This is a genomic window from Vulcanibacillus modesticaldus (genome assembly GCF_001730235.1).
GTDB classification, from domain to species: Bacteria; Bacillota; Bacilli; order Tepidibacillales; family Tepidibacillaceae; genus Vulcanibacillus; species Vulcanibacillus modesticaldus.
Genome location: NZ_MIJF01000009.1, coordinates 1 through 42,937, shown reverse-complemented (window position 1 = coordinate 42,937; position 42,937 = coordinate 1). Strand labels below are relative to the sequence as shown.

Genomic DNA, 42,937 nt, shown 5'->3' with positions numbered 1-42,937 from the left:
AGGAATCCTTTCCTTCACCTACAGGGGTATAGGACCTAATCCATTTATATATCGTTACTTCAGATACACCATATTCGCTACTTAATTTTTTTACTGGAGTTCCAGAATTGTAGAGTTCCACTATTGTTTGTTTAAAATCTTCAGTATATTTTTTTGCTACACCTTTTCTTTTCATATAGGACACATCCTCTCAAAATTATTGTATTAGACTTAACTAAGGTGTGTCCACAAAACTATACTAACTCCAAGGAAGGATATTAGAAAACCTAGAAACTATTGAAAAAATTGAAAAAAGGATCGAATTTTATAAAAAAGATTTAGATTTAATTAATGAACGACTGGAGAATGCACTAGAAAATATCGAAAATATTTTAGTTAGATTCAATACTCATTTCTCTGACTTCTCAGAACAATTATATGGCGAAAAATATGTGTTTACCTATAATAAAAATTGGAAAAATGAAAAGGGATCTTCCCCTTTCACTGTATCAAATATGTCTGGTAATCCTGGTACAGGGAAAAAAAGAGGACAAATTGTAGCATTTGATTTAGCATATTTAAAATATCTTCATGAAGAGAATATTGAATTCCCGCGTTTCATAATTCATGATAAATTAGAAAATACTCACATAAATCAACTTGAAACAATTTTTAATATTTGTAACAAAATTAAAGGACAATATATTGTTCCAATATTAAGAGAAAGAATTGATAAAATAGAACCTGCTTTAATCAAACAAGCAACAATATTAGAATTAAGTCAGGACGATAAATTTTTTAAAATTGATTAATTCATAAAAATCGTAAACTAATTATATCTTAGAAAAAATAGCTAAATAAATATGATAGCTATCTAATTATCCAAAACTGTTGAAATAATAGTAATGCTAGTAAAACATACTTCGGTATTTTTATAAGTTCTATAAAGGAACAAAAATATTTTAGGAATTTTTAAAATCAACCTTTACTCTTTAGAAAAACTTTCTACAAAAATATTACTAAAATCAATTTTAGGAGCTTCTCACTTCTGGGTGAGTAGCTCCTTTTCTTTTTGTAATTCTTTTTTTATTTTGATCTTCTCAACAAACTTTATTAAACTGTAATCTTTTTTTTCGCTACTCTCCCCCACTTCGGTCCCTCCTGCTTATAATCTCTTTTATCACATTTTACCATAAAAATAAGAACGTTTGTTCTCGTTTATTTTATTTTTCCAAGAATTTTGTAATGAAATTGTACTATCCCTCATGCCATAATATCAAAGTCGATATTCGACGATTATGGGCGATTTTAATGAAAATTAGAAAAATTCAAGTGAGTATAGATGCATCATATATGAGCACTCTACACAGTAAAATTAGTACAAGCTGCTCAAATATGAGCATTTAAAAAAAGGAGGAATTCGACAAACTTTGACAGAAATCGGCACAAAACTAAAAGAGATTCGAACTATGCAAGGGATGTCTCAAAAGAAACTTTACGAATTAACCGGTATTAGTCGTTCACGTATTCAAAGAATTGAAAACAACCAAAAAAGCCCTACAATTCAAGAGTTGACGTTAATCGCAAATGCCTTCGGTTTTGAAGTATACGACTTAATACCTAATGAACTTTTAAGTCATGAACTCCAATTGGTTATTTCATTTAGGAGATTAGTTAAAGCATATTTTCGACATTTTTCGTCAAATTAAAATTGATGCATTGGCGAAAATATCAAATCTCTCATTTTCTCAATATTTCTTTAATTTTCATAATCGTCATTGCACATAATAAGCATATGTGCTAACATAATCGTAACAAGTCGACTTCGAGCGCCAATGAGAGCGCCAAAAATATTAGAGCGCCTGAGAGCGCCATATCAAAAATATATTGATCATATTAGAGCGCCACAGAGCGCCGATCATAACAAAACCATAGTTTGATGCTATGGCTATTTTGTTATAGATTGGGGCTTTTTTTATTTTTACAAGGGAGGACAAGTTTCATGAAAGGACATGTTCGCAAAAGAGGCAATAAGTGGGTTTTTGTTCTGGATGTAGGTATTAAACCTGATGGTTCTCGAGATAGAAAATGGTTCTCGGGTTATAACACTAAAAAAGAAGCTGAGAAAGCAATGGCGGAGAAAATAGCTGAAATAAATAGAGGTGAATATGTAGCGCCTATCAAAACAAAATTTAAAGATTATATGACTGAGTGGTTGGATAGCAAACAAGTAAAGAAAAGAACGTTAGAAACATATACATGGCTTGTAGAAAAGCATATCATACCAACCCTTGGAAATATTGAACTTCAAAAATTAAATGCGATGCATATTGATAAATTATTAAATAAACTAAGAAAAGAAAAAGCTTTATCAGATGGGAACATACAAAAAATATATACTTTAATTAACGATGCATTAAATAAAGCTGTTAAATATGGCTTATTACAAAAAAATGTAGCTTCATATGTTGATAAACCTAAAGCAAGTAAACCAGAAATAAAAGTATGGGATCAGAAAGAAGTTAATAAATTTTTAAAAATAGCAAAACAAGATCGGAGCTATATTGTGTTTTTGTTGGCTTTAGCTACTGGGATGAGACAATCTGAAATACTTGGATTGCAATGGGATAATGTTGACTTTGAAAATGGTTTAATTTATGTTAAACAGCAAATTGAAAGAGGAACACATAATTTTACTTCACTAAAAACTAAAGCTGCTTATAGAAACATAAGTATTGATGAAGATACAATTGCTGCTCTGCGGCGTCATAAGGTACTAATAACCGAAGAAAAACTAAAAGCAGGACCAGCCTATACAGATATGAATTTAGTAGCTCCTACATCATTAGGTACTCCTTATTTGCATAGTAATATCACAAAGATTTTTAATAGATTAATAAAAGAAGCAGGCGTGGAAAAAATTAAGTTTCATGGGTTGCGCCACACACATGCAACTCTACTTTTATTAGCAGGAGTAAATCCTAAAACAGTAGCTGAGAGACTTAGTCATGCAGATTTCCGTATCACTCTAGACATATATAGTCACTTGTTACCGAATATCCAAAAAGATACAGCAATAAAAATAGGCAAAATCCTATACGGTTGAATTTATTTTGAATTCGAACGGTTGCAATTCGGTTGCAATTTTAAAATTTAATAGTTTTGTGGTCACATTTGAACACAATATATAAAACAAAAAACCCTTGTGTATCAAGGGTTTTACTATTATTATCTATGGTGACTCGGACTGGGCTCGAACCAGCGACCCCCACCCTGTCAAGATGGTGCTCTCCCTGCTGAGCTACCGAGTCAAATTGTAAAAAAAATAGTAAAAATACTATTTTCGTTGAAAATCCAAGAATAGTTCTATTTGATTATAAGTGGTGCCGAGGACCGGACTTGAACCGGTACGGTAGTCACCTACCGCAGGATTTTAAGTCCTGTGCGTCTGCCAATTCCGCCACCCCGGCACAGCAATTAAGAAAATAATGGTGGGCCCAACAGGACTCGAACCTGTGACCAATCGGTTATGAGCCGACCGCTCTACCAACTGAGCTATGGGCCCTCGTTAAAAGGCGTTTTTAAATTAATGGCGGAGCTGACGGGATTCGAACCCGCGGTCTCCTGCGTGACAGGCAGGCATGTTAGGCCTCTACACCACAGCTCCATAGTATCTAAATTGCATCAACAAAAAAAGAGAGGTTATTTAAAGGAGCACAATCTTAAATTGGTTGCGGGGACAGGATTTGAACCTGCGACCTTCGGGTTATGAGCCCGACGAGCTACCAGACTGCTCCACCCCGCGTCATTATTAATCAATCGTTTTTCGTGACGACAAGATTAATTATATATCATCTAAATCATATTTGCAAGAACTTTTTTTAATATTTTTTAGATTTATTTTCATTACCTACATCATTTTTTATAATCTGTAAGCAACGACAAGTGAAATTTTACCTACTAATTATCAAGTTGTCAATACCTATCTTAAAAAATTCTCATTTTTTGCCTAAATTCTTATATATAATTCTTATTTAATTTAATTGAAATCTGAATAGTGAATTAATTACTTATAACTGGAAAATAATATTATTGGAACATAGAAACGCTATTCTAAAAATATTTGTTTAAAATTATAACTATTAAGGGAGCTTTATATACGATGGAACTCATATCACATTGGATTGATTATAAATTTCGTCCTAACAAAACCTTTAGTAATCACTTTGAAATAATCCATCAATTTCATGGAATAAAATTACATCGAATCTCTGAATCCTATGTCATCAAGCCAAAAAGCATCTTAGCATTACAACTTTTTCATGAAGGAGTTCACTTTCCCAATATTGATTTACACCTAAAATGTAAGATCGAAAATTCCAAAGAACTAGTCAAGGTGACTTTTCATGTTTTTGACCCTGAAATTTCAAAATCAATTATGAAGGAAATCAAAAATAGCTTATTATCTCAGTTAAATATTTTTCAAAAGAAAATGGATACAGACCCAACACTTAACTACGTTAAATTGTTTTGTGATGGGTGTATCCACGAAAATGAACTACCACTTAATATTTGTATTCATACGTGCAAATTTGAACCAAAACCCGATAACCATTAACCAGCCACTAATTTATTAAGTATAAATATCGTTATCATCTATACTATCAATATTAGGTTCGTTTGGAATAACTACTTTGTATCGGTAGTTATTTGTAATGTAATCAGCATTTTCTCCTGCAGTTTTTTCAACTATATTTGTTGTGAACTGAATCTGATGATTTTTCAATATCTCTGCCGCTTTTTTAAAAGCATTCAAGTCGTTAAACACTAAGACGTCTTGATGGTCACCACGGATGAACATATCATAAACATTGACTTCATTTTCAATTGCATTATAAGCTGCGTGAGAGATAATGGTGACTGCTTCATCACCCAACGACATGTCTATCGAGTGTCCATCTGGTGTAAATAGAGGTTTAATCGTATAATAATGCATTCCTTGTCAACTCCTTCACTCTTCATTTTGGCAGTTGACACTATATTTTATTCTTTGTTTTAAAACTTTTTTGATAATAATCGTTTATATTTAACTCCGCCATTAATAAAAATAGACTGATATAGTTCTAATGAATCCACACGCCACGATGAGGTCTTAAGAAAGATATCATCGTCATTTGCAATCGTACTTATCTTTCTCGCTAAAGTTAGATGAGGTTTAAAATGTGGCTTAGCATCATATGGAAGTCCTTCATTTTGCACCTCTTTAAGTAATTGACGATAAAGTTTAATTAAAAATTTTAATTCCCCTTGGACACCTGCCCAAAGGATATTGGGCTTTTTTGTATTTGGAAAGGCACCTATACCTTCGACCCATAATTCAAAAGGATCAATGCCTTTAATAGCTTCAAACATTGCTTTATCAACCGAACCAAGCTTTTCATCCGGTACTTCTCCTAAATAGAGCATCGTGATATGCATATTCTCTTTGGGGACCCACCTACCACCTTGAAATTTCAATTTAATATTAGGCATTAAGTTTACAATCTCTTCTTTTACTTGAGAACTCATATTAATAGTAATAAAAAGTCTCATAATTACACCCTTTCAATTTAATTAACCCTACAAAAGATCATAATTTCGGCACCCGTCAAAAAAAGACCGAGATTCATTTCGGTCTTCCTTGAGAGCTATATTAGCTAACATTTATCTCATTAAATTTTTCATCATTTTCCTTGGCTCTTTTCTCTTCGCCTTCTTCAACATCTCTTAAAAGATGTGCTATTCTTCCCGAGGCTGAAGCCGCTATTCCAGCAACTAAATCGTCTAAGAATGTATGAACTTTTTTACCATTTTTTGTGTCCAATTTTTTTATGATTCCGATCTTATCTTTATCTAAATATCCAAAAGTTGTTAATGCTATACTACCATAACCATAAACTAAGCCAATTGCTAATGTTTCATCAACCCCAAATAACCCTTCATCAGTTTCAATTATAGTTTGAAGTGGTTCTTGTAATAATTTTTTCTCAGCTAAAATATCTAACTCCACACCTACTAAAATAGCATGTTGAATTTCTCGCTTCTCCAATACCTTTTGAACACTTTCAAGACATTGTTCCATTGTTAAGTCACGATTATATACAACTTGCATTTCATAAACTATTTTTGCAATATCTTCTAAGGTTACACCACGATCTTTTAATCTTTTTAGTGCTGCCAACTTAACTTCTTCACTAGAAACTCTTTTTTTCAAATAAGCCACCTCCAGACTATTCTCCTCTTTCATATCTATCTTAACACTTTTTCAGAATAGAGTATATTATATGCTTAAAATGTTACATAGTTTAGAATTTAAACGAAAATGAATACTTCAATTATTTTTGTTTTCATAATATTTTGTTAAAATGTAATTATAAATTAAAAAAAGGAGGCTTGACTATGAAATTTGGTATTGTTATTTTTCCATCAATAGAAGTACAGGAAAGGGCAAATGCTTTACGCAAACGATATGACTCACATTATAATTTGATCCCTCCACATATTACAATTAAAGAGGCTTTTGAATTGGACAGCCCAGATAAAGCGATTGCTCACCTTGAATCGGTAACAAAAATAATTCCTCCTTTTAACCTGAAATTAAATAAAATAAAGTCATTTTATCCTATTTCTCCTGTATTATACTGTGGTGTTGAAGACGATCCAATTATTTATCATTTACATGAAAAGATTAACTCAGGAGTACTTTATCACGAAACAAAACACAAATTCACCCCCCATTTAACAATCGCCCAGGATTTACCTGATCAAGAAATACATGATATCTATAGTAGACTTAAATTAAAAGATTTTAATATGACTTTCCCAGTTGAACAAATCCATTTATGTTATCAAACTGAAACTGGCTCTTGGGAAGTATATCAATCTTTTCCATTAAGGGGAGATAGAAATGACACAACTTAATTACCAAATCGTAACAACAAGAAAAGAATTAAATGACGCTTTTGATGTTAGAAGAATTGTTTTTATTCAAGAACAACATGTACCAGAAAAAATTGAGATGGATAAATATGATGATCATTCTACCCACTTTATCGTTTACCACGATGAAAAACCGATAGCCACAGCTAGAATTAGAATCTACAATAATGAGAATACGGTAAAAATTGAAAGGGTGGCGGTTCTCAAAGAATTTCGCGGAAAAGGCATAGGAAAAAAACTGATGCTTTTTGCTGAACAAGAAGCTAAAAAAATGGGTTTCACAACTTTTTTACTTAATTCCCAGCGTCATGCCGAAATTTTTTACAAAAAATTAGGATATATAACCATCAGTGAACCTTTTAAAGAAGCTGGAATCGAACACGTAACTATGAAGAAAAAAATATAGAGGCACCACGTCCTCTATATTTTATCCTATGCAATTCTTTACAACCTATGCAATCTCATTAAATATTTTTCCTATACAACTTCGCTGAACGCTTTCCCTAAATGCTACCAGCTAGACTCTTTAGCTTTTCAACAATATGATAAGAAACAGTTTTGGTACCTATAGGCGCATGAAATGTTGTCTTTCCCCTCGTACCATGAAAATCCGAACCAGCTGTGGCCAAAATCCGATAACGCTCTGCCATTTCCTGATATTTTCTCTCTCCAGCTTGATCATGATCTGGATGGTAAGCTTCAATTCCACCCAATCCATACTTTATCAATCTGATCACCATTTCATCATCATCATATACACCAGGGTGGGCTAAAACGGGTACCCCACCAGCTTTCTTAATAATTTCAATGCCCTCTTCAGGAGAAATTCTAATTGGATTAACAAATGCTTTTCCTTTCTTTCCTAAGTAAAGATCGAATGCCTCTTCCATGGTACTAACGATTCCTTTATCCAACAAAACTTCCCCAATATGGGGACGGCCAGGTTTTGCACCTTTTCGTCTTACCTTAGCAACTACTTCCTTTATAGTTATATCAATTCCAAGCTCATTAAGTTTCTCTACCATCATTTCATTTCTTCGTTCCCTTACCTTAAGCAACTCATCTAGTGAACGTAAAAATTCCTTATCTTTATAATTAACAAAATACCCTAAAATATGGATATCTTGACCTTTTTCTACGGTACTCATTTCAATTCCTGGTACTACTTCGATGCCAAGCTGATTAGCTATTTCAATAGCCTCATCAATTCCTGACACCGAATCATGATCAGTTATACCTATCGCGGCCAAACCAACTTTCTTAGCAAATTTCACATTTTCTGATGGTTCATGTAATCCATCTGAAGCAGTACTATGTGTGTGTAAATCAGCTTTCAATATTGTTCCTCCTTATTATTTTTTATTTTGTAGGTATTTCTTAAAAATTCTGCGAATGTAACCAAGTTATATAACATAAAGCTGATAGTAAAAGATATAAGCTTCGATCATTATTATTTTCTAGCATAAAAAAGGAGGTAGTTACATGTATTTAAGTATTAAATTAACCTCTAAACTTATAAAACCTTGCTCTTTAGTCGATAAAGTTTTCAAAGCACAAGGTTTTAAAAAAAGGATAAAGAAATTTCACACATATTATTATCTTAGAATAGAAGATAACATCACCAGAGGTAATTATGAATTACAAGTTCCTTTTCAGGTAATACACCATGGAAAGAAAGAATCCCTCTATAAAATTCACGAGATAATAATTCTTTCTAAATCCCCTTTATTGAAAAATCAGCAGATACCTAGTGCAATTATCCACGCAGCTAATGAAAAATTCCGAGAAGTATCGTCATATCTTATTGATTCTAAAACTAGAACAAGATAATTATCAAACAAGCTCCTTTTTTAGCTTAATTAAATATTTTTCTTCTTATGCACCCATCTTTAACCATAAAACGTAAATTTGTAATATTACTTGAAAATATTAAAAGGCTGTAAATAAGGCAGCCTTTTTCCTTAATAAATTATGATTAAATTGATATAAGATAATCTCTCATCCTTTTAATTGCTTCTTCTGTATTTCGAATATTTTGTCCTCCTCCTTGGGCCGATAAGGTATTTCCTCCACCTTTACCATCAACAAGTTCTAATCCTAGTTTAAGACAATCATTCATCGCTACTTCAAGATTAGAACTTCTTTGCAAAACAAATTGAACCTTACCTCCAGTTACATTAGCAAATAAGACAACGTAAGAAGGAGAGTTTACAATCCCTTGGGCCAACTGTCTGATCTCATTAACATCCCGATCTTTAAAGACAGCCTCAACTAAATAGAACTCATCATAGTTAACAGCTTTATTTTTCCATTCTTCAATCTCATATTGAATTTTTTTGGCGGTTAATTCTTTTACTTGTTTTTCAAGTTGCAACTTCTCATCTAATATATATGAAACCTTTTCTCCAATATCAGCCCAGTTTGTTTTAAGTACTGCCGCAGTTTTAAATAATTGATTTTGAAATTTTGTAAAAAATCCTACGGCGCGCTTACCCGCTACAAAAGTTACTCTGATATTTTTTCTAACTTTTTCCCAACCCAAAATCTTAATTAAACCTATTTCAGCAGTAGTTTTAGGGTGAGTTCCTGCACAAGCGCATTGATCAAAATCATCTACTATTACTAACTTCACGTATTTATCGAGTTCAGGAATCTTTTTTATCTCTTCTTCGGATAATTCATCAGCTGATAATAATTTGCTAAGTATAACCCTATTTTCCATTATTATTTTATTTGACAACTCTTCAACGGCCCGTACCATCACTTCTGTTAATTCTTTTAATTCCACATCGATAGTAACAACTTCTTCTCCTAAATGGAAACCAACCGTTTGGGCTTCAAAAAGAGTCTCAAAGGCCCTTGATAAGATATGCTGTCCTGAATGTTGCTGCATAAAATCGAATCGTCTCTGCCAATCAAGCTTACATATCACCTCTTGGGCACCGTTTAATGATGATTCTAAGAGGTGATAAATTATTCCTTTTTGTTTATATACATCAACTACCGCTATGTCATTTATTAAGCCAGTATCATTGGGCTGACCTCCACCAGTAGGATAGAAGATTGTCTGATCTAAAACCACTTCATAAAGCCCATCTTCCCTTACACATTCCTTTAAGACCTTCCCCGTACATTCCTTTAAGTAGGGATTTTCGTCAAATAGTTTCTTGGTAATAAGTTCCATCTTAATTCTCCTCTAGGAAAAAAACTATTTTATATCGTAGTCAACTGCCACCCTTGAATTAACAACCTTCTTAATAAATTCACCAACTCTTAGGTGTGAAGGATGGGTCGCATATCTATTTAATGCTTCAAAATCTTCAAATTCTGAAATCAAAACAACATCATAATTAGAATTTGGAGCTTTAGGTGAATTAATTCCAACTTCTATTGACTTTATTTCCTGTATTTCCTGCTTTAAAGCTTCCAATTCAGCTTTAATTATTTCAGCATTCTGCTTTTTATCTTTTCCCTCAGCAACATCTTTTAACTTCCACATCACTACGTGCATTATCATACTTTTTCCCCCTTTGTATTTACGAAAGCTTATCTTATTAGATATCAGAAACTAAGGTTAAGATGCTATTTAAAACTTTTAGGATGTTCACCCATTTTCCCCTGAAGTATTTCTAAAGCATGGGGTAGTATATCGATAACAGCGGCTAAATTTTCTCTAACTCCCTTTGGACTTCCAGGTAAATTAATTATAATACTATCTTTCCTTGAGCCAGCTATCGCCCTAGATAACAATGCAAACGGAGTTTTCTCCCTTGAAACTCTGCGCATTTCTTCTGCAAGACCAGGAATTTCTTTATCGATGACCGCTAAAGTAGCTTCAGGAGTTACATCCCTTTTTGCAAGTCCTGTTCCGCCTGTAGTGAGGATTAAATCTAATTTATAATCATCAACGTAACGAATTAAATACTCTTCAATTAGCTCCCGCTCATCAGGAATGATGTCATAATATTTAACTTCTCCATTTATCTTTTCCACCATTTCGTGGATTATTTTACCACTGATATCTTCCCGTTCTCCCCTTGAACCTTTATCGCTTAGGGTTAGTACACCAACAGTCAATTTCATCGTCATTCACCCATCTTTCTAACATAATCACCGCTTTTACCACCTGATTTGGAAACTAAATAGGTATCGCCAAGTACCATACCCTTATCAACAGCCTTACACATATCATAAATAGTTAGCATAGCTACGCTGACAGCTGTTAGAGCTTCCATTTCTACTCCAGTTACATTAGTAGTCTTAACTGTTGACTCAACTACTATTGTATCATCGCCTACTTCCTTAAAAGAAATATCAACACCTGTTATTGGAATGGGGTGACACATTGGTATTAAATCTGATGTCTTCTTTGCCGCCATGACTCCTGCTACTTGAGCCACCGCTAACACATCACCTTTACCTACTTTTCGATCTCTAATAAGTTGTAGTGTTTCAGGTAGCATCCTAACAGAACCACGGGCAACAGCTACACGTTTAGTAACTTGTTTTTCACTTACATCTACCATTTTAGCCCTGCCTTCAGTGTTAAAATGAGTCAATTTATTCATACTATCCTCCAATTTGAGACATTCTTCTTACAGTTGGTTTCTGAGATTGTGATTCACTGTTTAATAATTTTGCCATCTCATGATTTTCTGGCTTATTATATAAAGATTTCATGAAAATTTGTATTAACTCTTCGCGATTATTAATATGAGGCCTAACATAGAGTTCTTCGTCCCAATACAAACAAGATTTTAGATATCCTTCGGCTGTCAAACGTAATCTGTTACAAGTTGAACAAAACCTATCGCTAATCGGATGAATAAGTCCAATCGTTCCTTTAGCACCTTTAATTCTAAGGTTTTTAGCGGGACCATTACCAAATACATTCTCCGAATCTTCAAATTCATAACCCAATTTTTTCGCAGTGTCTAAAACGTATTCCAAAGGAAGATAACTATTTTTCCAAAAGTCATCCCCATGCCCAATCGGCATATATTCAATAAACCTTATTTGTAATTCTTGCTCATAAGACATTTTCAGAAAATCACCAATCTCATCATCATTAAATCCCTTGATTAGAACCGTATTAATTTTAAGCGGTTCCAGTCCTACACGGTAAGCTGCATCAATTCCCGCAAGGACTTTTTCAAGCTTACCACCTCTTGTAATTTTTTTAAAACGATCTTGTTTTAAAGTATCTAAACTAATATTTACCCGGGTCAAACCCGCATCTTTTAACTTTTCAGCCATTTTGGCCAAATAAATACCATTAGTAGTTAAAGCGATATCTTCAATCCCATCTATATTGCTAATCTTTTCAATTAGTAACTCTATATCCTTTCTTACTAAAGGCTCACCTCCAGTAAGCCTGATTTTCCTAATCCCAAATTCCGCTCCAACTCTTACAACTTCTGCTATTTCTTCGTATGTTAACAAACTATCTTGATTTACAAACTCTACACCTTCTTCTGGCATACAATATACACATCGTAAATTACATCTATCTGTGACAGAAATTCTAAGATAGTCATGGGGTCTATTGAACCGATCAATTAACTGGCTACCCATTATATAACTCCTCTCTAAGTTAGAACCCAACATTCTGTTAATTAATTTTAACATTAAAAAGAAAATGATTGTATCATCTAAGATTAACCATAATTAATTTTGAAACATTATCTTTCCTGTATCACGACAACTATAGCCACCCATAGCCTCAACCTGTGATTTAAAATCTTTTGAATTAATCGCCTTTAATAATGTTTGCCCGGCATCGCTTTCGTAGAACTGTTTTGTCATTACCAAATCAAAACGTTCTTCAACAACAGGGATAAATTCTAACCCCATCACTTGTGCAGCAGATAATATACCCAAACCAACATCGGCTGACTCTCCCTTTATCGCTGCAGCTAAACTTAAATGGGAATAATCTTCACGTTCATAGCCATATATATCATCAGGTAACATATTTGCCCGTTTCAGTAAATAATCGAATAATACTCTAGTTCCAGCACCAAATTGGCGATTAATATATCGAATATCCGTATTTTTTAAGTCTTCAATCGTTTTAATATTTTTAGGATTACCCTTTTGGACAATCCAGCCTTGTTGTCTATATGCCAAATTAATCAAAACAATAGATTCGTCCCGCAAATGTTGTTTTACAAAGGATATGTTATATTCACCTGTTTTCTCATCAAGCAGGTTGATTCCAGCAACATGATTTTCTCCCTTTCCAATGGCTAAAATCCCTGCTAGGCTACCGATATTCGACGACTTAATACCGAATGATGATTCTATTCTCTTTAGGACCGAGTTTAATAAATCGATAGTCAAATCGTGGCTACCGGCAAATAAAATCATTTTTTCTACTTCATCTATTGGACGGTATAATTCTACCTCAACTTCCTCGCCCTGTTCATACCCTTGACTTTGAATTGGTATTCTAAGTAACCCATTAGCTTTTACCATCGTCATTGTAACCCCAGCAGAACGTGTCAAAGGATTAGCAATATATTGCTCCTTTATCTTGCCAATAGTCACCCTTATAAAATCTTCAGCCCCTTTTTTCGATACTATCTTTTTAGCAAGTTTAACTTTAATTTTGTTCCGTTTAGGAGTAGCCAACCCTTGGAAGTTATGCATTAATGGTTTGATAAACCAATCCATAGCCAAATAAGCAGATACCGGATATCCAGGTATTCCAACGATCGGTTTACCGTTTGCTCCCTCGCCTAGAACCACAGGTTTACCTGGTCTTGTTGCCAACCCATGGAAGTGAACTTTACCAATCGCTTTTATAACAGCTGATGTAAAATCCTCTCTACCTTTAGAAGAACCAGCGTTCATAATCACGATATCTGCTTCTTCTAAAGCCTCTTCTACAGCCTGTTTAATCAGATTAAAATCATCTTTAATTATCCCTTTATAAATTGGTTCTCCTCCCCATTCCTGAACATAACTTGAGAAGACTGTACCATTAAACTCAATAATATCACCTGGTTTTAGATTTGTCGTTGGCTTTACCAATTCCGTACCTGTAGGTATGATTGCTACCTTAGGTTTAGCAATAACAGGAATCTCAATGATGCCCCCAGCAAGAAGTGCGCCTTGGTCTACAGGACGGATCTTATGATTGTTAGGAAGAAGCATTTCTCCCGCCACAATATCTTCCCCAATTTGACGAATATGTTTCCAAGGAACCGCAGGTTCAGTTATTTCAACAGTTTCTTCATCTATTTGACGAAGATACTCTACCATAATTACTGAATCAAATCCTTCAGGTATCGGATCTCCGGTATCAACGACTTCATAATCTTGATGGAGTTTTAACCTTAAAGGAGTAGTTTCATGGGCAGAGTAAGTATTTTCTGCTTTTACAGCAATCCCATCCATCGCCGATGCATGAAAATTAGGCATCGAAATCTTTGCAAAAATCGGTTCAGCAGTAACCCTACCTAAGCTTTCAGTAACCCTAACCATTTCTACCCTTGGTTCAAAATTAAATAGAGATATAAATTTTTCCTGTGCTATATGTAAAGGTGTATTTTCTAATTGGATTTTTCCCATCTTCTAGTCTCCTTTTGTCTCTTTGTGTAGTATAATATTATTTCTCCAACATCTAGTTCTTCCCCTTTTAAAATTACACTTTCTCAATTTTCCTAAGTTTTTTTCATCTGATTAATTATAACAGTTCCCAAATAACACATATCCATTCACATTAACAACTCTTACGATGCCAAAACTGGAAAATGGTTATTTTCTATTTATTATCGATAATGTTAAAATATTAAATGGTTAATAACTATGGGAAAGGACGAAATTTATGAAAGTAACCATCAAATTTTTTGCAGGAATTGCCGAATCAGTAGGTAAAAGAGAACACACAATTCAAGTAAATCAAGAGTCAACTGTTAAAGACATTTTAGCAGTCCTAATTGATGAATTTCCTCAAGCAAAGGACCTTATAGATAAATCAATGGTTTCCATCAATCATGATTTCGCTAAATTAGACCAAAAAATTATAGAGTCTGATGAAATCGCTCTAATTCCACCTGTTAGTGGAGGCGAAGAACCATTATTTGAAATCACCAACAAACCACTATCAGCTGATCAAGTAATTGCTAAAGTTTCTAATAATATGGCAGGTGCAATATTGACTTTTGTGGGTACAGTTAGAGAATTTACCAAAGGTAAAAAAACAACCTACCTAGAATATGAGGCTTATCCTGAAATGGCTATTAAAAAAATGAAAGAGATTGCTGATGAAATAAAAGAAAGATGGCCAGATGCCAAAGTCGCTATTTCCCACCGTATAGGTAAATTGGATATTGAGGAAATCAGCGTCATTATCGCAGTTGCAACGCCCCACAGGAACGATGCCTTTGAAGCAGGGCGATACGCCATTGAACGACTAAAACAAATTGTACCAATATGGAAAAAAGAAATATGGGAAGATGGAGAAGAATGGATCGGAAATCAAGAAAGATGATTTTGATGGATAGTAATGACACTAGATATTCCAGGCAACATCTTTTTAAACCAATTGGAAAAGCTGGACAAAAAAAACTAGGAAAGAGTCGTATTGCTATTGTAGGAATGGGAGCTTTGGGGACTGCCATTTCCAATCACATGGTTAGATCAGGTGTTGGGTTTGTTAGGATCATTGATCGTGATTTTGTTGAATATAGCAACCTCCAAAGACAAATGTTATTTGACGAGAATGACGCAGACCAAGCTTTACCAAAGGCGATAGCAGCTAAAAACAAGCTCAATTTAATTAATTCCACAATTACTGTTGAAGCACATGTAACTGATTTAACACCAAAAAATGCCGAGGATTTACTTGCTGACCTAGATCTGATCATCGATGGCACCGATAATTTTGAAACTCGTTATCTAATAAATGATGTGGCGATCAAAAATAATATACCTTGGATCTACGGTGGTGCAGTTGCTTCTAGGGGAATGACTTTTACCATTATCCCTAATAAAACACCATGTTTTCGCTGTTTATTCCCTGAACCCTCAGCACCAGGAACATCTGAAACCTGCGACACATCAGGAGTAATAGGACCAATCATTCAAGTTGTAGCAGCTTATCAAGCAACTGAAGCGCTAAAAATCCTATTAAATGATTATGAGCATATTAATACATCCTTACGCAATTTCGAATTATGGCACAATGAATATTCAGAAATAAATATAAAAAATGCCAAAAACAGCGAATGTCCAGCATGTATACATCATAATTACGAATACTTAAATAATAAAAAGAAAAACAAACGGATCGTTTCACTATGTGGTAGGGAATCAGTACAGATTTCTCCTATAGAGGAAACCCCGTTTGACATCAGAAAACTGGCAGAAAAGCTTAGACATGTGGGTAAAATCATTGAAACACCTTATCTCATTCGTTTTGAAGTGGATAGGTATAAACTAACTATTTTTCCTGATGGTCGGGTTCTTATTCATGGAACTAATGATATAACAATTGCCAAAAATCTATATACTAAGTACATCGGATAAAAGACAGGTTACATATTTGTGGCCTGTTTCTTTTTTATTATTTTTTAAATCTCTACCATTTTTTCAATCACCCATTTTACAACTAGCGCATATTAGTATGATATAACTTCGGGCGAGAAGTTTTCTTTTAACAAAAAATGTTTCCCTAAGGAAAATTTATGGATAATCAACAACTCTAAAAAATATTGGAGGGAAAGATATGGCAAACAAACCTTTACCTCTTAGTAATCTAGCAGTCGGAACTAAAGGAAAAGTAGAATCCATTTTAATCGATGGTTTACTAAGAAGAAGATTGTTGGATTTAGGGGTAGTACCAGGTTCAGTTATTGAAGTTGTCAGAGTTAGTCCGAATGGAGATCCTACAGCTTATTTAATTAAGGGAGCATTAATCGGACTAAGAGAAAACGAAGCTAAACATATCTTAGTACATCCAATCTAAAAATAATTTTTAAAAAAACATCATCGATAAAGAAATCAATTAGGAGGGAATCACGTGGTCTCAATAAATAATCAATTATCTGAAAAAAAAGTTACTGAAAAGGAAATTGTCGTAGCTTTAGCAGGTAACCCTAACACTGGGAAAAGTACAATTTTCAATGCCCTAACAGGTCTAAAACAACATACCGGTAATTGGCCTGGAAAAACTGTCTCTTATGCACGAGGTAATTACGTTCATCGTGGGAAATCATTTGTATTAGTAGATCTCCCTGGGACTTACTCCCTTTTAGCAAATTCCATAGATGAACTAATTGCAAGAGACTTTATCTGTTTCGCCAAACCCGACGTTACGATAGTGGTTACAGATGCGACTAATTTGATCAGAAATCTCAATCTAGCACTGCAGATAATGGAAGCAACAAACAACGTAGTTGTAGCAATTAACTTGCTTGATGAAGCTGAAAGAAAAGGCATCATCGTAAATATAGATAAACTATCCGAAAAATTGGGGTTACCGGTAGTTGGAACCGTTGCTAGAAATCAAATGGGATTAAATAGATTGAAAGATACCATTGATGATATAGTTACTAAAAAAATAGTTACAAACCCTTTAAAAATCCACTATCCACCTGAAATAGAACAAAAAATCCAAGAAATGACCCCCGAACTTGAAAACATATTAAAAGGTGAACTAAATCCTAGGTGGGTTGCCCTTAGAATACTTGAAGGTGATAAAACACTTATTGATTCAATAAAGCAATACCTCGTCTACAAAGAAATTGATATAAAGGGTGAGGTTGCTCTATGTCATTAACTATGAACAATTTAAATAAAATTATTGAACTCTCAAATTACTATCAAAAAAATTCACAGACTAGTAATCGAGATAAAATTGTAAGCCAAATTTATAGTCAATCTGAAATAATCGCTAAGCAAGCGATCAGAAATAATAAAGATAAAACTACTGATTTAGATAAAAGGCTAGACGATATTTTGACTTCAAAAATTTTTGGATACCCCATTATGTTATTAATATTGAGTATCGTTTTTTGGATGACAATAGTAGGCGCAAATTATCCTTCACAAATTTTAGCTACAATTTTCTTTTATCTACAAGAACAATTAACCAATTTGTTTCAATATTTCAATGCACCCGAATGGTTACGTGGCTTTCTCGTAGATGGTGTATATAGGGGGTTAGCATGGGTGGTCTCAGTTATGCTTCCTCCGATGGCAATTTTCTTTCCATTATTTACAATATTAGAAGATTTGGGGTACTTACCAAGAGTAGCATTCAATTTAGATCGGTTTTTTCAAAAAGCAGGGGCCCATGGTAAACAGTCACTAACAATGAGCATGGGATTTGGATGTAACGCCGCTGGAATTATATCCTGTAGAATAATCGAATCCCCGCGTGAAAGATTAATCGCCATTCTAACGAACAATTTCGTACCATGTAACGGAAGATTTCCAACACTCATAACAGTAGCCACAATCTTTTTCGGTGCAGCAGTTAGTGCATTGTATTCGACTATTATCGCTTCAATGGTGATCGTAGGAATTGTCATAGTAGGAATCATAGTAACTTTAATAACATCATGGTTATTATCAAAAACCTTATTAAAAGGGGTTCCATCAAGTTTCACCCTAGAGCTTCCTCCTTATAGAAAGCCACAGATAATGAAAGTATTTATACGTTCTGTATATGATCGAACAATGTTCGTTTTAAAAAGAGCCGTTAAAATAGCGGCACCAGCAGGAGCAATTACCTGGTTATTAGCGAATACTTATCTTAATGGTAATAGTTTAATAGACATCGGAGCCAATTTTCTTCAACCACTTGGCTACGCTATTGGATTAGATGGGTATATCTTAATGGCATTTATCTTAGGATTTCCAGCTAACGAAATAGTATTTCCAATATTAATAATGAGCTACCTTTCCCAAGGCAGCTTAATGGAACTGGATAGTTTCGCAGCATTAAAAACATTGTTACTTGACCATGGTTGGACTTGGCTAACTGCCCTTAATTTATTACTATTTTCACTCCTGCACTTCCCCTGTGGAACTACCATGCTAACGATAAAAAAAGAAACTGGTAGTATTAAATGGACTGCATTAGCTTTTATCATTCCAACTTCTATCGCCTTTTTAGTCACTTTTGCTGTGGCGCAGACAGTACGTTTACTAGGAATATTGTAAAGAACAGCAAATTTTTGGGTGCTTTTAAAAAGCACCCTTTTATATTCTTCTATAATTATCTATTGTCAATACTGTATAATAGAGTAAAAGATAAAATGTTTTTATAAGTGTAAATTTTCACTATAAAATAGCTATTTTGGAGGTCATTTAATGAAGTATACCTTAGTTTATCGCGAAGACGAACTATCAAACGACATTAAAGATCAATTTCACAAATATGCATCAGAAAATAATTTAATAGAAGACTCCAAATCCCCAGACTTGATAATCTCGATTGGGGGAGATGGAACAATGCTTGAAGCTTTTCATGCTAATAAACACCGATTGGACAAGGTAGCCTTTTTAGGGATACATACTGGCCATCTAGGGTTCTATGCAGATTGGCAACCTAACGAATTAGAAATGTTGGCTTCTTTGATAGCAACGAAGCCATTACAATACATCGAATATCCATTAGTAAAAATCAACATAATAACTGAAAATGAAGAGGTTCAACTACTTGCTCTAAATGAATTTACGGTTAAAAATATTGAAAAAACTCTAGTGATGAAAATTAAAATTAACCATGAAGATTTTGAAATGTTTCGAGGAGACGGACTATGTATCTCCACACCTTCAGGGAGCACAGGCTATAATAAGAGTTTAGGAGGAGCAGTAATTCATCCAACCTTAGAATCAATTCAAGTCAGTGAAATGGCTTCGATTAACAATCGAGTTTATCGAACGATCGGTTCGCCATTACTATTGCCAAAACATCACTGTATCGATTTATATCCACAACACAAAACAGTTATCTCTTTAACACTTGATCATCTAAGCATGCAAATGAAAGATATTATTTCAATTCAATGTACCGTTGCCGATGAAAAAATAAGGTTTGCGCGCTATCGCCCATTCCCTTTTTGGAATCGAGTGAGAGATGCATTCATCGGTAGTCAGCACATGGACTAAGTTATTTTGAATCGAGGAGTTATACAATGATATATATAGTAACAGCCATCTATCATGAAGCAAAACCACTGATCGAATACTATAATTTAAAAAGAACACACAAAATATCAAAATATCAAATCTTTGAAAATGATGAAATAAAACTTATCATAAGTGGTACTGGTGTCTTCACTGCTACAATTGCAACTACCTACCTATTAACCTTGTTTAATGCTAAAACCTCAGATTTAATCCTTAATATTGGTGTTGCTGGGACAAAAAACAAAGACTTTCATCTAGGACAAGCTTTTCTATGTCATAAAGTCATTTATCATGAAACTAACAAAAGCTATTATCCAGATATCATAATTAAACATCCTTTTTCTGAGGGAACATTAGAAACATTTTCTCAAATTGTAGACAAGTCCTTAACCAAGAATTTCCAAGGAGATTTGTTCGACATGGAAGGGGCTGGTTTTTTTGAAGCCGCCTCTTCCTTCTTACCTCCACACAATATATACTTGGTTAAGATAGTATCGGATTTCCTTGAGCCAACAACCGTTTCTAAAGAGATGGTAACCAAGCTAATCAATGAAAACTTGACAAACATCTTAAAATTAATCCAAAATAGTTTAGCAATCAATCAAGTAAATATAACTGACTTATTAACCGAGGATGACTATAAATTGTTATCAAAAATCGGTGACAATTTACAACTATCATCAACAATGCGTCATCAATTGATACAACTAGCTAAACAATTTATCATTCGTACTAAACATAATCTTTCCATCTTAGATGACTTTTCGGATACATATGTAGAATCAAAATATGAGGGGAAGAAGTATTTTGAACAGATCAAAGAACGACTTCTTTTTAAATAATTTTTCCCATATCTATATTGAAAAAGAAATTTTAGATCATCATTTAACTAAAAGAATACTTAATCGCTTTCCAAAGGCGAAAGTAATCGAGATCGAACATTATAAAGACGTCTTTAATCGTTCTAAACAAAACTTTTTTTTACAAAAAAATAGCCAAAAATTAATTTTAGCCAAAAAAAAAGATAACTTTATCTATCCTGGTGCAGAGGTTTGTCATGACTTTGGTAATCAACATTTTTACTATACAGCCTCAATTTTGAATTGTATTTACCATTGTGATTATTGTTATCTACAAGGAATGTTTTCTTCTTCTAATATTGTAATTTTTGTCAATATCGAGGATTTTTTAACTGAATTAAAACAACAGTTAAAAAAACATCCAGTCTACCTAGCTATCTCTTATGACACTGACCTTTTAGCACTAGAAAATATTGTTCCTTTTGCTTCAACCTGGATTGAATTTGCAACAGATCAACCTGATTTATCGATTGAGATTAGAACTAAAAGCGTAAACTATTCAGCTATTAAACATCTATCACCGGCAGATAATGTTATCTTAGCTTGGACGATCTCTCCAGAGGAAGTTGTGCAACAATACGAACGGGGAACACCTTCCCTTGAGGCAAGACTAAACAGTATCAAACAGGCTATTGATGATGGATGGAAAGTTAGACTTAGTTTCGATCCAATTCTTCATATTGAAAATTGGAAAAAACATTACAAAGAATGTATTGATAAAACATTTAACGTTTTACCTATAAACAAAATTGAAGATGCTAGCATCGGTGTATTTCGGATGCCGAAGGATTACCTGAAGAGTATCAAAAAACACCGTTCTGATTCTGCTTTACTTTACTATTCCTTTGAGATAAAAAATGGTGTTGTGAGTTATTCTGACGAGATTACCAATATGCTAGTAAAAGAAATATACCAAATGATTAATAACTATATACCAGCTGATAAAATTTTTATATGAGAGGAGTAGCATGATGAAGTCAGCCATTGTTACAGGTGCATCCTCAGGGATTGGCTTACAGGTATCAATAAAATTGATCGAACTAGGCTATAAAGTATATGGTTTCGCAAGAGACTTTGCAAAGACAAGCTATGATAACCCTTTATTTATTAAAGTTTCCTGCGATATTACAGATACAAATGAGCTAACTAAGAATATCAAAGAAATAAAAAAGCAGGAAAAGGAGATTTTTATTTTAGTAAATAACGCTGGGGTTGGATATTTTGGTCCCCATGAACAAATAAATCCTAAACAAATCGAATCGATGGTTAAAACTAATATACAAGCACCACTTATCATTACACATTTACTATTGCGGGAGTTGAAAAAGACTAAGGGGTTCATTGTAAACATTTCCTCAATTACTGCAAAAAAATCTAGTACCTATGGATGTGCTTACGCGGCAACCAAAGCTGCTTTGTCACATTTTAGTACTAGTTTGTTCGACGAAGTTCGTAAATCTGGAGTGAAGATAATTGCTATCCATCCAGATATCACAAAAACCCCCTTTTACGAACATTTAGATTTTAAAGAAGCTGAATTGCCAGAAAGTTATATAACACCTGAGTGCGTTGCTAATGCTTTAGAAACAGTATTATCTCAACGTGATGGCACGATTATGTCTGAAATAACCTTACGTCCCCAAAGACACATGATTGCTAGAAAGAAGTAAAAAGTTAGAGTTAACTTAACCCATGTTTATTAGCATATATTGCGGCTTGAGTTCGATCATCTAATTCTAACTTTGCTAAAATATTGCTTACATGGGTTTTTACAGTTTTTATTCCAATAAATAAAGTCTCACCTATCTCTTTATTACTCATTCCTTTACCGATTAATGAGAGTACTTCTAATTCCCTAGGGGTTAAATGTTCATGCTTTGGTGGTTCCTTTTGCATTCTATTAATCATCATACCTGTCACCTTGCTATCAATGGTAGGAATACCAATGACAGCTTGACGGATTGCCGTTGTAATTTCTTCTGCTCGGGAAGTTTTTAATAAATAACTAAATGCACCTGCTTCAATAACAGAAAAAACTTTATCCTGTTCAATAAAACTGGTTAAGACAATTACCTTCACATTGGGACATTTCTTTTTTAGTTCTTTGGTAGCAGCTATACCATCCATTTCATCCATTACTAGATCCATTAAAACAACATCCGGATTCAACTTACATGCTAATTCAACACCATCTTTTCCATTACTTCCTTCACCAACAACTTCCATATCAGGTTCTAATGATAGAAAAGTTGTTAGTCCCATTCTGACCATCTCATGATCATCAATCACTAACACTCTGATTTTTCTATCCATCAACTTCCCTCCTTCTTCCGGTCCCTATAGGTACTCTAATTTCAATTCTTGTACCTTTATTAGGATATGTAAGAATATCCAATCTACCACCAATTTCTTCAACTCTTTCTCTCATCGTTGTTAATCCATACGAACTCGTTTTCTTCTCTAAAATCTTAAAACCTACTCCATTATCTTCCATCACCAGAAATATCCGATCCTTTTTGCTTATCAATTTTAAACGAAAACGCTTCGCCTTTGAGTGCCGTAACATATTAGATAATGCTTCTTGAATAATTCGAAATAGTTGATCCTCAATACCTTGATTTAAGGATAATTGTTTATCAACTTCCCACTCCCAAAGAATTTGGGAATGTTTTTGTTGCAATTCCTTTAAAAGTTTTTCAACTCCCTCAACCAGGGAAGATCCTTCTAAGGTTATAGGACGAAGATCCATAATTAAAGCTCGCAACTCCTGTTGAGCATTAGCAACCATCCCTTCTAAATTCAAAAAAATCTTCTTAGCATTTTCTGGATCAATTGTCATCATTTTAGACAATGAGGCTAATGTCATCGAAATTGCAAAGAGTTGCTGACTAATTGCATCGTGCAATTCATTTGCTAAACGTCGTCTCTCATCTAAGGTAGCTGAATATTTAGTCTCTTTTACAAGTCTAGCATTTTCATCGATCAATCGTTGCAAAGAATTAACTTGGTTCTGAATTCGGTCAGCCATCTGATTAAAGCGCAAAGCTACTAAAGCCACCTCATCATATTCTTTAATTTGGATGCGATGATCCAATTTTCCTCTAGAAAAAGTTTCAGCAGCATCCGTAATTGCATATAAACTTTTTTTAAGCCAGTTTCCTAAAGGATATCCGACAAAAATAGTTGATATCAAAGCAAAAATCGTCCCAACAACAAAAATCATCCCTAAAATAGAAAAATAAGTTAGTGAGTAAATTGGAAATCCCAAGAAACTTTCAACTGACTCTCTCCAAGGTAAAATTTCAGTAATTATCCAACTAAAAAATAGGAATAAAAAATCAATTGCTACTACTGTAAAAAAAGCTCCTTTAAAATGTTCCCTTAGAATAATCCATTGAATACTAACAAGTTTTTTTGGTTGAAAAAGTTTCATCTTCAATCCACTCGCTTAATCGTTACTTCACCAACTGAAAGTGAAATCATTATATTTAGTTTTTTTTGTTTTTCCTTGTAATCTTCACTTTCGTAGGTTACAAAACGGCCCTTGCCTGAATATTTTTGATGCATCATATTTAACTCACCGACTTTCACTCCAGCATTTACCTTTATTGGTATATCTTCAGGTAATAATAAAGTTATCTCACCGACCATAGCAACTATATCAATCATTACCTCACGTTCCGGAATAATTGCACTTGTCAAATCAACATAAGTAGAACCTATCCCATGCCATATTTTTACATCGTCTAAATTCCAAGTATTACCGCCGCCCAATACAACTTCACCAACCCAACTTTTTCGCCTAACAAGATGTTTATCATCTTCTCTATCAATGTCTACTTCATACCATTTTGGTTTAAATAGGATATTAATACCGATATAGATCAAAAGTAATGGCCATAGTAGACTCCAAAAATCACTAAAAGTCATTTCGAACCATCCTAAATTATTGCCCAATAAGAAAACTCCCAGAACAATAATTATTGTTCCATGAATTAGTTTTCTAGTCCTCCAATAATCTTTCTTTAAACCGGAAATGAACCTAATTAACCCTTCTAAAAAAAATTTAATACCTATCACAATAATAATTACAGGCCAATAAGTACCAACTATACTTTCTAATCCTAAGTCAATACCAAAATTTTTAAGTAAGTTGTAAATACCAAATAATATTATTAATATCCCAATCATGTATTTGGACATTTGACACCCCTCCTAGTTAAGATTTTACCATCTTTTATCTGCTTTTTTCCAAAAATTATCGCCAAAATCGATATAATGCCGACTTAGATAATAACTCAACCTTTATCTTATCTATTTCATCATCAATATCTTTTATCATAACTTGCTGACCTTTGTAAGAGCTAGCTTTTTTCTCGATGGTTATTCGATAGTTACCGATCTGTAATACCATTATGAAACCTCCTTTACCTTAAGAAGTATTTCTTTTCGAATTACTCACTTACATGATAATTTTAAATATACTTTCATAACACAGCCCTTCGGAGGTTTCTTTCTACTTCTTAAGACTGATTTAATTAATGATTGTATTTTGTATAAGTGCGGTAATTTTTAACCTATTAGAAAAAAACCCCCTTTAAAGATGAACTGACCCCTGTTCACTTGACAGGAGTCAGTTCAAAATAAGGGAGTTAAATTAATACCTATTAAGTTGTCGCTTTCGCTCATCGATTTTTTCTTTATCAAATAAAATATAAGTTGGTTTATCAAGGATTTTGCTAATATTCATTTTAACTTCTTCCCTAGGAATTGCCCCTTCAAAAATCCATCTCTGAACTTGACGATGGCTTTTTCCTACATCACGGGAAAATTCCATTAACTTCCGATATTTTACAGCAATAGCATCATACAAAGGCTCATTGATGATCTTCCAAGTTTTTAGTTTTCTAGTTATTTTTCTGCTTTCCAATCTACATAACCCCTCTAAATAGAACTCTCCAGTACTGTTAATCCCATGTTACGAATTATGTCGAATTTTGTCAACATAATTGAGTCCATTAATCAGAAAGTACACTTAGAGTCTTTAAAGATAAGGGGATTTGCATTAAAAAATGTAATTGATCTTTTTCATAGTAAGAAATAATAGAGCCACCTATTTCGCCTAATCGATTATAAATATTTTCAAAAACCATTTTCGTTGAAGGTATCATCCTGTTGCTGATACATTCAACTACTAAATAATTCTCATCACGTACTATACTAATATTAACCCGATCGGTTTCTCTTTGACTAACTATGTTTAATATTTCCTCTAAGTTCTTAATCAATTTTTTCTGAACTTTCCATGGTATCTCAACAATAGCCTGATCTAAGATTTCAAACTGAAGTTCGCCTCGTTTTTCATTATTAATTTCATGTTGGCGTCTCATCAAATATTGAACAAAGATACAATCATAAATATTTACATTTGTTATTTCTGTTGAATCATGAGTGACTCGCTTAAAAATATTAGCTAATTCCAATTCTTTGGCAATTTCTTTAGCTTTTAGTAAAGCTCTCTGTTCTTCTATATCAGTAAAAATTCTTTTATTTCTTTGACCAACAAGAAGCACACCATAGATCCTCTGTTGATCCGCAACGGGCACCGCGATTACACTTTTAAGATACTCCACTAATAAAATGGGATATTCTATCGGATCTCCCAAAACATCGTGGGGAAAATCCTCAATCTTAATTGTGCGATTTAGCTGAATAACTTCTCCAGCTATTCCTTTTCCTAATCTGATAACGATTCGCTTATATCGTGAATTCGTTGCTCCAACAGCTAAACGCCATCTAATTTCTTCAGTCATTGCATCATAGATTGCTAATCCTAAAAAATCTGCATCTATTTCTTCTTGAAGAGTAGTCATTTTTTTTACGATTGAGTGGCGAATATTTTTATTCTCTTCCATCTCAGTCTCATTTAAATAATTTGACGTATCGTTACCATCGATTATTATTTTTTTTTGCGTTTTTTTACCATACAAAATTCCTAAGTACAGGGCAATTAAAACTGTAACTATAAAGATTACTCCAATTGATAATGTTTGTAGATTGTAAAAATTCATATAGCCCACACTTTCTCATAAAAATTAATGAAGTATAAAAAGGTTGTACCCAATTATTATTTTACCTAATCTTACCTAAATTTTATAGTAGAGAAACGAATTAGGCATAAGAAAATTTTCTTTCTTATGCCTAATCGCTTAACCATATTTTATTTAAATAAAGGGAATGGAATTGATTTTTAATAGGCTTTCTTTGTTCTTCTACTACGATAAACGATGTAACTTCTCCTAATATATTCAAGGGGTAAACTCCACACGTGCACAAGGCGGGTAAATGGCCAAAGGCCAAAAATCGCAAATGCAAAGATCGTGTGTAACTTAAAGAATAGTGGAACATCTTTCATCAGAAGTGGATTAGGCTTTAAGATAAAAAGTCCTCTTATCCACGGTGCTATTGTTTCACGATAGTCAAAACCACCAACAAATAAGTTAAAACCTAAGGTATTATATACACCCATTCCGATCTCGACTAGTAAAAGGACAGCGATCAATGTATCATTAAAGCTGCTTGTTGCGATAACTCGGGAATCACTAATCCGGCGAAATAGCAGAATTATTATCCCAATCAAGGTAATGATACCCGCTAGTCCACCACCGTAGATAGCACTAGCATGATACATCTCTTCAGAAATTCCAAGTCCCTCCACCACCGATTTGGGAACAAGTAGTCCCACAACATGTCCTCCAAACACCATGAGAATACCTATATGAAATAAAATGCTTCCCCATTTTAGGTTATTCTTTTCCAAAAACTCACTTGATTTCGCCGTCCAACCTATTTGATCTGTATTATAACGATAAATGTGTCCAACAACGAAAGTAGCTAGCATTAGGTAAGGAAAAATCACCCACAAAAATTGATTCCAATAGTTCACAAATACATCCCTCCTTTACCGGTGGACAACCTTACTAATTGTCAATTGACAAGCACTTAGCAATTCTGCGTATGGACTTTTGGTTTTTGATAACTCTAGTTGCAACTGATTGATTGGCTCACTAAATTGTTCAATCAACTTTTCAGTAGTCACTTCATCAGCGATGGAGATAAATTCTAGAATTAGTGGTAAATAATCTGGTAATTCTTCAGGATCCATTTCTAACCCATGGTCTTCATAGATTTTTTTTAAAGAGATGAGAAGTTCTCCACGCTCCTTCTCATCTTTCTTTATTGCATAAGTAAGGTATAAATTTGTCTTTTCATTAAAGTCAAATGTTTGGACGTATTTTTCTTGTATTTCATCAATGGAATGTTGCCTTAGGTACTCAAGAAATTTTTTTATTTTGGCATGGATATCGTTGTCAGCTATTTCTAAAAGATCGTCTTCTAAAAGAGCTGCTACCCATTCAGGTTCAGGATATTGTAACAAAAGTGATATTAGGCGTAAAATCTCTCTATTTTCCATTTTTTTCACCTATTTGTAGGAAGAAACTTGAACTATCAAAATGACTATCATTCATACAAGTATCACATGACTGACCTATATCTCCATATCCTGTACTACCCTGCTCAACGTATAGATTCATATATTCTTCTTTATGGGCAGTTGGAATTACAAAACGATCATCATATTTTGCAATCGCCAATAGACGATACATTTCTTCAATGATTTCTTCAGTTAAACCAAGTTCTTTTATCATACTTTGATCAAATTCCTTACCAATATTTTTGGCACGCATAACTTGACGCATCACCGCCATACGTTTTAATACCGCCTTAACAACATCCCCATCACCAGCAGTTAATAGATTAGCTAAATATTGAATTGGAATCCGCATTTCATCAATTGCTGGGAAGATATCGCTAGGATCTGAAACGCTACCTTGCCCTTCAAAAAGATTCATAATCGGACTTAAAGGTGGAACGTACCAAATCATTGGTAAAGTTCTATACTCTGGATGTAGCGGTAGTGCTAACTGATACTTTATCGCCAATTTGTATATTGGTGATTTACGTGCTGCTTCTAACCAATCTTCAGTGATCCCATCACGTTTTGCCTGTTCAATCACTTCAGGATCAAATGGATCTAGAAATAGACTTAATTGTTCTTTATATAAGTCTTTTTCATTTGGAGTGGAAGCCACTTCCTTAACTCGATCTGCATCATATAATAGGACACCAATATATCTGATACGCCCTGTACAAGTCTCTGAACACACTGTTGGCAAGCCAACTTCAATCCTTGGAAAACATAGTGTACATTTTTCAGCTTTTTGTGTTTTCCAGTTAAAATAAACTTTTTTATATGGACAACCGCTCATACAAAAACGCCAACTACGACATTCTTCTTGATCAACTAAAACAATACCATCCTCATCACGCTTATATATCGCACCTGATGGGCACGAAGCTACGCATGATGGGTTAAGACAATGCTCACAAATACGTGGAAGATGCATCATAAATGCCTGTTCAAATTCTAAACGGATTTCTTCTTCGATCCCCTTGAAGTTATAATCACGTTTACCTGTTTCATGGGCACCTGCTAAATCATCTTCCCAGTTAGGTCCCCATTTTAATTCCATCGTTTCGCCAGTTATCAATGATTTTGGTCTAGCGACTGGCTGATTTTTCTTGCGAGGACTCTTAGTTAGAGTTTCGTAGTCATAAGTCCATGGCTCATAGTAATCATCGATCGTAGGTAGATTGGGGTTATAGAAAATATTAGCCAACTTACTTAATCTATTTCCGGCTTTAAGTTCTAGTTTGCCATTTTTCAGAATCCAACCACCTTTATAGTGGTCTTGATTTTCCCATTCCATCGGGTAACCAATCCCTGGCTTCGTTTCAACATTGTTGTACCACATATACTCAGCGCCTGAGCGATTCGTCCAGGTATTTTTACAGGTCACACTACATGTGTGACAGCCGATACATTTGTCAAGGTTCATCACCATAGCGATTTGCGCTTTAATCTTCAAGCCAGGACACCTCCTTAAGCTTTCGAATGATAACCTTTAAGTCCCGTTGGTTACCAGTAGGTCCGTAGTAGTTAAATCCATAACTAAACTGAGCATAGCCTCCGATAACATGGGTAGGTTTTAAGTGAATTCTTGTCGGACTATTATGGGTACCACCACGTAAGTGGGTAATAGTTGAACCCGGTGTATTGATTGTTCTATCTTGAGCGTGATACATAAAAGTTGTTCCCTTAGGAATACGATGACTTACCACTGCTCTAGCTACAACAACTCCGTTACGATTGTAAACTTCAATCCAATCATTATCTTTTATTCCAATTTCCTCTGCGTCTTCATTATTCATCCAGACGTTTGGACCACCACGGAAAAGGGTTAGCATCAATAATCCATCACCATACATACTGTGGAAATTCCACTTTCCATGTGGTGTTAGATAACGGAGTGTAATCTTCTTACCTTCTGAATCAGGTAGCTCCTCATTCTTAGCAAATGCATGAGTAGGTAATACTGGTTTAAATACAGGTAAACCTTCACCAAACTCAAGCATAATTTCATGATCAACGTAGAAATGTTGACGTCCAGTCAATGTTCTAAATGGAACTAAACGTTCAATATTTGTAGTAAATGGTGAATAACGTCGACCTTTGTTTGATCCACTGAAGATAGGTGTCGCGATAACTTCTCTTGGTTGAGCAGTAATCTCTTTAAAATTAAAGTGCTCTGCTTCACGGTCTTGAGCCAAATCCTTTAATTGTAAACCAGTTTTCTTCTCTTCAGCTTCCCAAGCCTTGATAGCCATCTTACCATTTGTTGCACTAGAAAGGGTAAGGATAGCTTCAATTGCATTTAATGCACTATCAAGTTTCGGCATACCTTTGGCAATTCCTGATTTTACAGTTCCAAGTAGTTGCTTTAATTGTTCGTATTGTTCTTCAGCCGACCACGCAACTCCATGGGCTCCCACAGGATTTTTTTTCAATAAAGGTCCTAATGAGATAAACTTCTCATATATCTTCCTGTAATCCCTCTCAACAATTACAAGATTAGGCATGGTCTTTCCAGGAATCGGGTCAACTTCACCTTTACGCCAGTCTTTTACCTTACCAAAAGGTTGGGATATTTCTCCAGGTGAATCGTGTAATAACGGCATTGCTACAACATCTTTTTCTGGTTCAGTAAAGTATTTCTCAGCCATTTCAGAAAAAGTTTTAGCTAAACTTTTAAAGATATCCCAATCAGACTTAGCTTCCCAAGGTGGTGCGATTGCTGGGTTAAATGGATGTACGAATGGATGCATATCTGTACTACTGATATCATGCTTTTCATACCAAGTAGCCGCAGGTAAAACAATATCCGAGAAAATAGCGTTACCAGTCATTCTAAATTCAAGATTTACAAATAGATCCAATTTGCCTTCAGGCGCCTTTTCATGCCATTTAACTTCACTTGTTCGTAACTCTGTTTGATCAGAACCAAGTATCCCATGTGATGTTCCTAAGAAATGCTTAAGGAAATAATCATGTCCTTTTCCAGAACTAGAGATTAAGTTTGCTCTCCATACAAATAAAGTACGTGGGAAGTTAACTGGGTTATCTGGGTCTTCAACAGCGAATTCCATTCGTCTTTCCTTAAGTTGATCAACAATATATTTAATTGCTTCTTCATTATTTGAAGCTCCAGCTTTTTTAGCATCTTTTAAAAGTTGTAGGGAGTTACGATTAAATTGTGGATAGGATGGTAACCATCCCAAACGTGCAGCCAAGGCATTATAATCTGCCGAATGCTGATATCTTGGTTTATCAACGGTTGCTGAAGTCAATTCATTCATTGGTAATTCTTCGTAACGCCACTGATCCGTTCCGAAATAATAATAGGAAGTTGCATTTTGTAAACGTGGTGGCATCGACCAATCTCGAGCAAAGGCAACTGTTTGCCATCCTTCCGCTGGACGTACTTTTTCTTGACCAACATAGTGTGCCCAACCGCCACCATTTACACCTTGTGAACCAGTAAGTAGAACTAAATTCAAAATAGTGCGGTAGATTGTATCAGCATTGAACCAATGGTTAATTCCAGCTCCCATGATAATCATGGAACGTCCCTTAGTATCAACTGCATTTTGAGCAAATTCACGAGCAATTTGAATTACTTGACTTCGTTTTACACCAGTAAATTCTTCTTGCCATGCTGGAGTATATGGTTTTTTATCATCATAATCGGTTGGATAATCTCCGCCTAAGCCACGATCAATTCCATAGTTGGCTAACATTACATCAAATACGGTAGTTACATAAATCTCTTTTCCGTCCCGTAGTATTTTTTTAACAGGTACAGAACGATTTAATAAACTACGGTTCTGATCGTCAAAATATGGGAGTTGAATCGTTACAACATCATCTTCTACTCCTAGTAAGGAGATTTTTGGGTCGTATGGATTACCATTTTCGTCGGTCATTTTCAGATTCCATTTCCCCTTGCCTTCCCATCTATGACCGATACTACCATTTGGAACTACAAACTTACTTGATTTTTGATCAAAGACCACTGTCTTCCATTCAGCATTATCTAAGTTTAATCCCAAATCACTTGCCAATAGAAAACGGTCAGCTACGAATTTATCACCTTGTTTTTGTAAAGTGATTAAATATGGTAAATCAGTATATTTTTTAGCATAGTCATAAAAGTATTCTGTTTCCTTATCAACGTAAAACTCTTTTAAGATAACATGAGTCATTGCTTGAGCAAGTGCACCGTCTGAACCTGGATTCACAGCTAACCATGTGTCAGCAAATTTTACCGACTCAGCATAATCAGGGCTGACGGAGACAACTTTAGTTCCCTTATAACGAACTTCTGTCATAAAGTGAGCATCAGGAGTACGTGTTAATGGAACATTTGAACCCCACATCATCAAATATCCAGCATTGTACCAATCACTACTTTCTGGTACGTCAGTCTGCTCACCCCATATTTGTGGTGATGCAGGAGGTAAGTCAGCATACCAATCATAAAAACTTAACATTGGTGCCCCTACTAAGGATAAGAATCGTGAACCAGAGGCATAACTCACCATTGACATTGCCGGAATAGGTGTAAAACCTGCTATGCGGTCTGGACCATATTTTTTGATGGTATAAATCATCTGCGCTGCAATGATTTGTCTTACTTCATCCCATGAAACACGGACTAGCCCACCTTTACCACGTGCTTCTTTGTAAGCACGTGCTTTTTCCGGATTCTCGATAATACTTTTCCATGCTTCTACTGGATCATTAGTTTCTTTCAATGCTTCACGCCAGAATTTTAATAAGATTCCTCTAATGTATGGATATTTGACACGAAGAGGACTATAGATATACCAAGAAAAGGAAGCACCCCGTGGACAACCTCTTGGTTCATATTCTGGCATATCAGGTCCTGTACTTGGATAATCAGTAGCTTGATTTTCCCAGGTAATGATTCCGTTCTTTACAAAAACTTTCCAACTACAAGAACCAGTACAGTTTACCCCATGTGTCGTTCTGACCACTTTATCATGCTGCCATCGTTGACGAACGATACTTTCCCATTCTCTATCTTTAGGACTTAATTCACTCCAACCATCTGAATATTTTTCAGATGGTTGGAAAAAGCGTAACTTTTTTAATAACGGTGAAAGCTTTTTCTTCATTAGACTTCTCCTTTCTCAATTGATAAAGGAATCAAGTAGATTAAATTAATTTATTGTTCATTAACAAGTTCTTTATTAAATTGAACTTTTGGACTATTAGATTCAGCATCTTTGTCTACTGAAGAAAGCTCGTATTCATCTGCGAAGGATCCCTTAGGTTCTTCTAAGAAGAGGAACGCTAGGACAAAGCTAATAAATGCTCCAAAAGCCAGAATGTAAAAGAACTGTTTCGCGGATACCATTGTAAAAATCGTTAGATAGACAACTGCTCCGACATTACCATAGGCACCGGCCATTCCTGCCACTTGCCCAGTAATACGTTTCTTAATAAGTGGGATAATAGCAAATGTTGCTCCTTCAGCTCCTTGCACAAACATCGAAGTCAAGATTGTAATTATCACAGCAAGTACCACAGGCCAACCAGAATTGATTAATCCCATCAATACAAAACCGACGCCTATACCAAACATATAAATTAGCATTACTAGTCTGCGATTTTTTAATTTATCCGATAACAAACCACCCAGTGGTCTTGCAAACAAGTTAACAAATGCAAAGGATGAAGCAAGAAGTCCTGCTAATGTTGGACTAAGATTATAAGTTTGTTGAAAGAATGTTGGAAGCATAGAAACCACAGCAAGTTCAGCACCAAAGTTTGCAAAGTATGTTGCGTTTAAAACCCCAACATTCCTAAAGTTATACTTATCATCTTCAGGAACTCCCTTTTTCAATATCGGAACATTAACTTGCAATATCTTGTAAACTTGATAGATGAATAACAACACCAAGATAAGATAGATTGTGTTCATCGTAGCTATTGAGATAAAACCTAAGTTTTTCAAACGCCACGTAAGTAAACCCAAAGCACCAAATAGTGGGAAAGTCCACAAGATAAGCTGTACCATATCCCACCAACTGCTAACTTCCATTGCACCAACTTTTTTGGGTTTTTGATAAGTCTTTCCTTCTGGTGTATCCTTTACAGTGAAAAAGTAAATAACACCATATATAAGATTGATTACCCCTGTAAAGGCAATTGCATACCTCCAGCCATTATCTCCACCAAAAAAGTCTAAAGCGATATAAGGAATAATGATTGCAGCAGCAGCGGAGCCAAAGTTACCCCAACCTGCATAAAACCCTTCTGCCCTACCAACCATCTTAGGCGGAAACCATTCAGCAACCATACGGATTCCAATTACAAATCCTGCACCGATTGTACTAAGTACTAAACGAGAAATAAGCAATTGAGTCCAAGTATTACCAAAAGCAAAAGCAAAAGTTGGAATCGCCATTGAAACTAACAATCCGGAAAATACCAATCGTGGCCCATATTTATCGAGTAACATCCCGATGATAATCCTTGCTGGAATAGTAAGAGCAACGTTAAGTATTGCTAATGCTTTAAGATGATCCATAGTTAACCATGGAGTTGTCTTAACAATCGTTGTGGCTAAAGGCGCCATATTAAACCAAGTAAAAAATGTTAAGAAGAAAGCAAACCAAGTTAAGTGAAGGATCTTTATCCTTTCTTTTTTAAGATCCAATAATTCAGGAACTGGCATTACTGTCACCTCTTTCAAATAATTATTCCTATCAGTAATTATTTTAATCGGACTATGCTTTTACACCAGAATTCTTACGCATGTAGAAGAACCAAGTTATGAATAAAGTAATCAGGTAGTAGACGATCAAGATATAAAATGCAGTGTTTCCAGAACCAGTGGTCTTAATTGACCAACCAAAGATTCTTGGAACTAAGAATGCTCCGTAAGCCGCAATGGCTGAACTAAATCCTACAATTGCAGATGATTCAGTAGGGTCTTTAAATACTGAAGGAATCATTCGGAATACTGAGCCATTGGCAATTCCTGTAGCAAAGAATAGTAACATAAACATTGCAAAATATCCTACAAAATTATCAATACTGATGAAATAAAGCACTCCAAGACTTGCGATAATTAAAACGATGTTATCCCAAAAAGTTACTCTTGTACCTCCAAGTTTATCAGAGACCCAACCTCCAACTGGACGAATCAATGCTCCGATAAATGGTCCTAAAAATGCAAACTGTAAAGCATTTACATCAGGGAATTGATTTTTGATCAATAAAGGAAATGCTGCTGAAAATCCGATAAAAGATCCAAAAGACATAATATATAAGATCGTTAACAAATACATATGCTTTCTTTTAAAAATGACTAACTGATCTTTAACCGATGCTTTCACAGTTGCCAAGTTATTCATACCGAAGTAAGCTGCTATTACTGTAATGATGATCGGAATCACCCAAATAAATGCACCGTTTTGAAGATATACTTGTTTTGTTGTAGTTCCATCTGTCCAAGTTTGTGGACCTCCAGCAATAGCACCAAATACTCCAAAAGAGATAATAACTGGAATAGTAAATTGAGCTAAACTTACCCCTAAGTTACCCAAGCCACCATTTAAACCTAAAGCTGTTCCTTGTAATCTCTTTGGATAGAAAAAACCGATATTAGACATTGAAGAGGCAAAATTTCCTCCTCCTAAACCTGCAAGAATAGCGATAATCGCCATTGTAGTAAATGACGTATTAGGGTCTTGAATAGCAAATCCTAACCAAATTGCTGGAATTACTAAACTTGCAGTACTGATAACTGTCCAGTTACGTCCACCAAATATCGGAATAACGAAAGAATAAAAAATACGCAATGTTGCACCACTTAAACCAGGAAGCGCTGCTAATAAAAATAATTGATCAGTTGTAAAATTAAAGCCAATATTATTTAAATTAACCGCTAATATTGACCACATTTGCCAAACAGAAAAGGCTAATACTAATGCTGGAATCGAAATCCATAAGTTTCGACTTGCAATTTTTTTACCTTCTGTCTCCCAAAAAACTTCATTTTCTGGCTCCCAATTCTTTATTGTTGCCATCTTAAGTCCTCCTCAATATATTTTTTAATAAGTAAAATTAATTAGGAATGATTACCTTATTTAATTTCAATTTTACTTTGGATATAGTAAAAACCATATTAGGGAACTCCCCTATTTTCGGGTAGTAATTCCCCTACTCTCATATATCCCATATTTTTTCAAATGAAAGATAATAGAATTCCTAAAACAAAAAACTTATTAAAGATCAAAAATATTAAGGGACTTTTGATTAAAGTTGTATTTTACTTTTCCACAAAAAAACTACCCTTGGAACAAAGGTAGTTTAATCATCAAAATCTATTAAGCCTTTTTTAATCGCATATTTAACTAATTCTGGACGGCTGGTAAATTGTAATTTTTCCATAATCTTCGCTTTATGACTTTCAACAGTTTTTACACTAATTATTAATCGATCAGCAATTTCTTTATTTGAATAACCCATTGCCACATATGAAAGTATTTCTTTTTCCCTAGGAGATAATAGGTCTATCGAATCCTCTTCACCTTTTTCCGCGAAATTCAAATAACCTTCAATCAACCTCTTGGTTGCAGTAGGATAGAGATATGCCTCACCTTTGAATACGGTGCGAATAGCATTGATTAATTCCTCTCCGGGAGCACTTTTTAAGATATATCCAGAGGCCCCTGCTTTTAAAGCCCTGAATAAATATTCGTCATCGTCATGCATTGTTAAAATCAGCACATTGATATTTGGTAATACCTTTTTTAATTCTGCTGTAGAAGAAAATCCATCTCTCCCACGGGGCATGCTTAAATCCATTAAAATTACATCTAGATTCAAATCAAGAGCCTTAGCAATACCCTCATTTCCATCCGCTGCTTCACCTACAACTACCATATCGGGTTGTGCATTAAGTAACATCTTCAATCCAGAACGAACAACCGTATGATCATCTACTAATAAAATACGAATTGAAGTCATTTGTTTCCCCTTTCTACTCTAACGAAATTCTAACTTTGATTTCTGTTCCTTTTCCCACCTGTGATGTGATATGGAAAGAACCATTTAACATCGCCGCTCGTTCTTCCATACTATATAATCCCACACCTTTTTCTCTTTGAAATATATCATCAACGGAAAATCCTTTTCCATAGTCTGTAATTGTTAGAATTACTTCATTCTTGATATTGGTTAAAGAAAGGTCAATTCTGTCAGTATCAGCATATTTAGCCGCATTAGTTAATGCTTCTTGACTGATGCGGTATAAAGCTGTTTCCATGTTAGAAGGAAGACGTTGTTTGTTGGCGCTATATTCAAAATTAATTTGAATTCCGAATGTTTCTCCAAAGGTCTTAATATATGATTTTAGTGCTGCAACCAATCCTAAATCATCAAGAACTGAAGGTCTTAATTCAACAGCCATATGCCTTATTTCTTCCAAAGTTTGCTTGGTGGTGTTTCGCAAATTAGTCACGTATCCCTTTAACTCCTCATTTTTTAATTGAGGAATTAAATACTCCAACCCTAACAAAATACTGAAAATAGATTGCCCTATTCCATCATGAAGTTCTCGTGATAGACGCTTTCTCTCTTTTTCTTGAGCTTTGATCATGGAAGTAGTTACCATATTGTTGATTCGACTCCGCTCAGTTTTACGATATTCGCTAATGTTTCTAATGGAAACGATTGTTAAAAGTTTTTGATTAGTACCAAAATACGTAGATGTGCTAACGGATACTGGGATTTTCCCCTTAGTTAGATGCTTCAATTGTAATTCATAATAAGATAACTTTTTGAAGTCTAAAAAGCATTTATCATATTCACAAATTTTTATTTGTCCATGAGAATCCTGACAGATATCACAAAAAAAATTAGACATACCTACGCCGCCAAGTAAATCACGAGCAGCTTCATTCATTTCAATAATGTTCTTATTCTCATCTAAAATTAAAATTCCATCTGATACATGTTGAAATAGCGTAATTAATTGTTTTCGTTCGGCCTTCAATTGTTCCTGTTGTTTAAAAATAACATAAAATAGAATTGAAGAGAAAACAAAAGAGATAGTAAACAAAATAAGATAACGATATGCTACTCGAAAATTCATTATTATAATCAAATAGACAACAATGATAAATGCCAGAGAAATTCCTGTGGAAATCATTACAATATTGTTAAAACTTCTATGGCTGTTATTGAGTTTGCTAGACATTCAATTCACCCCAATATGTTTTAGAGCGTACACAAAATAACACTATTTCTTATTATTAATCATTAAAATATGTTTTTGAAATTCGTTAATACCAAAGCGATCTAAAACAGATGAAAACCGTTCTTCTTTAGAAATATTATCTTTATATAATTGAATCGTAGATTTTACCCATTCAACAATCTCATCAACAGAAGAAGTAGTTCCAATTTCTATCGCAAATCGAGGATGACGACCTAATCTACCACCAACTGCAAACTGAAATTCTATTTCTTTAAAGGAGATAGTTCCGGAAGGACAGACTCTAATACAATCTCCGCAATTTATACATAGGTCGTAATCGAATAGAGGATATCCACCTGAAAAGCTTATTGCATTTTCCTTACATTCTGTTTCACATACCCTACAATCTAAACACTGTTGTTCTGTCACAATAGGTTTTTTCATAGCAATTATAGAAATATCAGAAATCTGTGGCTTAGAGCAACTATTAGGACAGCGAGCAATATTAATTTCAAACGGACGGTGATATAAAAAATGTGATTTAGCGAAAGATCTCATCCTATCTTCTAATAAGGAATTTTTTAATTCTTCTTGAATCTTCACTATTAGCTCTTGATCTTGATAATTAGCATGAGAACAACCTCGACAACTCTTAACACTAGTTAAATCTTGGAATTGTTTTTTCATTTATATTCCTCCAAAACAGTTATCATCTTTTCCATTATATCTATCGTAACAAAATTATAAAAATCGAGAAATGATTTTAATCACATTAAGTGTCGCTAACATCTTGGCATTGAAAGAAATTAAATATATTGTTAAACTTAATTATATAAAAACTTATTTTATAGGAGAAATATTTATGAAGATAATTTTACCAAAGGAACATGGTGCTTGGGCGATGTGGATAGCCCCATTTATCATCGGAGCGACATTATCTCAATTTAAATGGTTACATGTAATCCTTTTTTTCAGTATCTTTTTCTTATATATCTCGATATCCCCTTTTCTACAGGGAATTAGACAACCTAGAGACAGAAAACAAATGTGGAAATATGCAGTAACATATTTGGTGATTGGAACCATCATAGGAATTCCAGTAATCATTAACCACCCAAAATTAATCTACCTATCAGTAGCAATAATTTCATTATTTGTGAATATTTATTATATAAAAATTAAAAAGGAACGGTCTCTGTTAAATGACCTGATATCGATAATGGCATTAACTAGTACCATATTTGCTTCTTATAAGGTGGGAACTAATTATGTTGATTCAAGTATACTTAATAAAACGATTGTTAATGTCTGGATATTGAATATCCTCTTCTTCTTTGGATCTGCACTGTACGTCAAGAGCTTAGTACGGGAAAAAGATAATCATTCTTTTAAAATTTTTGCTAATCTTTACATGTTGTTATTACCAATAATCGGTTATATGGTTGGTGATATATACGTTGGACTTGCTTTTGTACTTTCGTTTTTAAGAATGTTATATAGCCATAGAAAAAATAATTTATCTATTAGAAAAATAGGTATCATTGAAATCATTAATACCATTTGGTTTGTTGTGTTTCTCATACTAAGGTATTATGCTTAAGCTATTTAGAAATCGATTGAAATTGCATAATCTAAAAACGCTTTAAAGGGGCTAAGGAAATGGAAAAGAGTAATACAAAAACGATAATAAATTTAATACCACTTCTATCCGAGTTATCCGAACAAAAGAAAGAAGTTGTAAATAGAGTTTTAATGGTGAAAAAATTTCCAAAAGGAACAATAATCTTCGTAGAAAGTGATCCGGCAGAAGCAGTTTATTTCTTACGCAAAGGAAAGGTTCGCCTAAGTAAGAGTTCTTATGAAGGGAAGGAAGTTGTAATCAGCATCCTTAAGTCAGGAGAGCTATTCGCTCAAGCCTCCCTTTTCCGAAATACTACATATCCAGTAACCGCTGAAACGATTGAAGATAGTGAAATAGTAATTATTCGCAATAAAGATTTAGAGAAAATCATCTTACGCTATCCTGAAATCGGGGTTTCCATCATTCAGATTATGGGAGAACGTTTATATTCAGCCCATTCTAAATTAAGAGATGTCACACTTTATGGAAAGCTTGGTGCTTTGGCTTCAACACTAATAAATCTGGCCAAACAATATGGGAAAAAATCCCCTGAAGGAGTAATCATTGAACTGACTTTGACCCATCAAGAGTTGGCTAACTTCATTGGTGCCGCTAGAGAAAATGTAAATCGAATGATTTCAACTTTAGAGAAAAATGGTGTTTTGACAATGAAAAAAGGGAAGATATGTATTAAGGATTTTGAAGAATTAAGAAATTATATCAACTAACAATGTAATTATAGTTTAGCTTTTAAATTGAAAAAATGCTGAATCAAAACATCATGTAACGATGTTTTGATTCAGCATATATCTCAATGAGGAGGAACCACTAATTTAGTTATAGTACCAACCGCTTAAGAAGAAGAAGAATATTACGATTAGTAAGATGAATAATAGTAAGTTTCTATAGTAACCATATCCTCCATATCCGTAGTTTGCCATTTATATCCCTCCTTTATCCCTTCATTCTCACTAGGGCTATCTAACTGGATCTATCTTTTCTTGTATATTACGATAAATTAACGTGCGCACATTAAGAATTTTTTACAACCAACTCCATCTTAGTAATACCATCCGCCTAGGAAGAAGAAGAAGATCACTATTAATAGGATGAATAAAAGTAAGTTTCTGTAATATCCGAAGTATCCCTTAGACATATTTTATCCCTCCTTCTTTGAGTATTGAGGTTAAGAACTACCTCTAAAATAAAATATGATAGTCAACTTCTTACTGTATAGATATTAATCTAGATTGAATAAAAATGGTCTGATGACTATTAATCAGTATATTTATGGATCAAAACCATATGGACCATAGTAAGGATAGTAAGGACCATAACCCCAATAAGGTCCATAGCCGTAATAGTAAAAACGACTAAATACTCCAAAGAAAATCCAAATGAACAGGAAGATAATTAAGAGCCAAATTATAATGCTATATTTACCACCAAAATAACTTAAACCCATTGCATTACCCCTCCTTTCCCAGAATTTTCTTCAAATATATAGAATCGAGGAAGACCAGAGATCTTCCTCATTGTTATTAATTTGTCTAATAGTACCCTCCATAACCGCCATAACCACCGTATCCATAATAGGAACCTCTAAATATTCCAAAGAAAATCCATATAAACAAGAAAATAATTAATATCCACCAAATCCACGACCATCCGTATCCGTATTGACTAGTTGTACCCAAGATTACCCTCCTCACTAAAAAATTTTTTAGGAGATACCAATTTTTGTCCAATCGAAACTCCTATTAGAAGACAATTATTCTCCCCTATACTTCAAGCTATGTTTTAAATGAATTATGTGTATAGTTTTTTTGCCTACAATCAAACAAAATAGGCAATTCCCCAGTATATCAGAAAACAGCTCACAATCTGTATTTAAAATCATAGGATAAATAAAGGAAGGAAAGTATGGTCCTATTTAAACTAAGAGGTGATTCAATTGAACCTACAAACCGAATATTTTATCTACCAAAAAATCGCTGAAATTAACTCTAAGCTAAACCCCATAACTAGAAAATTCGTGAACCAAAGAATAAACACCATAACCCCAGCAGAATTAATAAATCTAGCAAATCAATATCATATTCCATTATCAATTGAAGAAGCGGTTAACATAATAAGAATTTTAAGGAAGGAGAAAATTAATATTGCCAATAAACATCAGATTATGCGACTAATTAAGAAAATCGAAAAAGTTGTTCCACCTAAAACCTTTAAAAAAATAATAAATTTATTGAAGCAATTCTAAATTTGTCTTCAAAATTATAATTGATAAAGGCCGACTCAAAACATTAAAATTATTAGTAATGTTGAGTCGGTCTCTTTATGAAAAATTTGCTTCCTCGCTAAATAATATTGGATTAAAAAAAATCTAATAGACCATACTGGTAATAATCTATGAAAATAATACTGGAGGTATGGTCAATGTTACACACTCAAGAAGATTTAGATATGTTTCAAGAAGCATTAGATATAAAGGATCCATGGTTTGTTAGTTATAAAGAATTTAATAAAGAACAAGAACAACTTCATATTTATTTAAATTTTAAACGAGGAGCTAAGTTTACTTGCCCTCATTGTGG

47 protein-coding genes and 5 tRNA genes are annotated in these 42,937 nt (G+C 34.2%); 19 read left to right on the top strand and 33 right to left on the bottom strand.

Features of this window, described 5'->3' with window-relative positions; genetic code table 11:
* Positions 1-175 (bottom strand): transposase (locus tag BHF71_RS02610; RefSeq protein WP_084024127.1); only part of this gene is annotated, 175 nt, incomplete at its 3' end.
* A 79-nt stretch (positions 176-254) separates the two neighbouring features.
* Between BHF71_RS02610 and BHF71_RS02605 the strand changes: the two genes are divergently transcribed.
* From BHF71_RS02605 to BHF71_RS02595, 3 genes are all read left to right on the top strand, one after another.
* Entirely contained in the window at positions 255-791 is a 537-nt protein-coding gene (locus BHF71_RS02605; RefSeq protein WP_084024125.1) for a DUF2326 domain-containing protein, read from the top strand.
* Between the two features lie 618 nt (positions 792-1,409).
* Positions 1,410-1,688 carry a helix-turn-helix domain-containing protein gene (locus BHF71_RS02600; RefSeq protein WP_069656114.1) on the top strand — a complete coding sequence of 93 codons (279 nt, stop codon included), beginning with the start codon at positions 1,410-1,412 and terminating at the stop codon, positions 1,686-1,688.
* A 293-nt stretch (positions 1,689-1,981) separates the two neighbouring features.
* Positions 1,982-3,085 carry a tyrosine-type recombinase/integrase gene (locus BHF71_RS02595; RefSeq protein WP_069656113.1) on the top strand — a complete coding sequence of 368 codons (1,104 nt, stop codon included), beginning with the start codon at positions 1,982-1,984 and terminating at the stop codon, positions 3,083-3,085.
* A gap of 129 nt (positions 3,086-3,214) precedes the next feature.
* On the opposite strand, the gene BHF71_RS02590 is transcribed toward BHF71_RS02595, so the two are convergent.
* The 5 genes from BHF71_RS02590 to BHF71_RS02570 form a co-directional block, all read right to left on the bottom strand.
* Positions 3,215-3,290 (bottom strand) — tRNA-Val (locus tag BHF71_RS02590).
* A gap of 70 nt (positions 3,291-3,360) precedes the next feature.
* Positions 3,361-3,449, bottom strand: a tRNA-Leu gene (locus BHF71_RS02585).
* A gap of 19 nt (positions 3,450-3,468) precedes the next feature.
* Positions 3,469-3,544, bottom strand: a tRNA-Ile gene (locus BHF71_RS02580).
* Positions 3,545-3,569: 25 nt separating this feature from the next.
* A tRNA-Asp gene (locus tag BHF71_RS02575) sits at positions 3,570-3,646 on the bottom strand.
* A 61-nt stretch (positions 3,647-3,707) separates the two neighbouring features.
* Positions 3,708-3,784 (bottom strand) — tRNA-Met (locus BHF71_RS02570).
* 357 nt (positions 3,785-4,141) lie between these two features.
* Here BHF71_RS02570 and BHF71_RS02565 point away from each other — a divergent pair.
* Positions 4,142-4,597: a hypothetical protein gene (locus BHF71_RS02565; RefSeq protein ID WP_069656112.1), complete on the top strand. Its 456-nt coding sequence runs from the start codon at positions 4,142-4,144 to the stop codon at positions 4,595-4,597.
* A 15-nt stretch (positions 4,598-4,612) separates the two neighbouring features.
* Here BHF71_RS02565 and BHF71_RS02560 read toward each other — a convergent pair whose 3' ends face one another.
* From BHF71_RS02560 to BHF71_RS02550, 3 genes are all read right to left on the bottom strand, one after another.
* On the bottom strand, positions 4,613-4,975 hold the full coding sequence (locus BHF71_RS02560) for a hypothetical protein (RefSeq protein ID WP_069656111.1): 363 nt from the start codon (positions 4,973-4,975) through the stop codon (positions 4,613-4,615).
* A 59-nt stretch (positions 4,976-5,034) separates the two neighbouring features.
* Entirely contained in the window at positions 5,035-5,571 is a 537-nt protein-coding gene (gene thpR, locus BHF71_RS02555; protein ID WP_069656110.1) for an RNA 2',3'-cyclic phosphodiesterase, read from the bottom strand.
* A 100-nt stretch (positions 5,572-5,671) separates the two neighbouring features.
* Positions 5,672-6,232 (bottom strand): phosphatidylglycerophosphatase A family protein, encoded by a 561-nt coding sequence (locus tag BHF71_RS02550; RefSeq protein ID WP_069656109.1) that lies wholly within the window; start codon positions 6,230-6,232, stop codon positions 5,672-5,674.
* 185 nt (positions 6,233-6,417) lie between these two features.
* Here BHF71_RS02550 and BHF71_RS02545 point away from each other — a divergent pair, with 185 nt between their 5' ends.
* Positions 6,418-6,939: a 2'-5' RNA ligase family protein gene (locus BHF71_RS02545; protein ID WP_069656108.1), complete on the top strand. Its 522-nt coding sequence runs from the start codon at positions 6,418-6,420 to the stop codon at positions 6,937-6,939.
* Entirely contained in the window at positions 6,926-7,363 is a 438-nt protein-coding gene (locus BHF71_RS02540; protein ID WP_069656107.1) for a GNAT family N-acetyltransferase, read from the top strand. Before BHF71_RS02545 ends, BHF71_RS02540 begins: the two co-directional genes overlap by 14 nt.
* Before the next feature lie 97 nt (positions 7,364-7,460).
* On the opposite strand, the gene BHF71_RS02535 is transcribed toward BHF71_RS02540, so the two are convergent.
* A complete protein-coding gene (locus BHF71_RS02535) occupies positions 7,461-8,294 on the bottom strand; it encodes a PHP domain-containing protein (RefSeq protein ID WP_342668065.1) in 834 nt (277 codons plus the stop codon).
* 145 nt (positions 8,295-8,439) lie between these two features.
* Between BHF71_RS02535 and BHF71_RS02530 the strand changes: the two genes are divergently transcribed.
* Positions 8,440-8,787 carry a hypothetical protein gene (locus tag BHF71_RS02530; protein ID WP_069656105.1) on the top strand — a complete coding sequence of 116 codons (348 nt, stop codon included), beginning with the start codon at positions 8,440-8,442 and terminating at the stop codon, positions 8,785-8,787.
* A gap of 145 nt (positions 8,788-8,932) precedes the next feature.
* Here BHF71_RS02530 and BHF71_RS02525 read toward each other — a convergent pair whose 3' ends face one another.
* The 6 genes from BHF71_RS02525 to BHF71_RS02500 form a co-directional block, all read right to left on the bottom strand.
* The gene (locus BHF71_RS02525) at positions 8,933-10,141 is read right to left on the bottom strand and encodes an alanyl-tRNA editing protein (RefSeq protein ID WP_069656104.1); all 1,209 of its coding nucleotides are present in this window, start codon (positions 10,139-10,141) and stop codon (positions 8,933-8,935) included.
* Positions 10,142-10,165: 24 nt separating this feature from the next.
* The gene (locus BHF71_RS02520) at positions 10,166-10,474 is read right to left on the bottom strand and encodes a Dabb family protein (protein ID WP_069656103.1); all 309 of its coding nucleotides are present in this window, start codon (positions 10,472-10,474) and stop codon (positions 10,166-10,168) included.
* 65 nt (positions 10,475-10,539) lie between these two features.
* Positions 10,540-11,040 carry a MogA/MoaB family molybdenum cofactor biosynthesis protein gene (locus BHF71_RS02515; RefSeq protein WP_069656102.1) on the bottom strand — a complete coding sequence of 167 codons (501 nt, stop codon included), beginning with the start codon at positions 11,038-11,040 and terminating at the stop codon, positions 10,540-10,542.
* A 2-nt stretch (positions 11,041-11,042) separates the two neighbouring features.
* Positions 11,043-11,525 (bottom strand): cyclic pyranopterin monophosphate synthase MoaC, encoded by a 483-nt coding sequence (gene moaC / locus BHF71_RS02510; protein ID WP_069656101.1) that lies wholly within the window; start codon positions 11,523-11,525, stop codon positions 11,043-11,045.
* A 1-nt stretch (position 11,526) separates the two neighbouring features.
* On the bottom strand, positions 11,527-12,531 hold the full coding sequence (moaA, locus tag BHF71_RS02505) for a GTP 3',8-cyclase MoaA (RefSeq protein WP_069656100.1): 1,005 nt from the start codon (positions 12,529-12,531) through the stop codon (positions 11,527-11,529).
* Positions 12,532-12,624: 93 nt separating this feature from the next.
* Positions 12,625-14,532, bottom strand: a complete 1,908-nt coding sequence (locus BHF71_RS02500) for a molybdopterin biosynthesis protein (protein WP_069656099.1) — start codon at positions 14,530-14,532, stop codon at positions 12,625-12,627.
* 256 nt (positions 14,533-14,788) lie between these two features.
* On the opposite strand from BHF71_RS02500, the gene BHF71_RS02495 reads away from it, so the two are divergent.
* The 9 genes from BHF71_RS02495 to BHF71_RS02455 all read left to right on the top strand — a co-directional run bounded on the left by BHF71_RS02495 (position 14,789) and on the right by BHF71_RS02455 (position 22,633).
* Positions 14,789-15,454, top strand: a complete 666-nt coding sequence (locus BHF71_RS02495) for a molybdenum cofactor biosynthesis protein (RefSeq protein WP_069656098.1) — start codon at positions 14,789-14,791, stop codon at positions 15,452-15,454.
* Positions 15,412-16,491, top strand: coding sequence for a ThiF family adenylyltransferase (locus BHF71_RS02490; protein WP_245683806.1), 1,080 nt, complete (start codon positions 15,412-15,414; stop codon positions 16,489-16,491). Before BHF71_RS02495 ends, BHF71_RS02490 begins: the two co-directional genes overlap by 43 nt.
* A gap of 199 nt (positions 16,492-16,690) precedes the next feature.
* Complete coding sequence (locus tag BHF71_RS02485) at positions 16,691-16,930, top strand: FeoA family protein (RefSeq protein ID WP_069656097.1); 240 nt, start codon at positions 16,691-16,693, stop codon at positions 16,928-16,930.
* A gap of 54 nt (positions 16,931-16,984) precedes the next feature.
* Positions 16,985-17,743, top strand: coding sequence for a FeoB small GTPase domain-containing protein (locus tag BHF71_RS02480; RefSeq protein ID WP_069656096.1), 759 nt, complete (start codon positions 16,985-16,987; stop codon positions 17,741-17,743).
* A 2-nt stretch (positions 17,744-17,745) separates the two neighbouring features.
* On the top strand, positions 17,746-19,131 hold the full coding sequence (locus BHF71_RS02475; RefSeq protein ID WP_084024129.1) for a nucleoside recognition domain-containing protein: 1,386 nt from the start codon (positions 17,746-17,748) through the stop codon (positions 19,129-19,131).
* A 150-nt stretch (positions 19,132-19,281) separates the two neighbouring features.
* A complete protein-coding gene (locus BHF71_RS02470) occupies positions 19,282-20,082 on the top strand; it encodes an NAD kinase (protein WP_069656094.1) in 801 nt (266 codons plus the stop codon).
* Positions 20,083-20,108: 26 nt separating this feature from the next.
* Positions 20,109-20,945 carry a 5'-methylthioadenosine/S-adenosylhomocysteine nucleosidase family protein gene (locus BHF71_RS02465; protein ID WP_069656093.1) on the top strand — a complete coding sequence of 279 codons (837 nt, stop codon included), beginning with the start codon at positions 20,109-20,111 and terminating at the stop codon, positions 20,943-20,945.
* A complete protein-coding gene (locus tag BHF71_RS02460) occupies positions 20,911-21,921 on the top strand; it encodes an SPL family radical SAM protein (RefSeq protein WP_218064915.1) in 1,011 nt (336 codons plus the stop codon). Before BHF71_RS02465 ends, BHF71_RS02460 begins: the two co-directional genes overlap by 35 nt.
* A gap of 13 nt (positions 21,922-21,934) precedes the next feature.
* Positions 21,935-22,633 (top strand): SDR family oxidoreductase, encoded by a 699-nt coding sequence (locus tag BHF71_RS02455; RefSeq protein WP_069656091.1) that lies wholly within the window; start codon positions 21,935-21,937, stop codon positions 22,631-22,633.
* A gap of 10 nt (positions 22,634-22,643) precedes the next feature.
* On the opposite strand, the gene BHF71_RS02450 is transcribed toward BHF71_RS02455, so the two are convergent.
* The 15 genes from BHF71_RS02450 to BHF71_RS02385 all read right to left on the bottom strand — a co-directional run bounded on the left by BHF71_RS02450 (position 22,644) and on the right by BHF71_RS02385 (position 39,406).
* Positions 22,644-23,276, bottom strand: coding sequence for a response regulator (locus BHF71_RS02450; protein ID WP_069656090.1), 633 nt, complete (start codon positions 23,274-23,276; stop codon positions 22,644-22,646).
* A complete protein-coding gene (locus BHF71_RS02445; protein WP_069656089.1) occupies positions 23,269-24,396 on the bottom strand; it encodes a sensor histidine kinase in 1,128 nt (375 codons plus the stop codon). Before BHF71_RS02445 ends, BHF71_RS02450 begins: the two co-directional genes overlap by 8 nt.
* A 2-nt stretch (positions 24,397-24,398) precedes the next feature.
* Positions 24,399-25,166, bottom strand: a complete 768-nt coding sequence (gene liaF, locus BHF71_RS02440; protein WP_069656088.1) for a cell wall-active antibiotics response protein LiaF — start codon at positions 25,164-25,166, stop codon at positions 24,399-24,401.
* Between the two features lie 55 nt (positions 25,167-25,221).
* A complete protein-coding gene (locus BHF71_RS12030; RefSeq protein ID WP_176717286.1) occupies positions 25,222-25,377 on the bottom strand; it encodes a hypothetical protein in 156 nt (51 codons plus the stop codon).
* A gap of 243 nt (positions 25,378-25,620) precedes the next feature.
* On the bottom strand, positions 25,621-25,893 hold the full coding sequence (locus BHF71_RS02435; RefSeq protein WP_069656087.1) for a hypothetical protein: 273 nt from the start codon (positions 25,891-25,893) through the stop codon (positions 25,621-25,623).
* An 88-nt stretch (positions 25,894-25,981) separates the two neighbouring features.
* Positions 25,982-27,034: a GAF domain-containing protein gene (locus BHF71_RS02430; RefSeq protein ID WP_069656086.1), complete on the bottom strand. Its 1,053-nt coding sequence runs from the start codon at positions 27,032-27,034 to the stop codon at positions 25,982-25,984.
* A 179-nt stretch (positions 27,035-27,213) separates the two neighbouring features.
* Positions 27,214-27,909, bottom strand: coding sequence for a respiratory nitrate reductase subunit gamma (gene narI, locus BHF71_RS02425; protein WP_084024121.1), 696 nt, complete (start codon positions 27,907-27,909; stop codon positions 27,214-27,216).
* Between the two features lie 15 nt (positions 27,910-27,924).
* Positions 27,925-28,437: a nitrate reductase molybdenum cofactor assembly chaperone gene (narJ, locus tag BHF71_RS02420; protein ID WP_069656085.1), complete on the bottom strand. Its 513-nt coding sequence runs from the start codon at positions 28,435-28,437 to the stop codon at positions 27,925-27,927.
* On the bottom strand, positions 28,427-29,953 hold the full coding sequence (gene narH / locus BHF71_RS02415) for a nitrate reductase subunit beta (RefSeq protein WP_069656084.1): 1,527 nt from the start codon (positions 29,951-29,953) through the stop codon (positions 28,427-28,429). The genes narJ and narH overlap by 11 nt, the downstream gene beginning before the upstream one ends.
* Entirely contained in the window at positions 29,943-33,623 is a 3,681-nt protein-coding gene (locus tag BHF71_RS02410) for a nitrate reductase subunit alpha (protein WP_069656083.1), read from the bottom strand. Before BHF71_RS02410 ends, narH begins: the two co-directional genes overlap by 11 nt.
* A 50-nt stretch (positions 33,624-33,673) precedes the next feature.
* The gene (locus tag BHF71_RS02405) at positions 33,674-35,188 is read right to left on the bottom strand and encodes a NarK family nitrate/nitrite MFS transporter (RefSeq protein ID WP_069656082.1); all 1,515 of its coding nucleotides are present in this window, start codon (positions 35,186-35,188) and stop codon (positions 33,674-33,676) included.
* A gap of 52 nt (positions 35,189-35,240) precedes the next feature.
* Positions 35,241-36,545: a NarK family nitrate/nitrite MFS transporter gene (locus tag BHF71_RS02400; protein ID WP_069656081.1), complete on the bottom strand. Its 1,305-nt coding sequence runs from the start codon at positions 36,543-36,545 to the stop codon at positions 35,241-35,243.
* A gap of 283 nt (positions 36,546-36,828) precedes the next feature.
* On the bottom strand, positions 36,829-37,488 hold the full coding sequence (locus BHF71_RS02395; protein ID WP_069656080.1) for a response regulator: 660 nt from the start codon (positions 37,486-37,488) through the stop codon (positions 36,829-36,831).
* 13 nt (positions 37,489-37,501) lie between these two features.
* Entirely contained in the window at positions 37,502-38,719 is a 1,218-nt protein-coding gene (locus BHF71_RS02390) for a PAS domain-containing sensor histidine kinase (RefSeq protein WP_069656079.1), read from the bottom strand.
* A 42-nt stretch (positions 38,720-38,761) separates the two neighbouring features.
* A complete protein-coding gene (locus tag BHF71_RS02385) occupies positions 38,762-39,406 on the bottom strand; it encodes a 4Fe-4S dicluster domain-containing protein (protein ID WP_069656078.1) in 645 nt (214 codons plus the stop codon).
* Between the two features lie 175 nt (positions 39,407-39,581).
* On the opposite strand from BHF71_RS02385, the gene BHF71_RS02380 reads away from it, so the two are divergent.
* Both BHF71_RS02380 and BHF71_RS02375 read left to right on the top strand, forming a co-directional pair.
* Positions 39,582-40,319, top strand: coding sequence for a YwiC-like family protein (locus tag BHF71_RS02380; RefSeq protein WP_069656077.1), 738 nt, complete (start codon positions 39,582-39,584; stop codon positions 40,317-40,319).
* A 59-nt stretch (positions 40,320-40,378) separates the two neighbouring features.
* On the top strand, positions 40,379-41,068 hold the full coding sequence (locus tag BHF71_RS02375; protein ID WP_069656076.1) for a Crp/Fnr family transcriptional regulator: 690 nt from the start codon (positions 40,379-40,381) through the stop codon (positions 41,066-41,068).
* A 560-nt stretch (positions 41,069-41,628) separates the two neighbouring features.
* On the opposite strand, the gene BHF71_RS12025 is transcribed toward BHF71_RS02375, so the two are convergent.
* Positions 41,629-41,805, bottom strand: coding sequence for a hypothetical protein (locus BHF71_RS12025; protein ID WP_176717285.1), 177 nt, complete (start codon positions 41,803-41,805; stop codon positions 41,629-41,631).
* Between the two features lie 85 nt (positions 41,806-41,890).
* Complete coding sequence (locus BHF71_RS12020; RefSeq protein WP_176717284.1) at positions 41,891-42,037, bottom strand: hypothetical protein; 147 nt, start codon at positions 42,035-42,037, stop codon at positions 41,891-41,893.
* Positions 42,038-42,294: 257 nt separating this feature from the next.
* On the opposite strand from BHF71_RS12020, the gene BHF71_RS02370 reads away from it, so the two are divergent.
* On the top strand, positions 42,295-42,603 hold the full coding sequence (locus BHF71_RS02370; protein ID WP_176717283.1) for a DUF2624 family protein: 309 nt from the start codon (positions 42,295-42,297) through the stop codon (positions 42,601-42,603).
* Positions 42,604-42,937: the final 334 nt, after the last annotated feature.

Coding starts and splice junctions, on each gene's coding strand:
- BHF71_RS02595 (WP_069656113.1), top strand. CDS start 1,982: ATGAAAGGACATGTTCGCAAAAGAGGCAATAAGTGGGTTTTTGTTCTG.
- BHF71_RS02565 (WP_069656112.1), top strand. CDS start 4,142: ATGGAACTCATATCACATTGGATTGATTATAAATTTCGTCCTAACAAA.
- BHF71_RS02560 (WP_069656111.1), bottom strand. CDS start 4,975: ATGCATTATTATACGATTAAACCTCTATTTACACCAGATGGACACTCG.
- thpR (WP_069656110.1), bottom strand. CDS start 5,571: ATGAGACTTTTTATTACTATTAATATGAGTTCTCAAGTAAAAGAAGAG.
- BHF71_RS02545 (WP_069656108.1), top strand. CDS start 6,418: ATGAAATTTGGTATTGTTATTTTTCCATCAATAGAAGTACAGGAAAGG.
- BHF71_RS02540 (WP_069656107.1), top strand. CDS start 6,926: ATGACACAACTTAATTACCAAATCGTAACAACAAGAAAAGAATTAAAT.
- BHF71_RS02530 (WP_069656105.1), top strand. CDS start 8,440: ATGTATTTAAGTATTAAATTAACCTCTAAACTTATAAAACCTTGCTCT.
- BHF71_RS02525 (WP_069656104.1), bottom strand. CDS start 10,141: ATGGAACTTATTACCAAGAAACTATTTGACGAAAATCCCTACTTAAAG.
- BHF71_RS02520 (WP_069656103.1), bottom strand. CDS start 10,474: ATGATAATGCACGTAGTGATGTGGAAGTTAAAAGATGTTGCTGAGGGA.
- BHF71_RS02515 (WP_069656102.1), bottom strand. CDS start 11,040: ATGAAATTGACTGTTGGTGTACTAACCCTAAGCGATAAAGGTTCAAGG.
- moaC (WP_069656101.1), bottom strand. CDS start 11,525: ATGAATAAATTGACTCATTTTAACACTGAAGGCAGGGCTAAAATGGTA.
- moaA (WP_069656100.1), bottom strand. CDS start 12,531: ATGGGTAGCCAGTTAATTGATCGGTTCAATAGACCCCATGACTATCTT.
- BHF71_RS02500 (WP_069656099.1), bottom strand. CDS start 14,532: ATGGGAAAAATCCAATTAGAAAATACACCTTTACATATAGCACAGGAA.
- BHF71_RS02495 (WP_069656098.1), top strand. CDS start 14,789: ATGAAAGTAACCATCAAATTTTTTGCAGGAATTGCCGAATCAGTAGGT.
- BHF71_RS02490 (WP_245683806.1), top strand. CDS start 15,412: ATGGGAAGATGGAGAAGAATGGATCGGAAATCAAGAAAGATGATTTTG.
- BHF71_RS02485 (WP_069656097.1), top strand. CDS start 16,691: ATGGCAAACAAACCTTTACCTCTTAGTAATCTAGCAGTCGGAACTAAA.
- BHF71_RS02475 (WP_084024129.1), top strand. CDS start 17,746: ATGAACAATTTAAATAAAATTATTGAACTCTCAAATTACTATCAAAAA.
- BHF71_RS02470 (WP_069656094.1), top strand. CDS start 19,282: ATGAAGTATACCTTAGTTTATCGCGAAGACGAACTATCAAACGACATT.
- BHF71_RS02465 (WP_069656093.1), top strand. CDS start 20,109: ATGATATATATAGTAACAGCCATCTATCATGAAGCAAAACCACTGATC.
- BHF71_RS02455 (WP_069656091.1), top strand. CDS start 21,935: ATGAAGTCAGCCATTGTTACAGGTGCATCCTCAGGGATTGGCTTACAG.
- BHF71_RS02450 (WP_069656090.1), bottom strand. CDS start 23,276: ATGGATAGAAAAATCAGAGTGTTAGTGATTGATGATCATGAGATGGTC.
- BHF71_RS02445 (WP_069656089.1), bottom strand. CDS start 24,396: ATGAAACTTTTTCAACCAAAAAAACTTGTTAGTATTCAATGGATTATT.
- liaF (WP_069656088.1), bottom strand. CDS start 25,166: ATGTCCAAATACATGATTGGGATATTAATAATATTATTTGGTATTTAC.
- BHF71_RS12030 (WP_176717286.1), bottom strand. CDS start 25,377: ATGGTATTACAGATCGGTAACTATCGAATAACCATCGAGAAAAAAGCT.
- BHF71_RS02430 (WP_069656086.1), bottom strand. CDS start 27,034: ATGAATTTTTACAATCTACAAACATTATCAATTGGAGTAATCTTTATA.
- narJ (WP_069656085.1), bottom strand. CDS start 28,437: ATGGAAAATAGAGAGATTTTACGCCTAATATCACTTTTGTTACAATAT.
- BHF71_RS02410 (WP_069656083.1), bottom strand. CDS start 33,623: ATGAAGAAAAAGCTTTCACCGTTATTAAAAAAGTTACGCTTTTTCCAA.
- BHF71_RS02405 (WP_069656082.1), bottom strand. CDS start 35,188: ATGCCAGTTCCTGAATTATTGGATCTTAAAAAAGAAAGGATAAAGATC.
- BHF71_RS02400 (WP_069656081.1), bottom strand. CDS start 36,545: ATGGCAACAATAAAGAATTGGGAGCCAGAAAATGAAGTTTTTTGGGAG.
- BHF71_RS02395 (WP_069656080.1), bottom strand. CDS start 37,488: ATGACTTCAATTCGTATTTTATTAGTAGATGATCATACGGTTGTTCGT.
- BHF71_RS02390 (WP_069656079.1), bottom strand. CDS start 38,719: ATGTCTAGCAAACTCAATAACAGCCATAGAAGTTTTAACAATATTGTA.
- BHF71_RS02385 (WP_069656078.1), bottom strand. CDS start 39,406: ATGAAAAAACAATTCCAAGATTTAACTAGTGTTAAGAGTTGTCGAGGT.
- BHF71_RS02380 (WP_069656077.1), top strand. CDS start 39,582: ATGAAGATAATTTTACCAAAGGAACATGGTGCTTGGGCGATGTGGATA.
- BHF71_RS02375 (WP_069656076.1), top strand. CDS start 40,379: ATGGAAAAGAGTAATACAAAAACGATAATAAATTTAATACCACTTCTA.
- BHF71_RS12025 (WP_176717285.1), bottom strand. CDS start 41,805: ATGGGTTTAAGTTATTTTGGTGGTAAATATAGCATTATAATTTGGCTC.